The organism is Microbacterium paludicola (genome assembly GCF_015235415.1).
Taxonomy (GTDB): Bacteria; Actinomycetota; Actinomycetes; order Actinomycetales; family Microbacteriaceae; genus Microbacterium; species Microbacterium paludicola.
Map to the genome: position 1 here is coordinate 54864 of NZ_JADGLL010000007.1, position 52198 is coordinate 107061.

Genomic DNA, 52198 nt, shown 5'->3' on the forward strand with positions numbered 1-52198 from the left:
CGACCAGCGCCGCGACCCGGTCGATCGCGGCGAGGAGCTCGTCCGGCGTCGCCGCGGCGAGTTCCTTCTCGTCCACGTCGTTCGTGGCGATGTGCTCCGCCGTCATCAGCAGCAGCGCGCCCCGGGGTTCGCGTCCTGCTCGCGGTACACGCAGCGCCAGTACTCCTTGGCCGTCATGGGATCGCGATCCGGATGCGCGGCGCGTTCGTGGGCGACATACGCGTCGTACTTCGCCTCCCCCGTCACGCCCCGGGCGAACCACACGAGGCCGCGCCAGGCCCGGCCCAGGGCCGCGAGGGCCCCGGACCGGGTCTGGTCCACCGCGTCAGTGGCCACGGGCCGGCTGCTGCTCCGCGGGGAGGGCGTCCCACTCCTTCACGAGCGCGCGCTCCTCGGCCGTGGCGATCAGGCCCGCCGGGGCGAACCGCCGGGAGGGCACGGCCGGATCCTCGTTGTCGATGACCTCCGTCGCGCGGAACGCCTTGACCACCTGGATGATCGCGACGGCAATGACGATCGCCGCGAGCAGCAGGAACACGATCGACAGCGTTCCCTGCACCGCGGTGTTGCGCACCGTCGCCTCCGCGGCTGCAAGCTTGGCCGCCTCGTCCGCGCCGGGCGCGAAGTCGACGTAGCTGCCGTCGGCGATGCCGTCGCGGAACTTCACGTGGTTCGCCCAGTAGCCGACCGCCGGGGTAGACGAGAAGATCTTCAGCCACGAGCCGGTGAACGTGACCACGGTCACGAACGCGAGCGGCACGGCGACGACCCACAGGCCCTTGAACGTGCGCCGGCGGGCGATGATCACCATCACGATCGCCAGGGCGATCGCGGCGAGCAGCTGGTTCGAGATGCCGAACAGCGGGAACAGCGTGTTGATGCCGCCCAGCGGGTCGGTCACGCCCATCAGCAGCACCGCGCCCCAGCCGGCGACCATGATCGCCGTGCAGACCCATGCGCCGACGCGCCACGACGTGTCCTTGAAGCGCGGGATGATGTTGCCGATCGAGTCCTGCAGCATGAAGCGCGCGACGCGCGTGCCCGCGTCGACGGCGGTGAGGATGAACAGCGCCTCGAACATGATCGCGAAGTGGTACCAGAACGCCATCCACGATGCGCCACCGAGCCACTGGTGAAGGATGTTCGCCAGGCCGAATGCGAGCGTGGGCGCACCACCCGTGCGGGAGATGACCGACTCCTCGCCGACGCTCGACGCCGCTCCCGTGAGCTGCTCCGGGGTGACGTTCACCCCGGTCAGGCCCAGGCTGTTGACGAACGCGACGGCTCCCTCGACAGTGCCGCCGGTGGCCGCGGCGGAAGAGTTCATCGCGTAGTAGAGCCCCTGGTCGATCGAGATCGCGGCGACGAGCGCCATGATCGCAACGAACGACTCCATGAGCATTCCGCCGTAGCCGAGGAAGCGCGTCTGCTTCTCCTTCTCGACCATCTTCGGCGTGGTTCCCGAGGAGATCAGCGCGTGGAAGCCCGACAGGGCGCCGCACGCGATCGTGACGAACAGGAACGGGAAGAGGCTTCCCGGCCACACCGGTCCCGTCTCACCGCCGGCGAAGATGCTGAACGCGGGAACGTCGATCTCGGGGCGGACGAAGAGGATCGCGACGGCGAGCAGCACGATCACGCCGATCTTCATGAAGGTCGACAGGTAGTCGCGCGGGGCGAGCAGCATCCACACGGGGAGCACGGCGGCGATGAAGCCGTAGATGATGATCCCCCAGGCGATGGCGGTCCGGTCGAGGCCGAAGATCGCCTGACCCCACTCGCTCGCGCCGACGTACTGCCCGGCGACGATCGCGATCATCAGCAGGACGAAGCCGATCAGCGAGACCTCGGCGATCCGGCCGGGACGGATCCAGCGCAGGTACGCGCCCATGAACAGCGCGATCGGGATCGTCATGGAGACCGAGAAGACACCCCACGGGCTGTCGCCGAGGGCGTTGACCACCACGAGGGCGAGGATCGCCGTGATGATGATCATGATGAGCAGCGTCGCGAGGATCGCGGCCGCGCCGCCGAAGCGTCCGAGCTCGTCCTTCGCCATCTGGCCCAGCGAGCGTCCGCCGCGGCGCATGGAGAAGAACATCACGAGGTAGTCCTGCACCGCGCCCGCGAGCACGACGCCCACGATGATCCAGATCGTTCCCGGCAGGTAGCCCATCTGCGCGGCGAGCACGGGGCCCGTCAGCGGGCCCGCGCCCGCGATGGCCGCGAAGTGGTGGCCGAACAGCACGCGACGGTCGGTCGGGACGTAGTCCTTTCCGTCGGCCTTGTACTCGGCGGGCGTTGCTCGCCTGTCGTCCGGGCGGACGATGAGCCGCTCGATGTACTTCGAGTAGAAGCGGTAGAAGATCAGATACGTCGCGACGGCCGCGAAGACGAACCAGATTGCGTTCACCGTCTCGCCGCGCACGATCGCGAGCATCGTCCAGCCGAGGCCGCCGAGGATGGCGATGACCGCCCAGATCGCGATCTTCAGCGGCGTCCACTTCGGCTTGTCGTCGACCGCGACGGGCGGGAGCGCCCGCTCTCGGGTCCGGGCTCTGGTGTCAGACATGTGGGGACTCCTTCATCGGCACACGCAAGAAAGGCGGCCGTCATTGGCCGCTTGCTGAGATTTTACTGAACGCACGCTCGATGGCGTGCCGCACACGCACGAGCGGCCCGGATGGATCGCCATCCGGGCCGCTCGTGGTGTCGGATCAGGCCAGCTCGCCGAACTCCAGCAGGTCGGTGACGAGCGCCGCGATCGCCGAGCGCTCCGACCGCGTCAGGGTGACGTGACCGAACAGCCCGTGGCCCTTGAGGCTCTCGATCACGCTCGCGATGCCGTCGTGGCGGCCGACCCGCAGGTTGTCGCGCTGGGCGACGTCGTGCGTGAGGACGACCCGCGAGTTCTGCCCCATGCGGCTCAGCACCGTGAGCAGGACGTTGCGCTCGAGCGACTGCGCCTCGTCGACGATCACGAACGCGTCGTGCAGCGAGCGCCCGCGGATGTGCGTGAGCGGCAGCACCTCGAGGATGCCGCGCTGCACGACCTCGTCGAGCACGTTGGTAGAGACGACCGAGCCGAGCGTGTCGTATACGGCCTGGCCCCACGGGTTCATCTTCTCGGCCTGGTCGCCGGGCAGGTAGCCGAGCTCCTGGCCGCCGACGGCGAACAGCGGGCGGAAGACGATGATCTTCTTCTGCTGCTGCCGCTCGAGCACCGCCTCGAGGCCCGCGCACAGGGCCAGAGCCGACTTGCCGGTTCCCGCGCGTCCGCCGAGCGAGACGATGCCGACCTCCGGGTCGAGGAGCAGATCGATGGCGATGCGCTGCTCGGCCGAGCGGCCGTGAAGTCCGAACACGTCGCGGTCGCCGCGCACGAGCCGCACCTCGGAGTCCCCCGACACCCGGCCGAGGGCGGAACCGCGCTCCGACTGGATGACGAGCCCGGTGTTGATGGGAAGCCCGCGGACGTCCTCGTGGGAGGCGACCTCGCTCTCGTAGAGGTCGGCCATGTCGTCGCCCGAGAGATGCAGCGTCGCGATGCCCGTCCATCCGGAGTCGACGGCCTGCTCGGCGAGGTACTCCTCCGCGGCGATGCCGAGGGATGCGGCCTTCACGCGCATCGGCATGTCCTTGGAGATCACGGTGACCTCCTGGCCGTCCTGCGCCAGGTGCATCGCGACCGCCAGGATGCGGCTGTCGTTGTCGCCGAGCCGGATGCCGCTCGGCAGCACGGTCGCGTCGGTGTTGTTGAGCTCGACGCGCAGCGTGCCGCCGTCACCGACCGGAACCGGGAAGTCGAGACGGCCGTGCTCCACTCGGAGCTCGTCGAGGTGGCGGAGCGCCTGCCGGGCGAAGTAGCCGAGCTCGGGATCGTGACGCTTACCCTCGAGCTCCGAGATCACCACGACCGGGATGACGACGGAGTGCTCGGCGAAGCGGAAGAACGCCCGCGGATCGCTCAGCAGCACCGACGTGTCGAGCACGTAGGTGCGCAGGCTCTGCGCGGATTCGTGTGAAGCGGCCTTGCGCCGTGCGGTGGTGCTGCGGCTGCTGGCCTGCTGAGACATCGTGTTGGTCACGCCCCACTCCCGACCCGGGTACCTTGCCCGGCTTCAACGAGTCGACCTGGGGGCCACGAGTCGCGATCCTTGATGGCCGACTCGAACGGGCGCCTTACCCGTTGCCCACACGGTACGTCCGCAACCGACCGAATTACAAGGGTGTCATTCGTTACGAACAGATGAACCGGATCCGCGACCGCCGTCGGCGCGTCAGGACCGCTGCTGTGCGAACGCCGCGCAGGCCTCTTCGAACAGGCCGAGCGTCTCGTCGTCGGTCCCCACGTGGGGCGCGACGCGCACGGTCCCCGCCCGTGCGGTCACCGCCACGCCACGGTTGGCGAGCTCGGCTCCGAGCGCCGCGGCGTTCTCCGGCTCGAGCGCGACGACGCCCGCGCGGCGGGCCGGGTCGAGCGGCGTCACCACGGGGATGTCGTGCCGCTGGGCGATCTCGATCACGCGCTCCGTGCGCTCGCTGAGCGCCGCTTCGACGGCGTCGACGCCGACGGCCTCGATCTCGGAGAGCGCGACGGCCAGGGCCCCCGCGCCGACCAGCGCATCGGCACCGCTCACCGTGTAGGCCTGGGCGGAGGACGCCGGCATCGGCACCGCGTCCACGGTCATGCCGCCCTCGGCACCGCGGAAGCCGGACAGCACGGGGGCGATGCGCGCCCGGGCGCGCGCGCCGAACCAGGCGAAGCCGGTGCCCCGCCCCGCGCGCAGCCACTTATAGCCGTGGCCGCACACGACGTCAGCGGCCTGCCAGTCGGCGTCGACCACCCCGAAGCTCTGCACCGCGTCGACGATGAGCAGCCGGTCGGGCCCGATCGCCTCGCGCAGCGCGCGCAGATCGGCGCGGTAGCCGGTGCGGAAGTCGACGTGACTGACCGCCAGCGCGACCGTCTCGTCGTCGACCGCCTCGGCGACGGCATCCGGGGTCACGAACCCGTGGGGCGCGCTCAGCCACTGCGGATGAACCAGCCCGAAGGCGTCGGCGGCGCGCGTGATGGCGGTGGGGATGCTCGGGAACTCGGCGGGCGAGGCGAGGATGCCACCCGCGAGGCCGTACACCGCATGCATCAGGCCGTAGGTCGACGACGGCTGCAGGGTGACCTCGTCGTCCGCCGCGCCGAGCAGGCGCGAAAGCAGCGCCCTCGCCTCGCCCTCGCGTTCGGCGACGTGCGCGATGCTGCTCGTGCGCCCCGTGCCGAGCAGCTCGAGGTCGGCGAGCGCCTCGTCGCGCACGGCGGGGCTGAGCGGGCCGAACGCCGCCCAGTTCAGATAGCCGGGTTCGACAGCGAACGTTGCCCGGAAGTCGTCGATGGTGCCGATCACACCGACATTCTGGCAGGCGCACCTGTCAGGCCGCCGCCGAGTCCCCGATCAGCCGCCGAAACGGCGGTCGCGCGTCGCGTAGTCGCGGATCGCGCGCAGAAAGTCGACCTCACGCAGGTCGGGGCCGAGCGCCTCCACGAAGTAGAACTCGCTGTGCGCGCTCTGCCAGACCAGGAAATCGCTCAGGCGCTGCTCGCCGCTCGTGCGGATGACCAGATCCGGATCGGGTTGGCCACCCGTGTACAGGTGCTCGCCGATCGACTCGGGGGTCAGGTTCTCGGCGAGTTCTTCGAGTGTGCCGCCGCGCTCGCCGTGCCGCGCGATGATCCTCCGCACCGCGTCGACGATCTCATGCCGCCCGCCGTACCCCACCGCGAGGTTCACGTGAAGACCGGTGTGAGCGCGCGTGCGGTCCTCGGCATCGCGCAGCGCGGTCGCCAGGTTGTCGGGCAGCAGCTCAGCGCGCCCGGCATGCTGCACGCGCCAGTCGCCGCTGTCCGCCAGGTCTCCGGCGAGGCCCGCGATGATGTCGATCAGGTCGGCCAGCTCGGCCGAATCGCGCTTTCGCAGGTTGTCGTTCGAGAGCAGGTAGAGCGTCACGACCTTGATACCCAGCTCGTCGCACCAGCCGAGGAACTCGATGATCTTCGCCGCGCCGGCGCGATAGCCGTGCGCGACCGAGTCATATCCGAGCTGCCGCGCCCAGCGTCGGTTGCCGTCGATGACCATCGCGACGTGATGCGGCACGTTCTCGGGAGAGATCTGGTGCCGCAGCCGCGAGCTGTACAGCCGGTACAGCGGCCCGCGGCCTTCGGCCTGCCTCATGGTTCGCACGTCAATACGCTACTCCGCGCCCAGCGCTCTCCCCTGCGGGCGGGGCCGGGCCGGGCAAGCCCGTGCCGCTTAGGGCATGCATCTCGCCGTACGCTCGGAGCATGACGCACGCGCGCGACGACGACCCGACCTCCGCAGACGGCGTACCCCAGCTGCCCCTGTTCGACGCGGCCGAGCATGACGCCCCGGTCGAGATCAAGCCGACATGGCGCGGCTGGATCCACGCGGCCACCTTCCCGGTCGCGATCATCGCGGGAATCGTGCTGATCGTCCTCGCCGAGGGCGGCCCCGCGAAGTGGGCGTCCGCGGTGTTCATGGCGTCGTCGCTGCTGCTGTTCGGCAACTCTGCCGTCTATCACCGGTTCGACTGGAGCCCGCGCACGAAGCTCGTCCTCAAGCGGATCGACCACGCGAACATCCTGCTGCTGATCGCGGGGACCTACACGCCCATCGCCGTGCTCGCACTGCCGCCGGACAAGGGGATGCTGCTGCTCGTGCTCGTGTGGTCGGGCGCGCTGCTGGGGATCCTGTTCCGCGTGTTCTGGATCGGTGCGCCGCGCTGGCTGTACGTGGCGCTGTACCTGCTGCTCGGCTGGGCGGCCGTGATGTACCTCGTCGACCTGTTCGAGGCGAATCCGGCGATGATGGTGCTCGTCATCGTCGGCGGCCTGCTGTACTCGGGCGGCGCTGTCGTCTACGCCCTGAAGCGCCCGAACCCGTGGCCCGGGCACTTCGGCTTCCACGAGATCTTCCACGTGTGCACCGTGCTGGCGTTCCTGTGCCATTGGACGGGCGCCCTGCTGATCGCCCTGGAACCGGCCTTCAACGGTCCCGCCTGATCCCGCCGCTGCGGGATCTCCGGCAGATCAGAACGGCTGCAGCGGCACCTGTCGCGTGGTTCCCCTGGCCCGCGGGCGCCGGCGTTTGGCCGCGTAGAGCGCCCGGTCGGCGCGCAGCAGCAGGTCCTCGACCTGCTCCTCCTGGCGCAGCGTCGCGGCGCCCCACGACCAGGAGTCGTCCGCCTCGGCGCGCAGTCGCTGCATGATCGCCGCGGCCCGCGCGGTGTCGGCCCCGGGAAGCGCGATCAGGAACTCATCGCCGCCGATCCGGCCGATCACATCCGTCTCGCGGAGCCCATCGCGCCACAGCGCGACCGCGGCCCGCAGCGCGCCGTCTCCGCGCGCATGCCCGTGATCGTCGTTGAGCCGCTTGAAGTCGTCGAAGTCGACGGCCACGACCGCCAGGGGCGTGCCCCGGCGGCGCGACCGCCGGGCGAGGGCCTGCAGCCGCTCCTCGAAGCCGAGGCGGTTCAGGGCACCGGTGAGCTCGTCGGTCTGCGCGAGCATGCGCAGTCGCAGCCGCACGCGCAGCACGACCTCCAGCAGGAACAGGGACGTCGGGATGCCGATGATCACCGGGCCGGGCCCGATGATCCCGAGCACGTCCGGGTCCGCGAACAGCAGACCCGCCCCGACGGCCGATACGACGACGAGCTGGAACGCGCGCGCCGTGCCCGGCCGGTAGAAGCAGCCGAGCATCGCGGCGACGAGCTGCAGCCCGAGGATCCCCTCGACGAGCGGCACCGGCCCCGCCATCGCGGAGATGTGGCCGAACGTCGTGGCCGCCACGAGGACGACCCAGGCGAGCACCGCCCAGCGGGGAAGGCGGTGGCCGAAGGCCAGCGCGGCCGCGACCGTGAGGAGGCCGATGACCACGTCGGCGACCGACAGGCCGACGCTCAGCGCGGCCTGCACCCCGAGCAGGTCGACCAGGCCGCTCAGCACGAAGAGCCCTGCGGCGGCGATGCACACGATCGTGTACGCGGTCTGCCGCGGCGGGCGCGCCTCGGCCGGATCGGGCGCCGGCAGCGCGATCCGGCGCGGGTAGGTGCGGGGCACCCGGCCGGGGGCGCGCCGCTTGTCGCGGTACAGGTCGCCATCGGCGACCTTGACCGCGTGGTCGAGTCCGCGGTTCGGCAGGATCTTGGCCACGCCGGCGCTGAAGCGGTGCGGGGACGCGGCGCGCAGCCGGCCCAGAACGGCGCGGGCGGCCTGTTCGTCCGGCGCCTGCACGACGACGACGAACTCATCGCCGCCCCAGCGCCCGACGACGCCGGATTCGCCGATCACCTCCTGCCAGGAGCGGGCACTGTCGCGCAGCAGCAGATCTCCCGCGGCATGGCCATGCCGGTCGTTGTAGGGCTTCAGGCCGTCCATGTCGATCCCGATCACCCAGAGCCCCTCGCGCCGGTGCGCGCGGACGTACGCACGCAGCGCCCGCCGGTTGAGGGTGCCCGTCAGCGGATCGGTGCGCAGCGCGCGCCGCAGCCCGCGGACCAGCGCGATCGACACCTCCAGCGTGAACACGCTGACGAGCGCGGCGTACACGCTCGCCCAGGCGACGACGGGGTCCGGATCGCGCAGCGACGGGTTGACGAGCGCCGCGACGGTGGTCACGGCCACGATCGCGCTCAGCATGATGCGCGCGGCGCGCGGCCGGAACCCCCATCCGAGATAGGCGGCGAGCAGAGGCACCAGGAACAGGGTGCTGAGCAGACCGCCCAGGTCGGAGGCCGCGAACTGTGCGACCGCGATGCCGGCCGCGACGCCGCCGATCAGCACCAGGCCTGCCCACCGCGGCAGCCGGCGCCCGGCGGCGAGCGCCCACGCGAGGCCCAGCAGACACAGCACAAGCTGCGCGATCTCGGCGGTCGTCTCGAGCGACCCGTGGGGATGCATCACGAGGTGCGCGGCGATGAGCACGGCGAAGTATCCGGCGCCCAGCGCCGTCGTCGCCGAGAAGTTCGACTGGCGGCGGAGGGCGCGCCGGATTCTGCCTACGGCAGGGCCGAGGGCATGGTCGACGGAACGAGACATGCGGTCTTCTCCAGGGCACCGGCTCGGGCAGCCGGCCATCGACGCGCTGGCTCGGGTGCCCACGCTCGACGCGCACAGACTAGCGGATGCCGTCCCCATTCGTCTGCATACTTCGTGCGCTCACTTCCCGCGCACTGCCAGGTAGAGTCGGTACCCGGGGAGCTGAGACGAGAGCAGGAGAATGACCTCGATGACGGCGCACGAGGGCACTGGCGGCCCCGAGCACCACATCCACTTCCAGTGCCTGGTCGACGCGCACTCGGAGAACGTGATCGGCTATGAGGCGCTCGCGCGGTTCGCCGACGGCGTCGCGCCGGATGAGCACCTCGCCCGCGCGCGCGCCGCGGGCCGCCTGCGCGAGCTCGAGCTGACGCTCATGCGCAGCGCCGTCGAGGCATCCCACGTCATCCCGAGCGATCTGCTGGTGACGATCAACGCCTCGGCGACCACGATCGCCTCCGCCGAGCTCGACGGGATGCTCCCCGGCGGCCGACGCTGGGGCCTGGAGCTCGCGGAGACCTCCGAGATCGACCCCGACGGCGCGCTGCGGCGCCGCGTCGCCGACTTCGGCGCACTGCTGCTGATCGACGACGCCGGCTCGCAGCACGCCTGCATCGAGTGGATCTCGATCCTGCGTCCCGAGATCGTCAAGATCGACAAGAGCGTCGTCTGGGCGGCATGCGACCGCCGTGCGGCCCGTCGCCAGCTCGACCAGTTCGTCGCGGCCTCGCGCCAGGTGGGAGCGAAGACGCTCGCCGAGGGTGTCGAGAGCGATCTGCACGCGCGAGTCATCACCGAGGCCGGGATCGACTACGCCCAGGGATTCCGATACGGCCTTCCCGCCGCCTTCGCCGCCTGACGACCACGCACGCCTCCGGCGCTCAGGTCGGTCCGTCGGGGTAGATGCCGCGGGTCTCGCGACGCCGCGAGCGCCCCCGCCACGAAAGGCGCGGCCTCGGCAGGATCTTCACCGCCGCGAGCGTCAGATACAGCAGTGTGTTGATGGCGACGAATGCCGCCAGCACCGCGACCTCGTCGCTGTGAAGGATCGACTCGGGAAGCAGGAACCCCGTCTGCACGACGAGCGCGCCCGCCGCGATCACGATGCCGCCCCCGCCGATGCCGCTGCGGGCACGTGGGCCCACGTCGCCTCTCGCCGGAACGTCATGTCGAGGATTCCCCGGACGAACACCACGTCGAGCACGAGGTCGAACACGAGCTCCGGCACCACGAGCAGCGCCAGCAGCCGCCCGCGCCACCCCGCCCGCCACGCGGTGACCAGCCGCTCGGCGACGAACACGACGCCCAGCCCGATCCAGAACGGGAACCAGATCCACTGGTCGATGGAGACGATCATGAGCGCCAGCAGCGCGAAGTACGCGGTCAGCGCGATCACCGAGTAGCCGATCGCGATCTGCTGCGCCCAGTAGCGCACAGTGGTCGAGGTGACCCCGTACGCGGCGAGGTTCTCGATCGCGCCGCGCTGCCATCGCAGCCGCTGCCGCGCCAGCGCCCGCCACGTGGGCATGAGCTCGGTGATCACCGTGCACTCGTTCGGCGAGACGATGAGCCCCCCGAGCGTCTTGATCGCGATCGTCAGCTCGTTGTCCTCGGTCAGCGCGAGGGTGTCGTACACGTCGCCGTGGACGCCCGGCAGCAGCGTTCCCCGCGAGGCGGCGACCACGCGCAGTGCCGCGGGCCGGAACACCGTCGCGGTGCCGGTCAGGACGAAGACCTTGCCCCGGCGCCGCTCGATCTCGCGGGTGTACCGCGCGTACTCGTTGCGCTGGAGCTGACCGAGCAGCCCGTGCCCCTCCTCCCCGAGGAACAGACCGCCCACCGCCATGAGCGCCCGGTCGTCGGTCATCCGGCGCCGCGCGACCTCCAGGAACACGCCCGACGCGAGGCGCGTGTCCGCATCCATCACCATCACGGCGTCGTTGGCGCCGAGCTCGGGCAGGATGCGCGCGAGCGCCTGGTTGAGCGCACCCGCCTTCTTGTGCTGGTTGCCGACGGTCTCGAAGACCTCCACCCCGGCGCGCCGGGCGATCTCGACCGTGCCGTCCGAGCAGTTGTCGGCGACGACGACGATCCGCTCGGGCGGCGTGGTCTGAGCGCGCAGCGAGGCGATCGTCGCCGGCAGATGGTGCTCCTCGTTGTGCGCGGGGATCACCACCGTGACGGTGACCTCACCCGCGAACACGCCCCGCGTCTCCGCCATGATGCGCCGAGGGGCCAGCGGCCGGCCCTCAGCGCGGGGCGAGCTGCGGCGCGCCCTCGTGAGCACGACGTCCTCGTACACCGTGATGCCCACGCCGGCGATGGCCGCCACCAGCACGCCGACGCCGACGAGCGCGAGGGCGGGCCCCTGCGGGTCGTACCGGATGGTCCACTCCCCCAGCTGCAGCGTCTGCAGCCGGCCGAAGGGCGCGGGACGTGCCGCGACGAGCGCGAACCACAGCGCACCCGCCGCGACCAGCGTGAGGCCCATGATGCCCAGGCCGGCGAACCTCTGCATACGCGAATTCATCGTGGTGACCCTCGTCCTCCGGACGTGCCGGAACGTGAGGGGAGGGTGTCCGTCCGGGCCGAGGGGAGGTTAGCGGGGGTCGTCTTCGGAATCGCTGGGAGTCTCCCCGCGTGCGGCGGCCTCCTCGGCGTCGAGAGCCTCGTTCGCCTCCGCGCGGTAGCGCGTGCGGCGCACCCGGCGCAGCATGTCGGCGACAAGCAGGGCGACCAGCACGACGAGGATCGCGATCACCGTGAAGCCCTCGGGTCCGGGCGTCACCAGCTGCGGATCGACCGTCGGCGTGGGCGTCGGAAGGGGGGTCGCCGCGAGAGCGTGCATGGGTGGCTCCTGTTCTAGCCTGGAACCACTAAGCCTACTTTCGCGCCGGCGTGCTGCCTGACAGTGCCCGGGCCCTCACCGATGGAGATCCATGACCACCCAGGCGGAGCTCGACGACCGCTACGGCCGCACGGCGCGGCCGGTGCGCCGCCGCCTGCTGTGGGGCGCCCTCATCGCCGTCGCGGCACTCGGGATCGGCTGGCTCGGCTGGACCGCCGTGTCGAACTCGGTCGAGGCGGTCTCGGTCGACGGCCTCGGCTACGAGGTGCGCGACGAGCACACCGTCGAGGTGTCGTTCCAGCTCACCGCCCCGGAGGGTCGCTCGGTCGCCTGCGCCGTGCAGGCGCTCGACAAGGAGTTCGGTGTCGTCGGCTGGAAGATCGTCCAGTACGAGGGCGACGGAGACCACCGGATGCGCCACACCGAGACGGTGCCGACCGTCGCGGAGGCGACCACGGGTTTGGTCGAATCCTGCTGGGTCACGTAGTCTGAGCCACAGATCTCACTGACGCCCCGGCAATACGCCGGGGCGTCTTGCACTATCTCCGTCCATCGAAGGGAGCACATCGTGTCCAACGATGCCCAGGTCACTTTCCTCACGCAGGAGGCCTACGACCGTCTCGCCGCCGAGCTCGAGGAGCTCTCGACCACCGGCCGCGAGGAGATCGCCAAGCGCATCGAGATCGCCCGCGAGGAGGGCGACCTCAAGGAGAACGGCGGCTACCACGCCGCGAAGGACGAGCAGGGCAAGATCGAGATGCGCATCCGCAATCTCCAGGCCCTGCTGAAGGAAGCGGTCGTCGGCGAGGCGCCGGAGTCGAACGGCACGGTCCAGCCCGGCACGGTCGTCACGGCGCTCGTCCTCGGCGACGAGGAGCGGTTCCTGCTCGGCAGCCGCGAGATCGCCGGCGGCACCGACCTCGACGTCTACAGCGAGCAGTCGCCGCTGGGCGCCGCCATCCTCGGCCTCAAGGAGGGCGACAAGACCTCCTACCAGGCGCCCAACGGCAAGGAGATCGCCGTGGAGATCGTCAAGGTGGAGACCTTCACGGGCTGATTTCTCCCTGCGCTGAAGCCCCGTTCCCGAGGAACGGGGCTTTCGCGTTCCTCGGCCGTTGCCCCTTGCGAACGAAGTGAGCGTGGAGCGAAGCGACTGCCGACCACCTCGTCAACGCGACCCCCGTCAAGGGATGGAGCGCAAGCGACAGCCCGCGAACGAGAGCGCCCGCGCGGAGCGTGGGCGCGAGCGTTCGCGCACGCTCATTGCACTACCCGCGAAGCGGATAAAAGAACACGGCACAGCCCCTCGAGCACTTGCCCTGACGTGACCTGCTAGTCCGGCAGCACCTCGGGGCGGAAGCCCGCGTCGCGGAGGATCTGGAGCGTGAGCTCGCGGTGCTCCTTGCCGCGGGTCTCGACCGAGATCTGCAGCACCACCTCGCTGATCTGCAGGCCCTGACCGTGACGCGTGTGAAGCACCTCGATGACGTTCGCGCCGGCCTCGGCGAGCAGCTCCGACACGCGCGCGAGCTGTCCCGGGCGGTCGGGAAGCGGGATCCGGATGGACATGTAGCGTCCCGACGCCGACAGGCCGTGCGCCACGACGCGCTGCAGCAGCAGGGGGTCGATGTTGCCGCCCGACAGCACGGCGACGGTCGGACCGTCCGCGCGCACCTTGCCCGCGAGGATCGCCGCGACGCCCACCGCGCCGGCCGGCTCCACGACGACCTTCGCGCGCTCGAGCAGCACAAGCAGCGCCCGGGCGATGTCGTCATCCGTGACCGTCACGACCTCGTCCACCAGCTCGCGGATGACCGCGAACGGCACGTCGCCGGGACGGTCCACCAGGATGCCGTCCGCGATCGTCGGCTGGGTGGTGATCCGGACGGGCTCGCCGGCCTCGAGCGACGCCGGGTAGGGCGCGGCGTTCTCGGCCTGCACCCCGATGATGCGGACCTGGCGGCCCTCGGCCGCGGCGCGGGCCTTGGCCGCCGCCGCGATGCCGGCGATCAGCCCGCCGCCGCCGATCCCGACCAGGATGGTCGTCACATCCGGAGCGTCGTCCATGATCTCCAGGCCCAGCGTTCCCTGGCCGATCACGACATCGCGGTGGTCGAAGGGGTGGATCAGCACGGCGCCCGTGCGCTCGGCGTGCTCCGCGGCGCGCTGCAGCGAGACCGCCACCGTCGCGCCCTCGAGCACGACCTCGGCGCCGTAGCCGCGCGTGGCGAGCAGCTTCGGCACGGGAACGCCCAGCGGCATGTAGATCGTCGCGGGGATGCCCAGCTGCTGCGCGCCGAGCGCGACGCCCTGCGCGTGGTTTCCGGCCGAGGCTGCGACGACGCCGCGCGAGCGCTCCTCCTCGGTCAGCTGCGCGAGGCGGTACGTGGCACCGCGCACCTTGAACGATCCCGTGCGCTGCAGGTTCTCGAGCTTGAGGTGCACCGGCGCACCGAGCACCTCGCTCAGGTGCAGCGAGTACTCCATCGGCGTGTGGTTGATGACGCCCTCGAGGCTGCGCGCGGCGGCCTCGATCTCGGCGAGGGTCGGCACGACGGGCAGCGCCTCGGTGGGCTTCGGGGTGGGATCGAGAGTGGTCACGATGCGGTTCCGTTCTTCTCGTCCGGCCTGCCGGCGGCCCCGCCGCCGTGCCTGACCGGTCCGATGGTCTTGGGGACGGTGTCCCAGATCAGGTTCTCTCCGTGGACGGGCGCGCCGGTGCGCCAGGACCCGCTGGACAGGGTCACCGCCACCACGTTGACGAACGCGGCGAGCGGCACGGCGAACAGCGCACCGGGGATGCCGGCGATCATGGATCCGCCCGCGACCACCATGACGACGGCGAGCGGATGCACCTTGACGGCCGACCCCATGAGGATGGGCTGGAGGACGTGGCTCTCGATCTGCTGGACGGCGAGGACGACGATCAGCATCGCCAGGGCGATGAGGGGGCCGTTGTAGACGAGCGCGATGAACACCGCGACGGCGCCGGTCAGGATGGCGCCGACGAGCGGCACGAACGAGCCGAGGAACACCATCACGGCGATCGGGATCGCGAGCGGAAGCTGGAGGAAGAAGGCGCCGAGCCCGATGCCGACCGCGTCGATCGTCGCGACGAGCAGCTGCGTGCGCGCGTAGTTGATGACCGTCTGCCAGCCGTTGCGGGCCGCCTGGTCGACCGCCATGCGGGCCTGGGCCGGGAAGAGGCGGACGGTCCAGCGCCAGATGCCCCCGGCGTCGGCGAGGATGCAGATCAGCGCGAAGAAGGTCAGCAGCGCGCCCGCGGCGAAGTGCCCCACCGTGGAGCCGATGGCGAGCGCCCCGCTCCACAGCGTCGACGCCTGCTCCTCGAGGAGGGCGAAGCCCTGGTCGAGATAGCCGTCGATCTCGGCCTCCGAGACACCGACCCCCACCAGGAAGTCGCGCAGCCCCGTGACCGCCTCGACGACGCGGTCGCGCACGTCGCCGAACTCGCGCGAGATCTGCCAGGCGACGAGCCACACGAGGGCCGCGACGATCGCGATCGTGCCGATGAGCGTGATCACGATGGCGGCCCAGCGCGGCACCCGGTGCCGCAGCAGCCACGACATCGCCGGCCAGACGAGCGCCGTGATCAGGATGGCGACGAGTAGCGGGATGACGAGGAGCTTGAACTGGATGACGAGCCAGACGAGCACGCCGATGGCCGCGGCGACCACCAGGAACCGCCACGCGTAGGCGGTCGCGATCCGGAGGCCCGCCGGCACGGCGTCGGCCGGCCGCGCCGCCGTGGGAACGGCGGGTCGCGGGCGGAACACGTCCCAGATCCCGGCGCGGGTCTTGTCGTCGCTCATCTGGGTCAGTCTAGATCCGCCCTCCATGCCGGTCCGGCATATGTCCGACCCCCTCAGTAGCGTGAGCCGGGTGAAGCAGCACCTGTCCCTCGCCGAGGCCCGCCGCGTCGCTCTCGCGGCCCAGGGGTTCGCCCGCCCGCGACCCGAGGCCGTCGGCACCCGCCAGCTCAATGGCGCGATCGCGCGGATGGGCGTGCTGCAGATCGACTCCGTGAACGTCTTCGCCCGCTCGCACTACGTTCCGCTGTTCTCACGCCTCGGTGCGTACGACACGGCCGACCTCGACCGCCTCGTACTTCGCCACGGCGCCGGCGGACGTCCGCGCAGCACCGGCTCTTACGTCGAGTACCTGGCGCACGAGGCGACGTTCCTGCCAGTCGAGGACTGGCCGCTCTGGCGGTTCCGGATGGACGACATGCGCGCGAGGTACGGCGGGCCCGGCAGCTGGTATGCCGAGAATGCCGCGACCGTCGAGTGGGTGCGCGCCGAGCTTGCCGCGCGCGGACCGCTGCGTCCCGCCCAGATCGAGTCGGACGCGCACCGCGGCAGGCGCGGCCCCTGGTGGGACTGGGATGTCGTCAAGCGCGCGCTCGAGCTGATGTGGCGCTTCGGCGAGGTCGCGATCGCGGGGCGGCGGGGCTTCGAGCGCCGCTACGGGCTCGCCGAGCAGGTCGTGCCAGGTCACCTCCTCGACGCCGAGGTGACGCGCGAGGAGGCGATCCGGGAGCTCGTCCACCGCGCCGCCCGCGCCTCCGGGGTGGCGGCGGCCTCCGATCTCGCCGACTACCACCGCATTCGCGACCGCAAGGCGGTGCTCGGCGCGGTGCAGGACCTCGTCGACCAGGGCGAGCTCGCCCCCATCTCGGTCGAGGGCTGGAAGCGGGGTGACGCGGCGCTGCCGGCGTGGGCGCACCGCGAGGCGGCGCTCCCCCGCCGCATCGATGTGGCCACGGTCCTCACGCCGTTCGATCCGGTGGTGTGGTTCCGCGAGCGGGCGGAGCGACTGTTCGATTTCGACTATCGCATCGAGATCTACACGCCCGCGCACAAGCGGCGGTTCGGCTACTACTCCCTGCCTGTGCTCGTCGATGACCGCATCGTCGGCCGCGTCGATCTGAAGGCAGATCGCGCCGCCTCGACCCTCCGCGTGCAGTCGGCGTGGTGGGAGGCGGGTGTGCCCTCGACGGCGGCGGAACGCGTCGCCACCGCGCTCCGCGACGCGGCGGCGTGGCAGGGCCTCGACCGCATCACGATCTCCACCTGGGGCGACGCGACCGACGACCTGGCATTCGTGATGCCCGACGCGGGCCGGCACGACCGCCCGGCCCTCGATCCGGAGCCCGCGCCGGCGGCCGACGAGGCGCTCGACGTCGCCTGAGCCGCTCCGGTCTCACCGATCCGCCACGGGCGGAAAGGGGCTGACGGCCGCGGATCCGCGAGGCAGACTGCAGGCATGCGACTCCTCGTCCTCGGCGGAACCGTCTTCCTGTCCCGTTCCGTGGCCGACGCGGCACTCTCCCGGGGACACGAGGTCACGGTCGTCAGCCGCGGCACGAGCGGATCCGCTCCCGCCGGCGCGCGGCATGTCATCGCGGACCGCGATGCGCCCCTTCCGGTTGAGCTGGCGGGGATGGACATCGACGTCGCGGTGGACGTCACGTCCCGCCCCTCACGTGTACGGTCCGCTCTCGCGCAGCTGCGGGCGGCGCACTGGATCTACGTGTCATCGATCAGCGTGTACGCCGACGAGCAGACGCGCGGCGGCGGCCCGGGTTCCCTGCCGCTGCAGGAAGCGCTCGACGACGACAGCGACGACCCTGCCGACTACGGACGCATGAAGGCAGGCTGCGAGCGACTGATCTCCGAGCGCGCGGAGTCCCACGCGATCGTCCGCCCCGGGCTGATCGTCGGGCCGGGCGACCGCTCGGGACGCTTCACCTACTGGGTCGACCGGATGCGATGCGTCCGGGATGGCGAGGTCGTCTTGGCACCGGGCGACGCTGCGGATCCGGTTCAGGTCATCGACGTGCGCGACCTCGCGGAGTGGATCGTCCTGCTCGCCGAACGACGGACGACCGGGGTCTTCGACGCGATCGGAGACCCCGCCCGATCACCGACCTGCTCGACGACGTCGCCGCGGGCTGCGGGGCGAGGCCCCGCTGGCGCTGGGCGACGGACGAACAGCTCGAGGGCGTCGGAGTCATCCCCTGGATGGGGCCGCGTTCCCTGCCCCTCTGGGTGCCGCGTCCCGACTACGACGGGATGATGACCCACCTCGCCGCCCCGGCTCGGGAAGCCGGCCTGCTCACCCGCCCCATCGCCGACAGCGCCCGCGACATGCTCGCCTGGCTCGAGGAGACCCCGGATGCGGCGCGCACCGGACTCACCCCCGACGAGGAGCACGAGGTCCTCGACCGCCTCGGCTGAGAGGCCTCGCCCCGAACCCGGCGACAACACGAGACGGCCGCCCGCAGAATGCGGACGGCCGTCTAGGTGAAGCTGCGTCAGAACTGCACGCGCGGCGGCTCGGCGATGGCGGCGCCATCGACGACCTCGAAGAACTCACGCTCCGTGAAGCCCAGGTTGCGGGCGAAGAGGTTGTTGGGGAACACCTTGATCTTGGTGTTCAGCTCGCGGACGCCGCCGTTGTAGAAACGGCGCGACGCCTGGATCTTGTCCTCGGTGTCCACCAGCGCGTGCTGCAGCTGCAGGTAATTCTGGCTCGCCTGGAGCTGGGGATAGGACTCGGCCACCGCGAAGAGGTTCTTCAGCGCCTGCTGGATGTGCCCCTCCGCCACGCCCGCCTCGGCGGGGCCGCGCGCCGTGAGCGTCTCGGCACGCGCGCGGGTGACGTTCTCGAAGACGGCCTTCTCGTGCGCCGCGTAGCCCTTGACGGCCTCGATGAGGTTCGGAATGAGGTCGGCCCGGCGCTTCAGCTGCACCGTGATGTCGCTCCACGCCTCGTCCACACGGACGTTCAGCTGCACGAGCGAGTTGTACGTGGCCCACAGGTAGATGCCCGCGATGACGATGATCGCCACCACGATGCCGATAGGAATCAGCCATTCCATTGAGGAACCCCCCTAGATGATGCCCCCATCCTAAACGCGACACCCGACACGCCGCGTCGCCCATGTGGTGGACGCGGAGGCCCCGCCGGTGCCGCTGTTTACTCAGTTACCGGACGTAATAATGAAGTACGGTAACGGAATGGCGCCGACGATTCTCGACCACCTGCTGCTCGTGAGCGAGCTGTTCCAGCGCGACATGGCGCGCGCATTCGCGGGTACGACCCTCACCACCGCGCGCGTCCGGGTGCTGTGGCTGCTGCACCACCGCGGCCCCTCGACCCAGCGCGAGCTCGCACAGGACCTCGACGTGAGTGCGAGAAACGTGTCGGGCCTCGTCGACGCACTGGAGGCGAGCGGGCACGTGATCCGCACTCCGCACCCGATGGACCGGCGCGCGACCGTGGTCACCCTCACCGACGCCGCCGCCGAGCAGATGGCGGCGATGCAGCGCGACCACGCGCACCTCTCGACCACCCTGCTCGACGCGGTCGCGCCGCAGGATCGCGCACCGCTCGAGCGTGGCATCGTCGCGATCGCCGCGCGGCTTGCCGAACTCGTCGACGCCGCCGAGCGCACGGACACCGAGGGCGCGCGATGACCACGACGACCACCGCCACGCGCCCCTCCTTCTGGGCGCGCGCCGGATCCTGGGCCCTTCGCGCGCTGCGGCTCGAGCTCGGGATCTACGCCGGCATCGGGCGGGCGATCGCGCGCCGCCCGGCGATCCCGGCCGGGGCCGCCGGGTTCTCGTACCACCGGCCGATCCTGACCATCCTTGTCATCTTCATCGTGCTGTCGGCCGTGGAGATCCCGATCTTCGACCTGATCGTCCATCGTTGGCCGGTCGTGCGGATCGTGGTGCTCATCCTCGGCATCTGGGGCCTGACCTGGATGGTGGGCTACCTGTGCGCGATGCTGATGCGCCCGCACGTCGTCGGCTCCGACGGCATCCGGGCGCGCAGCGGCATCGAGATCGACATCCCGCTGCCCTGGGACGACATCGCCTCGGTGGAGATCGCCCGCCGGGTGGATGAGGAGAAGGCGCCACGGATCATCGACCAGGACGGCAGGGCGACGCTCGCGCTGCGCATCGGCAACGAGACGAACATCCTGATCCTCCTCGAACGCCCCTCGACCGTGCGACTGCCGGGCCTCGCACCGAAGGGCGGCGAGCACTCCGTCCAAGGGGTGCGCCTGTGGGCCGACGACCCGAAGGCCTTCCTGCGGGCCGTCGGCACGCACATCTGACGACGCGAGCAGTCGGACTCATCCGTCCCCCCGCTGGGATTCGAACCCAGACTGCGGCGAGTTTAAGTCGCCTGCCTCTGCCGGTTGGGCTACGGGGGGCCTGTCCACGCTACCGGCGCAGACGGCGAGAGCCGCCACTCCGAAGGGAGTGGCGGCTCTCGTGCACGCGGGGCTTACTTGGCAGCGGCCTCGACGGGGGCCTTCTCGGCCGGAGCCACAGGGGCCTCGGCGGCCGGCGGCTTCGGGCGCGAGGCGTAGGCCTCGAAGAATGCGCGCGGCTGCGTGACGGCCTTGAGCTGCACGGTGTCGCGGCCGAGCCAGAGGTTATGCCACCAGCCCCACAGCACGCGCCACTTGCGCTCCCAGGTCGGCATGGCGAGGCCGTGGTAGCCGCGGTGCGCGACCCAGGCGAAGAAGCCCTTGATCGCGAACTTGCCCGACTGGAACACGCCGTCGTACAGGCCGAGGCCGGCGACCGCGCCGAGGTTCTTGTGGAAGTAGTCCACCGGCTGCTCGCCGCGCAGCACGGCGACCAGGTTCTTCGCGAGGCGCTTCGCCTGGCGGACGGCGTGCTGCGCGTTCGGCACGCACGTGCCGTCGGGAAGGCCACCGGTCTTGTCCGGGACGGCGGCGATGTCACCGGCGGCCCAGGCGCCCTCGATCACGTTCTTGTCCGCGTCGACCACGCGCAGGTCGGCCTGCGTCGTGATGCGGCCACGGGGCTCGGTCGGCAGGTCGCCGCCGCGCGCCACGGTGGGGTTCGCCATGACACCGGCGGTCCAGACGATCAGGCCCGACGGGTACGACTCGCCGGTGGAGGTCTCGACGATGCCGTCCACCGCGCTCGTGACCTGCGTCTCGAGGTGCACGTTCGCGCCGCGCTGGGCGAGGTCCTTCAGCACCCACTCGCTGGTCGGCAGCGACACCTCGGGCATGATGCGACCCATCGCCTCGATGAGGTGGAACTGCGTCTCCTCGAAGGAGATCTCGGGGTACTTGCCGACGAGCGACGAGGCGAGCGAGCGCAGCTCGGCGAACGTCTCGATGCCGGCGAAGCCGCCGCCGACGACGACCGTCGTGAGCAGACGCTGGCGCAGCGGGTCACCGGCGGGCAGGGCCGACGCCTTCTCGAAGTTGGAGATGAGGGTGTCGCGGACGTAGACGGCCTCTTCGACCGACTTCAGGCCGACCGCGTTCTCGGCGATGCCCGGGATCGGGAACGTGCGCGAGACGGATCCGGCGGTCACGACGATGTGGTCGTACGTCATCTCGTACGGCTCGCCACCCTCGGGGCTGATCGTCGCGGTCTTGTTCGCGTGGTCGATCCCGGTCACCTTCGCCGTGATGAGCGTGGTGCGCTTCAGGTGACGGCGGTGCGAGACCACCGTGTGGCGGGCCTCGATCGAGCCCGCTGCGACCTCGGGAAGGAACGGCAGGTACGTCATGTACGGGAGCGGGTCGACCATGACGACCTCGGCCTCCCCACGACGCAGGTGCTTCTCGAGCTTCCACGCGGTGTAGAAGCCCGCGTATCCGCCGCCGACGATGAGAATCTTGGGCACGAGTGAAGAACTCCTTGAATCAGGGTTTGCCCGGCGACCGCCGCACACGGGCCGAGCGGACGCGTCGCACAGCCGCGATGACGCCCAGCACCACGAGGATACCAGCGCCGCTGAGCGCGGCGAGCGGCAGCGTCCCCGTGCGCAATTCCTCCTGCGAGGGCAGGAACGACGAGCCCGCCTCGGGGCGCCCCTCGGCCGGCGGAAGCGGCGGCACCTCGACCGGGGTCACCGTCGGCGTCGGCTGCTGTTCCGCCGGCTTGCGGCGGTTGACCTCGATCCACCGCTCGAGATCGCCCATCGGGTTGCGGGTCGCCGCGGGCACGTCCGCAGTGACGGCGGCCTCCGCGTCGACCAGGCCGTACCCGTAGAGCGGATGCGGCACCTCTGTCACGCCCTTGGGTTTGCGCGCAGTCTGCACGATCCGGTTGATCACGTCGATCGCGCTGGCGTCGGGATGGGCGCTGCGCACGAGGGCCGCGACGCCCGTGACGATCGGCGCCGCGCCGCTCGTCCCCTTCCACTCCTTCAGCACGCCGTCCGCGGAGATGCCCAGCAGCTTCTCACTCGGCGCCGAGACGCCGATCGTGATGCCCTGCGTGGAGGCCTCCACGCTCGGCTTGCCCTCGGGATCGACCCCGGCCACCGTCAGCACGCCGGGGATCGTGGCGGGGGCGCCGACCACGTTCGTGCCGCTGCCGCGGTTTCCCGCCGCGGCGACGATCACGACGTCGTGCTGCATCGCGTACAGGAACGCGTCGTCCCACGACTCGTCCCAGCTCTGGGCGTTGGTCGTCAGGGACAGATTGATGATGTCGGCACCGTGGTCCACCGACCAGGTGATCGCCTCGGCGATCTGCTCCACGAACGGCACGGTCGCCGAGTCGCCGAAGCCGACCGACACGGACAGCAGCTTGGCCTTCGGCGCGACGCCGATCATCTTGTCGGCGTCTCCCCCGTTGCGCGCCGCCACCAGCGAGGCGACCCAGCTGCCGTGGTTCCGATTGACCACGTCGACGGGGGTTCGGCCATCCTGCGCGCCGACGCCCGACACGTCGGTGCCACCGGCGACGGCCCCCTTGAAGGCCTCGGGCCCGTCGACGATGCCGGTGTCGATCACGGCAACCGTGACACCCTCGCCCTGGCTCGTCTTCCAGGCCTCCTTGATGCCGTAGTCGTCGATCCAGTACTGCCGATCGCGCTCCGACGGCTCCTTCGTCGGTGACGGCGACGGCGATGGTGTCGCCGCGGACCGCGGCGTCGGCTCGGTGTCGGTCGGGGGGACACCGGCGGCCGCTCCGGTCAGCATCGCGGCCGCCAGGGCGAAGGCCGCCAGTCGCGCGACGCGGCTCATCCGGCCTTCCCCGGCTCGGCGCACTCGCAGCGCGCGGGCGACCAGGCCGACCGCTCCAGTGCGGCGTCGCCGACGGGGTTGACTCCGGGGCCCGCCGCGAGGGCGTGGCCGGCGAGGGCGTGCAGGCACTTGACGCGGGTGGGCATCCCGCCCGCCGAGATGCCGGCGATCTCGGGCACATCGCCGTACGCCGCGCGATCGGCGAGGTATGCCTCGTGCGCACGGACGTACTGCGCGGCGAACTCGGGCTCGTCGGCGAGACGCGCGGCGAGCTCGGGCATCAGCTGCCCCGCCTCGAGCCGCGACATCTCCGCCGTCGCGGCGGGGTGGGTCAGGTAGTAGAAGGTCGGGAACGGCGTGCCGTCCGGCAGCCGCGGCGAGGTCGCGACGACCGTCGGATTGCCGCACACGCACCGGGCGGCGATGCCCACGACACCGCGTGCCTCGCGGCCGAGCTGCGCGGAGACGACCTCGATGTCGACCGGGCGGGCGGGTTCGAAGGCGTCAGTCGTCACCCGTCAAGGCTACCGGCGACCGCCGTGTGCTCCCTGAGCCGGATCAGCCCGCCGGCGTCTCCGCGGGCGTCGGATCCGGCACGCCCACGGTGATCTCCACCGCGTTCCGTGCCGTCGCAGCTCCCATCACCGACCGCAGCAGGCCGCCGATCCAGTCCGACTTCCGCTCCTCGACCTCGGCGCTGACGGGTTCGGGATCCTGCGGGGTGTCGGTCTCTTCGAGATCGTCGATCACGAGGAAGCGGACCTCCCCCGGCTTGACGTAGTACAGCCGCTCGCGCGCCTGGGTCGTGATGTACGCGGGGTCCTTCCAGCGATCGCGCTCGCGTTCCAGCGTCGCGATCTCGTCCTTCGTGACCTGGACCGACTCCTGCAGCGCGGCGATCTTCTGCCGCTGCTCGACGTACGTCGCGACGGTCGGCGCGAGCACAAGGACCGCCAGCACGACAAGGCCCAGCATGATCGCCGCGAAGCCGGAGAAGCGGATGCTGCCGAGCCACTCGCGCGCGTCGGTCCGGCGGCCGGCGGGCGAGGCCCCGCGCCGGGGCGAAGCCCCCCGAGACGCGGAAGGGGGAGCCGTCTTCCTGCTCACGGCTCCCCCTCTCGTCGAACGTCAGTGCATCACGCGGTCGCGCCCGTTCGTTCAGCTGACAGCTGTCAGCTGAACCGCGGGTAGGCGCTGCGGCCGGCGAAGACCGCGGCGGAGCCGAGCTCCTCCTCGATGCGCAGAAGCTGATTGTATTTCGCGACCCGGTCGCTGCGAGCAGGCGCGCCCGACTTGATCTGGCCCGCGTTCACGGCGACCGCGAGGTCGGCGATCGTGGTGTCCTCGGTCTCGCCCGAGCGGTGCGACATCATCACGGTGTAGCCCGAGTTCTGGGCGAGCGCGACGGCGTCGAGCGTCTCGGTGAGCGATCCGATCTGGTTCACCTTGCACAGCAGCGAGTTCGCGACACCGCGCTGGATGCCGTCGGCCAGACGCTGCGGGTTGGTGACGAACAGGTCGTCGCCGACGAGCTGCACCTTGGAGCCGACGCGGTCGGTGAGGGCCTTCCAGCCGTCCCAGTCGTCCTCGGCGAGGGCGTCCTCGATCGTGACGAGCGGGAAGTTGGCGAGCAGCTCCTCGTAGTACGAGGTGAGCTGGTCGCTCGACCACTCCTTGCCCTCGAAGCGGTAGACGCCGTTCTCGAAGAACTCGGTCGCCGCGACATCCAGGCCCACCGCGATGTCGGTGCCGGGCGTGTAGCCGGCCTTCTCGATCGCCTTGAGCAGGAAGTCGAGCGCCTCGCGGTTGCTCGGGAGGTCGGGGGCGAAGCCGCCCTCGTCGCCGAGGCCCGTGGCGTAGCCGCCGGCCTTCAGCTCGCTCTTGAGCACGTGGTAGGTCTCCGTGCCCCAGCGCAGCGCCTCGCTGAACGACTCGGCGCCGAGCGGCACGAGGAAGAACTCCTGCATGTCCACACCGGTGTCGGCGTGGGCGCCGCCGTTGATGACGTTCAGGGCCGGAACGGGCAGGATGTGCGCGTTCGGGCCGCCGATGTAGCGGAACAGCGGCAGGTCGGCGCTGTCGGCGGCGGCCTTGGCGACCGCGAGGCTGACGCCGAGGATCGCGTTCGCGCCGGTGCGCTGCTTGTTGGGGGTGCCGTCGGCCTCGATCAGCGCCGCGTCGATCACGCGCTGGTCGCTGGCGTCCAGGCCCTCGATCGCCGGGCCGAGCTCGTCGATGACCGCGTCGACGGCCTTCTGGACGCCCTTGCCGGCGTAACGGCCCTTGTCGCCGTCGCGCAGCTCGTACGCCTCGAACGCGCCCGTGGACGCTCCCGACGGGACGGCGGCGCGCTGCACGATGCCGTCATCGAGGAGCACCTCCACCTCGACGGTCGGGTTGCCGCGCGAATCCAGGATCTCGCGCGCGCCTACAGCTTCGATCAGTGCCACGGAATGACTCCCTCTGAGTGGACGCTCTGTGTGCGGGGCCCGCACAGCCCCGCGGCCAGTCTATGACTCCGTCGCCACGCCCTCAGGACCGGGGCACCGCTCCGGCGGCCTCAGCCGGTCACGCCCCGCGCCTCACGCGGCGGCTCCAGCACGTCGCGGCGGAACTGCCCCGTCAGGGCGAGCACGCCCACGAGCACGGCGAGCACCAGCCACGACACCGCACCGAGCGGTCCGACGAGCGCCGGATCGGGTCTTTCGCCCACCGCGACGAGCAGGGCGAGCAGCCCCGCCGCCGCGTTGAGCGCCCCGTGAGCCACGACCGCGGGCCAGACGCTGCCGGTACGCAGCCGGCTCCAGCCCAGCAGCACGCCCCACGCCATGCAGCCGGCGACCATGAGCAGCACGCCGATCACATCGCCGCGCCCGAAGTTGTAGCCGAGCAGGATGATCGGCGCGTGCCACAGACCCCAGACCGCGCCGGTGACCAGCAGCGAAGGCCACACCCCCAGCGGTCGCAGCGCGGACAGCAGCCAGCCGCGCCAGCCGATCTCCTCGCCGAACGCGGGGATCGCGTTGATCAGGGCGCCCAGAGGGAGGGCGATCAGCTGCCCCACCACCACCGCCTGGATCGGCACGACCGACAGGTCGACGCCCGCCTGCTCGAGTGCGCCGGCGAAGCCCGAGAACCCGACCAGGTCGAGTCGCACGAGGCCCAAGGCGCCCGACAGGGACACGGTCAGCGCGACGATCAGCGGCGGTACGACCACGGCGGCGACAAGGAAGCCGATCGTGCGCCCCGCGGGCCGCAGAGGCCACATGCCGAGGAAGCGCATCCGTCGACCCCGCCCTGGCACGCGGGCGATCAGGCACACGACCAGCGTCGCGATGCCCGGGGCGAACATCATCACCGGCAGCAGCGCGCCGACAAGGGGCGAGGCGAGCCCGTCGCCCAGCCACAGCGGCAGCGCGACCAGCCAGGCAAGCGCCACCGCCGTGCCCACGAACAGCGCCACGGCCGGCCACGGCACGACCCTCGCGCCATCTGCCTGCGCTGCGCGATCTGCGTGATCCACTACTCGTCCTTCCTCTCGCCGAATCCGCGGAGCAGACCCGCGGCGGTGGACGCGTCATCCACCGTGATGGTGAAGGTCCGTCCGTCGTTGCGGGTCACGCGCAGGCCCTCGCCGCGGCGGGTCACGACTCCGGTCCCGGAGCCCAGCGCGACACGCCAGCCCCAGCCGCCGTACTCGGCGAACGGCTCGACGTGCACGACCTCCGCGCGCGCGATCTCGCCGTGCGGGATGCTGACTCGCGGCCAGCCCATGGCGGAGCGCACGTGGAGGCCCTCGTCATCCACCCGCACGCGGAACACGATCGTCGTGGCGACCGCGAGCATCACGAGCAGCGTGACGCCGACGGAGATGACGGACCCTGCGCCCGGCGCGCCGATCCGGCCGATCTCGGCGACGGCGGCGGCGGCCGCGCTGCCGAGGGCGACGATCAGAGCGAGTCCCAGCACCACGAGCCCGGTGCGCGACACCGTCGCGGTCTGCAGCCACACGGCCCGTTCTGCAGGCCTCACCGGCACGGCGGCGGGCGGCTCGGGCGTCTTGCCGACCGCCGGGGCGTCTCGCACGATCAGCCAGGCGATGAGCGAGGCGACCGCGGCGAGGAGCGCGCTGATGCCGAGCAGCGGAAGGATGTCGGGGGAATGGCCCGCCGCCGCGAGGCCGACCTGCGCCGCGAGGGCGCCGGTCGACAGCACGGCGAGGAACACGACGAGGAACCACACAACGGCGGCAGAGACGCGCAGGGGCACTCGGCTCGCCTCAGGCCTCGCCCCGAGGGCGACGGGGGCGGCGATCAGCAGCGTCAGGCCGATACCCAACGCGATGCTCAGCGCGGGGAAGGTCCAGGCCGGGCCGAACCCGTCGGGGCGACCGTCCGCGCCCCAGTGGATCGCGACGACGTCCGGCACGCCGGGGAGCATCGCCAGCTGCGCGATCGCGAAGATCGCCGACCCGACGATGGGTGCCGCCAGCGCCACGATGCGGAACCGGCGGATGGCGCGGTCTCGCTCTTCGAGCACGGATGTCGCTGTCATTGTGTCCTCCTCTGCGAGGGCGGGCGGGGAGTCAGGTGGAGATGTCGCGCACCATCGCGACGAGGGCCTCGCGCGGCACGCCGTCGCGCTCCGCGCGCAGTACGAGCGCTTCGACCTGCGCCCTCAGCGCGGCAAGAGGCGACGCCGCGTCGGTGATGACCGCGCCCCGTCCGCGACGCATGTCGATCAGACCCTCGTCGCGCAGCTGCTGGTACGCGTGCAGCACGGTGTGCAGGTTCACGCCGAGGGCGGCGGCGACCTCGCGGGCCGCCGGCAGGCGATCACCCGGTCGCATCCGCCCCGCGGCCGCATCCGCGCGGATGGAGGACGCGAGCTGCACGAACACCGGTTCGTCACGAGTCGGATCGATCCGGAGGAGCATGTACTTATTCTACTACAACTAGAACAATACAACCAGAACACGGCACGACACCGGGGCGCCGTGTCCGGGCCACCCGCGACGCATATACTCCGGCGCATGAGCGCGCCGCCGACCCTCGCCCGCCGTCTCGGACTCGGCGACGCCGTCGCCATCGGTCTTGGCGCGATGATCGGTGCGGGCGTGTTCTCGGCGTTCGCGCCGGCAGCACAGGCCGCGGGCGGGTGGCTGCTCGCGGGACTCGCGATCGCGGCCGTCGTGGCGTACTGCAACGCGACCGCCTCCGCGCAGCTCGCGGCGGTTCACACGATCGCGGGCGGCACCTACGCGTACGGCCGCGCGGAGCTCGGCGCCTGGTGGGGCTTCGCCGCCGGCTGGTGCTTCGTGATCGGCAAGCTCGCCAGCTGCGCCGCGATGGCCATGACCTTCGCCGCGTATGCCGCACCCGCCGGGTGGGAGCGCCCGGTGGCGATCGCCGCCGTGGCGGCGCTCGTGGGAGTGAACCTCCTCGGGGTGACCCGGACCGCCCTCGCCGCCAAGATCATCGTCGCCGTGTCGCTGCTGACCCTCGCCGTCGCCGTGGCCGCGGGATTCACCGCGCCCGCGGCGGCCGGAGGGGCCTTCGCGGGCGAGCTGCCGAGCGGCGTGTGGGGGCTGCTGCAGTCGGCGGGCCTGCTGTTCTTCGCGTTCGCCGGTTACGCGCGCATCGCCACCATGGGCGAGGAGGTGAGGGATCCGTCCCGCACGATCCCCCGCGCGATCACGATCGCCTTCCTGGTCGCCCTCGTCGTGTACGCCGCCGTCGGCACGGCGCTGCTGTGGACCCTCGGCGCCGCGGGGACGGCGGGGTCCAACGCTCCCCTCTCGGATGCCGTCGTCGCCGCCGGCTGGGGGTGGGCATCCCCCGTCGTGCGCGTGGGAGCGGCCGCCGCATCGCTCGGCGCCCTGCTGGCGCTGATCGCGGGAATCGGCCGGACGAGCCTCGCGATGGCGCGGGAGCACGACCTTCCGACGTTCCTGTCGGCGATCCATCCCCGGTTCAAGGTGCCGCACCGCGCCGAGCTGGCGGTCGGCGTGGTCGTCATCGCCGTCGTGGCCTTCGCCGATCTGCGCGGCGCGATCGGGTTCTCGTCCTTCGGCGTGCTGCTGTACTACCTCGTCGCGAACCTCGCCGCCTACCGTCAGGGCGCGGCCGTCCGCCGCTACCCGCGCTGGCTGCAGGTCCTCGGCGCCGCCGGTTGCGTGCTGCTCGCCTTCACCCTGCCGTGGCAGAGCGTCGTCGCGGGTGCCGCGGTGCTCGGGATCGGCCTGATCGCGCGCGCGATCCGCCTCCATCGCGAGCGCGCGCGGGCCGCCGACTGAGCTTCACCCGCAGCGGCGGCGACTCAGACCGAGAGGCTCTTGAGCTCCAGGTCGTCGCGGTCGGCGCCTGCGCGCACCGTCGCGAACGCCGTGTAGCCGTCGGCCGTGGCGCGCTCGAGCAGCGCCTTCAGGTTCTTCGTGCGCTGCTCGAGGCGCACGCGCGAGCCCTCGGCGACCAGCTGCGCCTTGAGCGCCAGCAGCTCGGCGACCGGCACGTCCCGGTCGTGAACGAGCACGACGGCGGGCGCGGCATCCGGATCCTGCAGTGAGACGAGGTCGACGATCCGCTCGAAGCCGATCGAGAAGCCGACGGCAGGGACGTCCTGCCCGAGGAAGCGTCCGATCATTCCGTCGTAGCGGCCTCCGCCGCCGAGCGAGTACGACACCGACGGGTGCGCGAGCTCGAAGATCGTGCCCGTGTAGTAGCCCATGCCGCGGACGAGGAACGGGTCGAACTGCAGCGGCACGTGGCCCCCGGGACGAGCCGAGGCGACCGACTCGCCGATGCCGACGAGGTGCGCGACGACCTCGTCGGCCACTCCCTCGGGCAGCGCCTTGCGGATCTGCGCCTCGCCGTACGGAAGGAACTCGCGGGTCTGGGGCCGGTTCAGGAAGGCGTCGAACGCGTCGACCGCGGTCGCGGTTGCGTCGCGCTCGCGCAGCTCGGCGGTCACGCCCGATGGCCCGATCTTGTCGAGCTTGTCGATCGTGATGAGGACGCCCGGGCGCTCGTCGGGCGCGAAGCCGAACACATCGAGCATCGCATCGAGCGCGCGACGGTCGTTGATCCTGACCGTCGCACCCTCCAGCGAGAGCGCGTCGAGGGTGTCGAGGGAGGCGGCGATCAGCTCGGCCTCCGCGCGTGCCGAGGCGTCGCCGATGATGTCGATGTCGCACTGCATGAACTGGCGGTAGCGGCCCTTCTGCGGCCGCTCCGCCCGCCACACCGGGGCGATCTGGATCGACCGGAAGACCGTCGGCAGCGCGGCGCGGTTCGTCGCGTAGAACCGCGCGAGCGGCACTGTGAGGTCGTACCGCAGGCCGAGGTCGGTCAGGGCCGCCGGATCGTCCGCCGCCGCATGGATCGTCTCGGCGTCGAGGCCACGGCGCAGGATGTTGAAGGCGAGCTTCTCGTTGTCGCCGCCGATGCCCGCGTGCAGGCGCGCGTACTCCTCCACGACGGGCGTCTCGATCTCGTCGAACCCGTGAGCGCGGTAGCGATCGCGGATGACGGCGAGCACGCGCTCGCGGCGAGCCTTGTCGGCGGGGAGGAAGTCGCGCATGCCGCGCGGCGCATTAACGGAAGCCATAGCGGATCGATTCTCCCAGATCCGTGGCGGGCCCTGGGTCGGCGGGCTCGCGCTGGCGCGCTCGCACGGAGCGGCCCTGGCGCCGGATCCGCCGCTCCTCAGCTCTCTACGGCGCGGATCTCGTCCTCGAGCAGGCGCAGCCGCTCGCGGAGGGCGCGCTCGGCGTCCCAGCCGTTCGCGCGGGCCGCGGCGGTGAGGGTGAGCAGGAGGTCTCCGAGCTCCTCCTCCGACTCGGGCACCGCCCCCACCTCGGCGGCGTCGTGAACGGCGAGCGCGATGTCGGCGCCGACGCCGACCTGTCCCGCCTTGCCGAGCAGCTTCTGGGCGAGCGCGAGGGAGGGCATCGAGCGGGCGACGCCATCCAGCACGCTCGCGCGCTGTCGCTTCTCGGCGGCCTTCGCCGCGTTCCACAGCTCGAGCACCCGCTCGGGCGTCTCGGCGGTCTCCCCCGCGAAGACGTGCGGATGCCGTCGCACCATCTTCTCCACGAGGGTCGCGGCGACGTCATCCATGTCGAACGGGGCGTCCGTCGCACGCGAGGCGATCTCCGCGTGGAAGAGCACCTGCCACAGCACATCGCCGAGCTCCTCGCGCATGTCGGCGGCATCCCCCGACTCGATCGCGTCGATGAGCTCGTGGCTCTCCTCCACCAGGTACGGGACGAGCGCGCGGTGGTCGATCTGCTGCGTCCACACGCAGCGGTCGCGCACCGCGCGCATCGTCTCGACGGCCTCTCGCAGCGGATCGCGTTCCATTGGCCCATTCTCCGCCGGTTCGTGGGCCATGCGGCTCACGAGGCGGCCGCGGCGAGCCGGTAGTGGCGCGCCCGCAGCGACACGATCACGGCCGAGAGCACGAGCGCGATGAGCGAGCCGCCGAGCACGCCGAGGATCGCCTGGTCGCGGATCGCATCGTTCTCGGTGAACGCGAGGTTCGCCAGCAGCAGCGACACCGTGAACCCGACGCCGCCGAGGGCTCCCGCCGCGACGATGTCGGGGAACCGCACCCCCGGCTCCGTTCCGCGAGGCCGGATCCGCATGGCGAGCCACCCGAACAGCGTGATGCCGATGATCTTGCCGATCGGCAGCGCGACGACGACTCCCCACAGCGCGGGCGACAGCTCGCTCGGCGAGACCTGCGGGATGACGACGAGGGCGGCAGCGAACGCGAACAGCGGCAGGATCGCGCCGTTGATCCACGGCTCGAGAGCGTGCCGTGCGCGCATTCCGGGGCCCTGCTGCACGGCGAGGCCGAGGAGCACACCGGCGATCGTCGCGTGCACCCCCGACAGCAGGACGAACGCCCAGGCGGCGATGGCGGTGACGATCATCAGGATGACCACCGCGGTCTGCGCGCGGCGCGTGTCGGGATCGATCCGGCTCAGGACGGCGAAGGCGACCACGAGCAGGGCGCCGATGCCGAGCATCCCGAGGTCGATGCCGTGCGCGAAGACGACGGCGATGAAGATGATGCCGACGATGTCGTCGATGATCGCCAGCGCGAGCAGGAACACGCGAACGGGCGACGGCAGCCCCCGCCCGAAGACGGCGAGCACGCCGAGCGCGAAGGCGATGTCGGTCGCCGTCGGGATCGGCCAGCCGTCACTCGTGGCCGGGTCGTGACCGGCGATCGCGAGGAAGACAAGGATGGGCACGATGACGCCGCCCGCCGCGGCGATCGCGGGCTGGATCGCCTTGCGCACGCTCGAGAGCTCGCCGCTCGTGAGCTCGTACTGGAGCTCGACGGCGACGCCGAAGAAGAAGATCGCCAGCAGGCCGTCCGAGATCCAGTGCGCGAGAGAAAGGTCGATCGGCGTGCCGGGGATCGCGAGATGCACGTGGCTCGCCTCGATCACGGCGCCGCCGAACGGGAGGTTGGCGATGAGCAGGCCGATGGCCGCCGCGGTCAGCAGGAGGACGGCGGGGAAACGCTCGGAACGAAGGAGGTGCATGCGCGCCTTTCGGGATGGGGAAGCAGGTGAGACGGGTTCGCTCACCCGCCGCCGACCAGACTTCCCGGCACTCCTGCCTCCACCCTACCGGCCGGGTCGGAGTCGTCCGCCTCGCTCGGTCCGCGACCGCGGCGCGTCAGGCGACCAGGCTCATCCGCTCCGGATGCCGCTCGAGCCAGCCCTGCACGAAGGTGCACACCGGCACGATCTTCACGCCGCGGTCGTCGGCGTCGTCGAAGGCACGGGTCGCTAGGCGTCCGCCGATGCCGTGCCCGGCGTGCTCCTCCCACACGACGGTGTGAAGCAGCGTCCTCGTGCCCTCGCCGTCGTCGTAGGCGAGCACGCCGGCGAGGTCTCGCGCGCCGGTTTCCCGGTCGATCACGTACGCCTCGTAGCGGGCGCGCTCGGCATTCTCCGCGACGGTGATCTCCGGTTCCATAGGCCCATCCAACCGCGCCGCGGGGACGCGCTCAAGACGCGGCGTCCTCCGCGGGCTTGGGCGCCGGCCAGAGCGCATCGAGCAGCTGCCTGACCCAGGCGAGGAGGTCGGCATCGCCGAGCGGCTCGCCGCCCGCCGTCGGCAGCGGCACGACCAGCGCCTCGCCACCCGACAGCAGCTTGGCTCCCGGGTAGAGGCGCTGCAGCCGCACGCGCATCGACTCGGGGAGATTCGCCGGTGCGATGCGCAGGTTGCGGCCCATCGCGACGACGTCGGTGAGGCCCGCCTGCGCGGCGCGGCGGCGCAGGCGTGCGGCCGCGATCAGGCCGTCGACCTCGGGCGGCGGGGTGCCGTAGCGGTCGGTGAGCTCCTCGACCACCAGGTCGATCGCGTCGTCCTTCGCCGTCGCGGTCGCCGCGGCGGACAGCTTCTGGTACGCCTCGAGGCGCAGGCGCTCGGCGTCGATGAACGACTCGGGAAGGCGCGCCTCGATGGGAAGCTCGAGCCGCAGCTCGACGGGGCCCTCGGTCTCGTCGCCGCGGAAGGTCGCGACGGCCTCGCCGATCATCCGCAGGTAGAGGTCGAAGCCGACGCCCGCGATGTGACCCGCCTGCTCGGCGCCGAGCAGGTTGCCCGCCCCACGCAGCTCGAGGTCCTTCATCGCGACCTGGATGCCGGAGCCGAGGTCGTTGTGCACGGCGATCGTCTGCAGGCGGTCGGCGGCGGTCTCGCTCAGCGGCTTGTTCTCGTCGTAGACGAAGTACGCGTACGCGCGCTCGCGTCCGCGGCCGACGCGCCCGCGCAGCTGGTGGAGCTGCGCGAGGCCGTACTTGTCGGCGCGATCGATGATGATCGTGTTCGCGTTCGTGATGTCGATGCCGGTCTCGATGATCGTCGTGCAGACCAGCACGTCGAACTTGCGCTCCCAGAAGTCGTCGACGACCTGCTCGAGCTGGTGCTCGCCCATCTTGCCGTGCGCGATCGCGATGCGCGCATCCGGCACGAGCTCGGCGAGGTGCGCAGCGACCGCGTTGATGGAGGTGACGCGGTTGTGCACGTAGAACACCTGCCCCTCACGCAGCAGCTCGCGCCGGATCGCGGCGGAGATCTGCTTGTCGTTGCGCGGGCCGACGTACGACAGGATCGGATGCCGGTCCTCCGGCGGGGTCGCCAGGGTCGACATCTCGCGGATGCCGGTGACCGCCATCTCGAGCGTGCGCGGGATGGGCGTCGCGCTCATCGCGAGGATGTCGACGTTCGTCTTGAGCTTCTTCAGCTGATCCTTGTGCTCGACGCCGAAGCGCTGCTCCTCGTCGATGATCATGAGCCCCAGGTCCTTGAAGATCACCTGGTCGGTCAGGATGCGGTGCGTGCCGATCACCATGTCCACCGTGCCGTCGAGAAGCCCGTCGAGGGTCTTCCGCGCTTCGGTGGCCGTCTGGAAGCGCGAGAGCGGCTTGACCACCACCGGGAAGCCGGCGAAGCGCTCCTGGAAGGTCTCGAGGTGCTGCTTCACGAGGAGCGTCGTCGGCACCAGCATCGCGACCTGCTTGCCGTCCTGGATCGCCTTGAACGCCGCGCGCACCGCGACCTCGGTCTTGCCGAAGCCCACGTCGCCGGAAAGCAGCCGGTCCATCGGGATCGGGCGCTCCATGTCGCGCTTGACCTCCTCGATGGTCTGCAGCTGGTCGGGCGTCTCCGCGAACGGGAACGCCTCCTCCAGCTCTCGCTGCCACGGGGTGTCCGGGCCGAACGCGTGACCCTTCGCCGCCATGCGCGCCGAGTACAGCTTGACCAGCTCGACGGCGATGTCGCGCACCGCGCGGCGGGCCTTCCCCTTCGCCTGGGCCCAGTCGCTGCCGCCCATCTTCGACAGCGTCGGCGCCTCACCGCCGACGTACTTCGAGAGCAGGTCGAGCTGGTCGGTGGGCACGTACAGCTTGTCGCCCGGGTACCCGCGCTTCGACGGTGCGTACTCGAGCACGAGGTAGTCGCGCTCGCTCTTGACCGCGTTGCGCCCGCCGCTGGAGACCTGGCGCTTCGTCATCTCGACGAAGCGCCCGATGCCGTGCGTCGCGTGGACGACGTGGTCGCCGGGCTTGAGCTGCAGCGGGTCGACCACGTTGCGCCGCCGCGAGGCGAGCTTCTTCACGACGCGGGCGTCGCCGCCGATGGTACGGCCGTAGAACTCGGTCTCGGTCAGCAGGGCGAGCTTCGCCTCGGCGACCTCGAAGCCGCGCTCCACGCTCGCCTGGGTCAGGATGGCGACGCCCGGTTCGGGGGCGTCGTCGAGCGACTCGACGATGCGGGCCGCGAGGCCGCGCTCCGCGAGCACGTCGCGCGCGCGCTCGACGAGGCCCGCGCCGCTTGCGGCCACGACGACGTGCCAGCCGTCCGCGAGTCGCGCGGCGATGTGCTCGACCGCACCGTCGACGTTGCCCGCGAACGACGGGACGGCGGAGCCGCGGATGCGGAACGCCGATCGGCCGTCCTCCGAGTAGATCTCGGGGGCGGTCTTGACCCCGTCGTCGGCGAGGGCGTCGAGCTCGGCCGCGATGTCGGCGGCGCCCGAGTCGAACGGGCTCAGCGTCCACCACACGCCGCGGCGGTCGCGGACGTCGTCGTGAAGGCGCGAGATCGGCAGGAAGTCACCGGCGTCGAGGTTGATCGGCGCCCGTGCTCCACTGGTGGCGGCGCTCCACGCCGCCTCGAGGAACTCGCGGTTCGTCTCCCCCAGGGTGATCGCGCGCGAGACGGCGCGCTCGGGGTCGACGAGCGCGACGGCGGCGCCCGCCGGCAGGTACTCGACGATGGACACCAGCGGACCGGCGACCACGGGAGTGAGCGACTCCATGCCGTCCACGGGGATCCCCTGGCCCATCTTCTCGAGCATCTGCGCGATGCCGGGGAACTCGTGCTGCAGCTCGCGCGCGCGGCCGCGCACGTCGTCCGTGAGCAGCAGCTCGCGGCTCGGCACGAGCTCGACATCCCGGATCTCCCCCGGGAGCGACCGCTGGTCGGCGACCGAGAACGCGCGGATCTGGTCCACCTCGTCCCCGAAGAACTCGACGCGGTAGGGGTGGTCGGCGATCGGCGGGAAGACGTCAAGGATGCCGCCGCGCACGGCGAACTCGCCGCGGCGGGAGACCATGTCGACGCGGGCGTAGGCGAGCTCGACGAGCCGGCGGACCACCTCATCCAGCTCGGCGCCGCGCTCGCCCACCGCGAGCCGGATCGGGGCCGCATCGCCCAGCCCCCGCGCGATCGGCTGGATCGCCGAGCGCACCGACGTCGTGATCACGAGCGGGACGGATCCATCCCACGTCGCAAGCCGGCGCAGCGTCGCCAGGCGACGCCCGACGGTCTCGGGGCTCGGGCTGAGGCGCTCGTGCGGCAGCGTCTCCCACGACGGGAAGTCGCGCACCTCCGCCTCGGGCATGACGGCGCTCAGCGCCGCCGCGAGGCTCTCGGCCCGCCGGCCGGTCGCCGCGATCGCCAGCAGCACGGGCGGATGGCCGGCGCGAACCCGGCGCGCGAGAAGCGCGGCGAGGGCCGGCGCATCGAGCCCGTCGACGAGCGAGAGATCGGCATCGACCGCGGATGCCGCAAGAGCGTCCCGGAACGATTCGGCGGTCTCGAGGGCGCGCAGAATCCCCTGAACAGTCACTTGTCTATTCTAGGAGAGCAGCCGGGATCGGGCTCGAACGCTCGACCGACGCTGCGCGCCGGCGCTCTCGTTCGATGGCTGTCGCTGCGCTCCATCCGGGAACGGACGTCGCGGTATAGAGATGGTCGGCAGTCGCTGCGCTCCACGCTCGCTTCGCTCGCATGTGGGGCGCACTTCTCGGGAGCCGGGTGGCGCACATCCCGGTGGGGCGCACGTCCCCCGGGCAATGTGCTCGCAGATCCCTAGGATTGGCCCGTGAGCTCACCCCAGCAGCCGCCGATCCCGCCCGTCCCGCAGCCGCCCGCCCCGGGTGGCTGGCAGCAGCCCGCCGGGTACGGAGCCCCCGGGTACGGAGCGCCCGCCGCGCCGTATCAGCCGCCGCAGGACCCGCGCTACGCGCAGTACCTGCAGGCTCCGCCCGCGCCGAAGCCGTCGAGCGGTCTCGGCATGGTCGCGCTGATCCTCTCGCTCGTCGCGACGATCGGCGCGAGCATCCTGCTCGCCGTCGCGCTCTCGGCGATCGGCAACGGGCTCGGGGCACGGCTCGAGACGATCACCCCCGGCAGCGGGATGGAGATCCTCACTCCGGTGCGCGACTGGGTGCTCGTCGCGGAGATCGCGGCATGGGGCGGCACCGCACTCGGCATCTGGGCGCTCGTGCAGGGGATCGTCGCGGTCGCCAAGCGGCGCGGCCGCGGCGCCGGGATCGCCGCGATCGTGATCGCCGCCCTCGGTCCGTTCATCGCGGTGGCGGCAGCATTCCTCGGCGCGGTCGCGGGTGTCGCCGGATCCGGCGCGGTCTGATCCGGGCGGAAACCTACGCCTTCGGCGCGTGGTGCTTCTGCTGCGCGGCGAGGAGGCCTTCCTCGACGATCTGCTCGACCGCGTCGGCGGCATCAGAGATCAGGATGGGCAGCGTCTGGCGGTCCTGGGCGCTGAACGGGTCGAGCACCCAGTCGGCCGGGTCCTGGCGACCGGGCGGCCGGCCGATGCCGACCCGCACGCGCGCGAACTCGGTGGTGCCGAGAGCCTTGGCGACGTCGCGGACGCCGTTGTGACCGCCGTGCCCGCCGCCGATCTTGAGGCGCACCGTGTCGAACGGGATGTCGAGCTCGTCGTGCACGACGATCACGCGCTCGGGCGCGGTGCCGTAGAACCGGGCGAGGTTCGCCACCGGCCCGCCGGAGACGTTCATGAACGAGTTCGGCTTGGCGATCACGAGCTTCGCGCCGCCCGGGCGCAGCCATGTCTCGGCGACGCGCGCGTTCGCCTTGTGCTGCTTGAACGGCTCGCGCCGCCGGCCGGCGAGCTCGTCCATCACCATCTGACCGACGTTGTGCCGGGTCGCCTCGTACCGGGGGCCGGGGTTCCCCAGCCCGACGATCAGCCACGTGTCTGCCATGGCGTCATCCTCTCAGTGCGCGCGGACATGCGAAGAGGGGACGCGATCGCTCGCGCCCCCTCTTCGACAGGATCCGATTACTCGGCCGACTCGGCCTCGCCGGCCTCGGCCTCGGGGGCCTCAGCGGCGTCGCCCTCGGTCTCGCCCTCGGCGTCCGACGTGGTGTCGAGCTGCGGCGTCGAGACGGCGACGACGAGCGTCTCCGGGTCGGCGACGAGCGTGGCGCCGGCGGGGAGCTCGACCTGACCGGCCGTGATGTGCGCGCCGTCCTCGAGGCCGTCGACGTTCACGACGAGGTGCTCGGGGATGCTGATCGCCTCGACCTCGATCGACAGCGTCGTGGCGTCGAGGGTCGCGATGGTGCCGGCGAAGGACTCGCCCTCGACCTGGACCGGGACGTCGACGGTGACCTTCTCGCCCTTGCGCAGGACGACGAGGTCGACGTGCTCGATGACCTGGCGCACCGGGTCGCGCTGCACGTCCTTGACGAGCGCCAGCTGCGTGGTGCCCTCGAAGGTGAGCTCGACGATCGGGTTGGCGTGACGGACGAGCAGCAGCGTCTCGTGACCCGGCAGGGCCAGGTGCACGGGCTCGGTGCCGTGGCCGTACAGCACGGCGGGGATCTGGTGGGCGGCGCGCAGGCGGCGGGCGAAGCCCTTGCCGAACTGGGTGCGCACCTCGGCTGCGAGCGTGTTCTGCTCCGACATGGTGGTGTCTCCTCGTGGACGCACGGAACAGGATGATCCGCGCGATGGTCTGTGGGATGTCTCGACCCAGGCGTCCGGCAGTCACTGCGCAACGCATGGGGAGAGCCACGAGGCCCACCCGCGTCGATAACGGCTGAGCACGCGCGTACGCGGCTCGCCCTCGCCGAGGTCGTTTTCCATCGTACCCGACGAACGGTTACCGTTGTGACGTGATCGATCCCTCGCACCTCCTCGCCGGCATCATCGCGGCAATGTCCATCGTCGCCGCCGTCCTCATCGCCGGCGCGTTCTTCTCACTCGGGCGCTCGGGCTACCGCAAGGACTGATCCCCTCACCGTCACACACGGTCTCAAGTGAGGCCGGGGCGCACTAGCCTGGACGCGACGGGACCGCACGCGCGTCCCGCCCCAAACCCCAGTGATCGCCCCAGTGATCCGTGTGCAAGGAGATCGCGTGACCGACGCTTCCACCACATCCGCCGTCGCCAACATCGGGGTCGTGGGCCTCGCGGTGATGGGCTCGAACCTCGCCCGCAACCTGGCGAGCCGCGAGGGGAACACGGTCGCCGTGTTCAACCGCAGCCGTTCGAAGACCGACGAGCTCCTCGCGGAGCACCCCGAGGCCGAGTTCGTCCCGGCCTACTCGTACGAGGAGTTCGCGGCGTCGCTCGCGAAGCCGCGCACCGCGATCATCATGGTCAAGGCCGGCGCGGGCACCGACGCCGTCATCCAGGCCCTCACCGAGGTCTTCGAGCCGGGCGACATCATCGTCGACGGCGGCAACGCGCTGTTCACCGACACCATCCGTCGCGAGAAGGCGGTGCGCGAGACCGGCATCAACTTCGTCGGCGCCGGTATCTCCGGCGGCGAGGAGGGCGCCCTCAACGGCCCCTCGATCATGCCCGGCGGCCCCGAGGAGTCGTGGGTCACGCTCGGCCCGATCCTGAAGTCGATCGCTGCCGTGGCCGAGGGCGAGCCCTGCGTCACGCACATCGGCACCGACGGCGCCGGCCACTTCGTGAAGATGGTGCACAACGGCATCGAGTACGCCGACATGCAGCTCATCGCCGAGGCGTACGACCTGATCCGCCGCGGCACGGGAAAGACGCCCGCCGAGATCGCCGATGTCTTCGCCGAGTGGAACAAGGGCGAGCTCGAGTCGTACCTCATCGAGATCACGGCCGAGGTGCTGCGTCAGGACGACGCAGAGACCGGCAAGCCGCTCGTCGACGTCATCCTCGACCAGGCGGGCGCCAAGGGAACCGGCGCGTGGACCGTCCAGACGGCCCTCTCGCTCGGCGTGCCGGTGTCGGGCATCGCCGAGGCGACATTCGCCCGCTCGCTGTCCTCGCACCCCGAGCAGCGCGAGGCCGCCTCCGCGCTTCCCGGTCCGGATGAGGTCTTCGAGGTCGCCGACGCCGACGCGTTCATCGAGGACGTGCGTCAGGCGCTGTTCGCCTCAAAGATCGTCGCCTACTCGCAGGGCTTCGACGAGATCCGCGCCGGTGCCGCCGAGTACGGCTGGAACATCGACCTCGGCGCCGTGTCGAAGATCTGGCGTGCCGGCTGCATCATCCGCGCGCAGTTCCTCAACCGCATCGCCGACGCCTACGCGGAGACCCCCGAGCTTCCGCTGCTGATGGCCGCCCCGTACTTCGCCGACGCGCTCACGCGCGGCCAGGCGGCGTGGCGCCGCGTGGTGATCGCCGCCACCCAGGCCGGCATCCCCTCGCCGGCCTTCTCATCGTCGCTGGCCTACTACGACGGCATCCGCGCCGAGCGCCTCCCGGCCGCCCTCGTGCAGGGCCAGCGCGACTTCTTCGGCGCCCACACCTACAAGCGCATCGACAAGCCCGGCACCTTCCACACGCTGTGGTCGGGCGACCGCACCGAGATCGAGGCCGAGGACACCCACTGACGATCCTCGTCTGAGACGGACATCGAGGCCGCACCCGTCTTCGGGTGCGGCCTCGGATGCTCTCGAGGCTAGGAATGCGGTTCATGACCGGGCCGGGCGCGACGTATGGATCCGCTGTGAGGCGCCGGCCTCCGGGCGCGCTCTCGCCGCCTCTGTCTGGCGCTCAGGCCGGCAGCACGTTGTGGTTGCGGCGGAAGACGTTCTTCGGGTCCCACTCACGCTTGACGGCCGCGAGGCGCGCCATCGTCGCCGGCGGGTACATCCGCTCCGCCCAGCCCGGCTCGGTGGAGGTCGTGAAGTTGCCGTAGACGCCGCCACCGAGCGACTCGATCTCGTTCCAGTCGCCGAGCGCTCGCGTCCGGGCGGCGTCATCGAGCATGCCCGGCACGTCGAACGCTCCGGCCATCGCGAACCAGGTCGCATCCCGCGCGGGGAACGCCGATTCCTCCTGCGGGACGTCGCCGTATGCCCCGCCCAGCGAGCGCAGGAAGAGCACCGATGCGGGGTTCGACTCGCGGAAGGCCACAAGCCGCTCGATCGCGGCGTCGTCGAGCACCCGGAGCAGGGTGTTGCCGCCGACGAAACCGGGCATCGGCGTCTCGGGGTCGAACTCCGGCTGCTCGAGCAGCACCTCGGGATACGGGCGCACCCCCAGATCGCGCTGCACGACGCCCGGTACGGCGAGCAGGGGCGCAAGCGCCTCGCGCGCGCGGGTCTCGTCATCCCCCGCCCAGACCGCGCCGATCGAGGATCCGGGAGGAGCACTCGGATCCATCGGCGGGACGTCCATGTACGTCACCGTGAGCTCGCGCGGGGCGTCGGTCATGACGTCGCGCAGCGCCCGCAGCACCTGCCGCGCATCTCCCTCGAAGCCGAGCTCCGCCGCGAAGACGGCGCGCAGCGGGTGCGCCTCGAAGTCGAACCTCGTCACGACGCCGAAGTTGCCGCCCCCGCCCCGCAGCGCCCACATGAGCTCGGGATGCGTGGCGTCGGTCGCCTCGACGACGTCACCCTCGGCCGTCACGAGCTGGACGCCGACGAGCTGATCGCACGCAAGCCCCCACGCGCGCACCATCAGCCCGATGCCGCCGCCGAGCGTGAGGCCGCCCACGCCGACCGACGTCGTGTCGCCCGAGCTGATGCCGAGACCGTGCGATGCGAGCACCGCGGCGACCGCTCCCCAGTGCGCGCCGCCACCGATGCTCACCCGCGTGCCCTCCACCGCGACGTCGGCGAGGGCGGCGAGATCGAGGGTGAGGCCGCCGGGCACGGAGCCCCAGGCGCTGTGCCCGCCGCTGCGGACGAGGACCTCGAGCCCTTCGGCGGCGGCGTACCTGACGACGGAGCGGACGTCGTCGACGGAGGCGGCCCGGATCACGAGGGCGGGTTCGCCGATCCCGGAGTGGAATCGGCGTGCGGCGTCCCAATCGGGATCGCCGGGACGGATCACGACGCCGCCGAGGGCGGCGCTGATGTCATCGTTGGCCATGGCACGAACGATAGGCCGGGCCACCGACATGGCAGCACCCCGTCTGTGCGCGAGGCTCACATCCCACGCATAGTCGGCTCCATAGAAACCTCATAGGTTCTTGCCGACAATTGAGTCCATGAGCACGCCCCACTCCCCTGCCCTGCTGCGTTCCGACGGCTCGCCCGTCCGGGTGCTCGTCGTCGACGACGAGCAGATGCTGACCGATCTGCTGTCGATGGCCCTGAAGATGGAGGGCTGGGAGGTGCGCACGGCCGAGAGCGGGTTCGAGGCGCTGCAGGCGGCGAAGGAGTTCCGCCCCGACGCCCTGGTGCTGGACATCATGATGCCGGATCTCGACGGGATGAGCGTGCTGCAGCGCCTGCGCCAGAGCGGCGACGACGTGCCCGTGCTCTTCCTCACCGCGAAGGATGCCGTGGCCGACCGCGTCGCGGGCCTCACGGCCGGCGGCGACGACTACGTCACGAAGCCGTTCAGCCTGGAGGAGGTCGTCGCGCGCCTGCGCGCGCTGATGCGCCGTTCGGGCACCGCGCACGCGGCCGACGAGGAGCCCATCCTGCGCGTGGGCGATCTGAGCCTCAACGAGGACAGCCACGAGGTCGAGCGCGACGGCACCGAGATCGAGCTGACGGCGACCGAGTTCGAGCTGCTGCGCTTCCTGATGCGCAACGAGCGCAAGGTCGTGTCGAAGGCGCAGATCCTCGACCGTGTCTGGAGCTACGACTTCGGCGGGCGCTCGAGCGTCGTCGAGCTGTACATCTCGTACCTGCGCAAGAAGATCGACGCCGGTCGCGAGCCCCTCATCCACACCGTGCGCGGCGTCGGCTACATGATCAAGGCTCCGCAGTGAGCTCAGACGGCACGGGCGAGCAGGAAGCACCGGAGGGTCGAGCTCCCCGGTACGCGGTGTCGCTCCAGGCGCGGCTGATGCTGACCGTGTTCGGGCTCGTGTCGCTGATCTTCGTCGTCGTCGCCGCCATCACGAGCGTGATGCTGAACAGCTCGCTCGAAGAGCGGCTCACCGAGCAGGTGCGCAACATGGTGACCGAATCGCAGGAGTGGCTCGCCCGCTCGCCGGCGATCGATCCGGCCGGCTCGCTCGCCGACGCCCAGATGCCGCCGGGAACGATCCTCGTGTTCGAGACGCGAGGCGGGGTCCGCAGCGGGGCGGTCGTCGACGCCCACCACACGATCCAGGCGCTCTCCGAATCGCAGCTGCGCGGCCTCTCGCTCGGGGAACGTGCGATGCCCGAGCAGGATGCCCCGCCGACCGTCGCTGCCGTGTCGACGCTCTCGGTGCCGCGCCTCGGCGAGTTCCGGGTGCTCCACGGCACGATCCCGGGCGGCTACGCGATCATGGGGCAGTCGACGACGGATGTGCGCGCCACGATCGGGCAGATGCTGACCATCATCACGTTCACCACGGCGGCGGGCCTCTTCGTCCTCGGCGCCGCGACGACGCTGGTGATCCGCCAGGGGCTGAAGCCGCTTCGCGCGGTCGCCGAGACCGCGCAGCGCGTGGCGCGGCAGCCGCTCGATCAGGGCGTCGTCTCGATCGAGGAGCGCGTTCCCGTCGAGCAGGCGGATCCGCGCACCGAGACCGGGCGGGTGGGCGCCGCGCTCAACACCCTGCTCGACCACGTGGACGCGTCCCTGCACGCGCGTCAGCGCAACGAGGAGCGGATGCGCCGGTTCGTCGCGGACGCGAGCCACGAGCTGCGCACTCCCCTCGCCTCGATCCGCGGGTACTCCGAGCTGTCGCTGCGGGATCCATCGCTGACCGAGACGACCGGGCAGTCGCTCGAGCGCATCCAGGCGCAGTCGATCCGGATGACGGGACTCGTGGAGGACCTGCTGCTGCTCGCCCGGCTCGACGAGGGGCAGGAGCTCGTCTACGGGGCGGTGGATCTCACCCAGCTCGTGCTCGAATCGGTCGCGGATCAGCGGGTGACGGGCCCTGACCACATCTGGCGCATGGACGTGGACGAGGACCCGGTGATCGTCGCGGGCGACGCCGCCCGGCTGAACCAGGTGATCCTGAACCTGCTCGCCAACGCCCGCACCCACACTCCCGCGGGAACCACCGTGACGGTGTCCGTCGGCCACGAGGGAACCGGCAGCGCGACGCGCGGCGTGGTGAAGGTGCACGACGACGGCCCCGGGATCGACCCGGCGCTGCAGGCCGAGCTGTTCACGCGCTTCGCCCGCGGCGACCGCTCGCGCGCCCGTGCGACGGGCGGAACCGGCCTCGGCATGGCGATCGTGAAGGCGATCGTCGAGGCGCACCACGGCACGATCACCGTCAGGAGCACCCCGGGCGACACGACCTTCGAGGTCAGCCTCCCGGCGAAGCCCCGCGACCCCGCCTGATCAAGCGGCCCCGTCGAACATGCTCGTGACGGATCCGTCGTCGAAGACCTCCTTGATCGCGCGGCCGAGCAGCGGCGCGGCGGAGAGGACCGTGAGCTTGTCGAAGCGGCGGGCCTCCTCGAGGGGGACGGTGTCGGTGACGACGACCTCGTCGATCGCGTCGTCCTGCAGGCGCTCGGCGGCGGGGTGGCTGAAGATCGCGTGGGTGGCGGCGACGATGACCTTGCGGGCGCCGTTCGCCTTCAGGGCCTGGGCGGCCTTCACGATCGTGCCGCCGGTGTCGATCATGTCGTCGACGAGCAGGCAGGTGCGGCCCGCGACCTCGCCGACGATGTCGTGGACGGTGACCTGGTTGGCGACCTTCGGGTCGCGGCGCTTGTGGATGATCGCCAGCGGCGCGCCGAACTCGTCCGCCCAGGTGTCGGCGACGCGGACGCGGCCCATGTCGGGCGACACCACGGTCAGCGTCTCGCGGTCCTCACCCTGCAGCGACTCCTCGAAGTAGCGCGCGAGGATCGGCTTGGCGAACAGATGGTCGACGGGGCCGTTGAAGAAGCCCTGGATCTGCGCGGCGTGGAGGTCGACGCTCATGATGCGGTCGGCGCCGGCGGTCGCGATCAGGTCGGTGACGAGGCGGGCGGAGATCGGCTCGCGGCCGCGGCCCTTCTTGTCCTGGCGCGAGTACGGGTAGTACGGCGCGACGACGGTGATGCGCTTGGCCGACGCGCGCTTGAGCGCGTCGAGCATGATGAGCATCTCCATCAGCCACTCGTTGACCGGGCTGCCGAAGGTCTGCACGAGGAACACGTCGGCGCCGCGCATCGACGTCTCGAACCGCGCGTAGATCTCGCCGGATGCGAACGTGCGACGCTCGGTCGGGGCGACCTCGATGCCGAGCTGAGCGGCGATCGCGTGCGCGAGCTCCGGGTGCGAACCTCCCGAGACCACGACGAGGCGCTTCTTGGTCTTGGCGACGATCCCGGGCGCGATGCCCTTCTGTCGCTCGTCGTCAGTGGTCGTCCTGCTCTTGCGCGCCATCGGCCGCCTTCTCTGCGCTTCGGGCGCGTTCCGCGGCCTCGGCCGCTGCGGTGCCCGCTCGGTTCTTGTCCACCCACCCCTCGACGTTCCGCTGAGGGGCGACACTGAGGGCGAGAGCTCCGGCGGGGACGTCCTTGCGGATGACGGCCCCGGCACCGGTCTTCGCACCGGCTCCAATCCTAACGGGCGCGACGAAGACGTTATGGGACCCGGTGTGCACCTCATCGCCGATCTCGGTGCGGTGCTTGGTGATGTCGTCGTAGTTGGCGGTGATCGCGCCGGCTCCGAGGTTGACGCCGCGGCCGATCGTGGTGTCGCCCACGTACGACAGGTGCGGCACCTTCGACCCCTCGCCGATCTGCGAGTTCTTCACCTCGACGTACGTGCCGACCTTCGCTCCCGCGGCGAGCTCGGCGCCCGCACGCAGATACGCGAACGGTCCGACGGTGGCGCCCGCGCCGATCACCGCCAGGGTCGCGTCAGTCCGGCGGACGCTGGCGCCCTCCCCCACCTCGCAGTCGAGCAGGGAGGTGTCGGGGCCGACCGTGGCCCCCTCGGCGATGGTGGTCGCACCGAGGATGTGCGTGTTCGGGAGGATCGTCACATCCTGCGCGAGCGTCGCGGTGTCGTCGATCCAGGTCGTCGCCGGATCCTGGACGGTGACGCCCTCCCGCTGCCAGCGGCGGACGATGCGCGCGTTCAGGATGGCCGCGGCCTCCGCGAGCTGGACGCGGTCGTTCACGCCGAGCGCGATGCGCGCGTCGGCGGCGGCGCGCGCGGCGACCTGGCGGCCGCTCTCGCGCAGCAGGCGCACGACGTCGGTGAGGTAGACCTCGCCCTGCGCGTTGGCGGTGCCGACGCGGGCGAGGCTCTCGCGCAGCGACGCGGCGCGGAAGACGTAGACGCCGGCGTTGATCTCGGCGACCGCTGCCTCGTCGTCGCTGGCGTCCTTGTCCTCCACGATGCGGGCGACCGAGCCGTCGGCATCCCGGATCACGCGGCCGTAGCCGGCCGGGTCGTCGAGGGTGGCGCTCAGCAGCGTCGCCTCGACGGCTGCCGCGCGGTGCTCCTCGAGCAGGGACGCGAGGGTGTCGGTCTCGAGCAGCGGCACGTCGCCGCTGAGGACGAGGACATCGCCGTCGAAGTCGCCGGGCAGGCCGTCGACGGCGAGCTGCACGGCCCGGCCGGTGCCCGGGACCTCGTCCTGGTCGACCACCTCGACGCCGGGGATGTCCTCGAGCGCCTGCACGATCCGGTCGCGCTCGTGCCGCACGACGACGCGCACGACCGACGCAGGAAGCTGCTGCGCGGTGTGAAGCACATGGCCGAGCAGGGTGCGTCCGCCGATCGGATGCAGCACCTTCGGCAGCGCGGAGCGCATCCTGGTGCCCTGCCCGGCGGCGAGGATGATGATCGCGAGGTCCGTGTTGTCGCTCATGCTCCGCCACCAGGATTCGAACCTGGTCCTCACAGCTCCAAAGGCTGTCGTGCTGCCGTTACACCATGGCGGACCGCGGCCGACGTCGGATGACGGGGCCGCGGATCAAGTCTGCCACCCGCGGCTCGCGGGCTCGGGCGTGTCCGTGGGGGCCGACGGGACCTGCTCGGCGAGCGCTTCTGCGATCGGCGGACGTCGGCGGGGTGTGAGCAGCCAGACGACGCCCGCGGCGAGCGCCGCCGCGACGACGGCGAGCCACAGCGGAGTGCCGCCGCGATCCGCCTGTGCGACGGGCTCCACGCGCCAGGCGGCGACGAGGTCGCGGGCCACGTCGATGCTGCCCATCGCCGCTCCCGTGAAGTCGGGACGATAGGTCGAGAACACCTCCTGCGCGCCGCTGTCGACGTCGACCCAGGCGAAGCGCGTGACGTTGTCGCCGCTCCCATCGCCTCCCGCCACCAGCACCGTGTCGGCGTCGCGCCATCCGATCGCCGAGGAGTACTGCGGGTCGACGGGATGGCTGACGATCGTGGGCTCGACTCCCGCGACGTCGACGACGTGCACCTCGCCGACGTCGGTCGCCGCGAACCGCGCGCCATCCGGGGCCCACGCGTCCCCGTCGATGTACCACTGCCCGTCGCCGATCCCGTCCGCGAGGATGATCCCATCGGCATCGAGGAGCATCAGCCCGCTGCCGGTCCGCGCGACGATGCGCGAGCCGTCCGGCGAGAGCGCGGCGCTGTCGACGTCCCGCACCTGCTCGAGCGCGGTGATCTCCCCCGATGCGAGGTCGAGGATCGAGAGGCCGACGTGCAGGCGGAACTCGGCGTCGGTGTAGCGGCTGATCTCCTTGTCGTCGGTGAGCAGCAGCACCGTGTCCCCCGCGATGCTCGTCGGCATCGCGTGGCGGCCCTCGCCGATGTCGAATGACCGCTCGGATCCATCGGCGAGCGTCACGGCCAGCAGGTCGCCGCGGCCGCCCGGGCCCGCGACCAGGGCGAACGTCCCGTCGCCGGAGAGCAGTGACCGCGCCGGATCTCCCTGATCTGCACGCGCGGACCGCCGCTCGGCCACCGACAGCCGGCGGTAGGTGCTGCCGTCGGCGCCGAGGGCGATCGCCTGCGGCAGGTCGAGGAACTCGACGCCGATGCCGTTCTGGTAGATCGCGCTCGCGGCCGGCACGTCGCCCGGCGCGAGGGCGGCGGTCCACCAGGAGTATGCCGACACCTCCGTGGGGAACACCGGCTCCGCCGCCGGTTGCGGCCTCGTGCCCTCGGCGATCAGGGCGGGCACGACGATCGCGGCGCACACCACGACGGCCGCCAGCAGCGCCGGCAGCGGGCTGCGTCGTGTGCTCATGGGTCCTCCGTGCGCTCAGCGTAGGGGCCGCCCGGCCGCGGCGGGAGGCGCGCAGGGTGAACGTCCCGTGTCCAGACCCCGCGTGTCAATACACTGAGCGGATGGCATCCGAGACGGACGAGGTCGACCGCATCGTCGGCGCGTGGGCGCAGCAGCGTCCCGATCTCGACTTCTCGCCCATGGAGGTGCTCTCGCGCGTCGACCGGCTCTCGCGTCACCTCGACCGCGCCCGGCGGGATGCGTTCCGTCGCACCGACATCGAGCCGTGGGAGTGGGACGTGCTCTCTGCCCTGCGGCGCGCGGGTCATCCGTATCAGCTGAGTCCCAAGCAGCTGCTGCAGCAGACGCTGGTCTCGAGCGGCACGATGACGAACCGGATCGACCGCCTCGTCGGGCGCCGCTTCGTGCGTCGTGAGGCGGATCCGGACGACGGTCGCAGCGTGCTGGTAACCCTCACGGAGGACGGCCGCGTGCGCGTCGACGCCGCGATCACGCGCCTCATGGATGCGGAGGCCGAGCTGCTCGATCGCCTGTCGGGGTCCGAGCGCGAGCGCCTCGCGACGCTGCTGCGCCGTCTGAGCCTGGGGTTCGACACGGCTCCCGAGGCGTGAGCCGGCGAACCAGCCTAGACCGGCGTCAGCCGATCTCCTCGGTGAGCTCGAACCAGCGCTCCTCGGCCGCGGCGATCTCGTCCTCCAGGGCGGCGATCGCCTCCATCTCGCGCGCGAGGCCGGCGTAGTCCGACTGATCGTGGTCGGCGAGGGCGGCGCGGGCCGCTCCCGCCTGCTCGGTCAGCTTGGCGATCCTGCGCTCGAGTGCCGTGACCTCCTTCTGCGCGGCGCGGAGTTCCGCCCCGGCCAGTCCGCGGGGCGTGGCGGCCGCGGCCTCCGCGGGCTTCCCGGACGACGACTGCTCGAGCTGGCGCAGACGCAGGTACTCGTCGACGCCGCCCGGCAGGTGGCGCAGGCGCCCGCCGAGGATCGCGTACTGCTGATCCGTGACGCGCTCGAGGAAGTACCGGTCGTGGCTGACGACGATCAGGGTTCCCGGCCACGAGTCGAGCAGGTCCTCCATCGCCGCGAGCATGTCGGTGTCGAGGTCGTTGGTCGGCTCATCCAGGATCAGCACGTTCGGCTGGTCGAGCAGGATGAGCAGCAGCTGCAGGCGCCGCTTCTGCCCGCCCGAGAGGTCCTTGACGGGCGTCGACAGCTGCGCGCTCGAGAAGCCCATGCGCTCCAGGAGCTGCCCGGGGCTGAGTTCGGCGGCCTTCGATCCGGTGCCGAAGGTGTACGTGGTGCGGAGGCGGCTGATGACGACGCGCACCGGTTCGGCGAGGTGCTCCTCGAGCTCGTCGAGGCGCTGGGTGAGGGTCGCGACCTTGACGGTCTTGCCGCGCTTGACGCGCCCCTCCGTCGGGTCGACGGTGCCGGCGATCAGGCTCAGCAGTGTCGATTTGCCGGCACCGTTCACGCCGAGGATGCCTGTGCGCTCGCCCGGGGCGAGGCGCCACTCGACGCGCTGCAGCACCTGCTTGTCGCCGTACGCGACCGAGACATCCAGCAGGTCGACGACGTCCTTGCCGAGGCGTGAGACCGCGAGCGACTGCAGCTCGGTCTTGTCGCGGATCTCGGGCACGTCCTCGATCAGCTGGTTGGCGGCGTCGATCCGGAACTTCGGCTTCGACGTGCGCGCGGGCGCGCCGCGGCGCAGCCACGCGAGCTCCTTGCGGGCGAGGTTCTGGCGGCGCTGCTCGATCGCAGCCGCCTGCCGGTCACGCTCGACGCGCTGCAGGATGTACGCCGCGTAACCGCCCTCGAAGGGCTCGACGATGCGGTCGTGGACCTCCCAGGTCGCGGTGCAGACCTCGTCGAGGAACCAGCGGTCGTGGGTCACTGTGAGCAGACCGCCCGCGTTCGGGGCCCACCGCTTCTTCAGGTGGTCGGCGAGCCACGCGATCGCCTCGACGTCGAGGTGGTTGGTCGGCTCGTCGAGGGCGAGGATGTCCCAGTCGCCGGCCAGCAGGGCCGCCAGGGCGACGCGGCGGCGCTGGCCGCCGGAGAGCGTGCCGAGCAGCGCGTCCCACGGGAGGTCGCCGAGCAGGCCGGCGATCACATCGCGCACCTTGGGGTCGCCCGCCCAGACGTGCTCGGGGATGTCTCCCACGACCGCCTGGCCGATGGTGACGTCGTCGGGCAGCGTGTCGGCCTGGTCGAGGACGCCGATCGTCACACCGCCGCGCACCGTCACGCGCCCCGCGTCGGGCTCGCGTCGCCCGGCGAGCATCGCCAGCAGGCTCGACTTGCCGTCGCCGTTGCGGCCGACGATGCCGATCCGGTCGCCCTCGTTCACGCCCAGCGAGATGGAGTCGAAGACGACCTTGGTCGGGTACTCGAGGTGAAGGGCCTCGGCCCCCAGAAGATGCGCCATATCCCTTCCAGCGTATGGGGTCTCGGCTGGGCGGACGCCCCGCCCCGTGAGGCCTACGGCCTGCCGACAGCGAAACGGAAGGCGTTGGCGAAGCGGTAGCCGCCCGCGGAGGTGCGGAACGGGGCGGATGCCTCGCGCACGACGGGTGCGAGCTCCTCGATCGTCGCGTCGTCTTCGCCGAACAGGATGCCTCGGACGAGCGCGCCGTCATCCTGCGCCTCCCACGTGACGTCGACGGTTCCGGCCGCGACGACGTGGAGCCCCGCATCGGTGAGCCAGGCCTCGAGGCCGCCGGGGAGCCGGTAGTCCGGATCTTCGCCGGGTTCCTCGTCGTGGGCGGCGGCGAGGGCGTCCTCGACCGTCTCGATGTCGTTGCGGGAGGTCTCCGCCCAGCTCGCGACGCCGATCGCGCCGCCCGGTGCGAGGACACGTGCCGCCTCGCGGAGGGCAGCCACGTGGTCCTCTGCGAACTGGAGCGAGTTGACCGCGAGCACGGCGTCGAAGGCGCCGTCGGGAAACGGCAGCGCCTCGAACCCGCCGAGGCGCACGTCGGCGCCGGGGGCGTGCTCGCGAGCGAGTTCGACCATCCGCGGCGCCGGATCAGTGCCCGCCACCGCGAAGCCCTGGGATTCGAGGTGCGCGAGCAGCTGGCCGCTGCCGCATCCGACGTCGAGCACGCGCGCCCCCGGCGCCACGGCGGCGCCGTCGAGGAGCGCCGGCCACACTGGCTGCGCGGACGCCGCCCAGTAGGTGCTCCAGTCGTCCGCCGCCGCGGACCAGATCTCCGCGATGTCGTCGCTCACCCAGGTCACCGTACCCGCGTGCGCGACAGCGCGCGCCGGAGGCAGAAGACCGCGAACACCCCGTAGAGCCCCCACGCGACCCACACGCCGGCGACACCGAGCAGAGGGCCGCTCTCGCACCGGCTCAGCGCCGGGTCCGGGGAGTCGTAGCAGGCACCGTAGGAGGTGCCGGTGAGCACGAGCACGACGAGGCCCACGACAAGGGCGAACAGGATCCACCGCCACCGAGGTGCCGTCGCCGCCGACCGAGCGCTCATGCGCTGAGGATAGCCAGTACCAGGCCCAGGGTCTCCGCAGTGCACGGTCAGAAGGGTGGTGGGTTGTCGCCGAGGTGCAGGTCGGGCATGAGGATCTCGGCTTCGGCTTCGAACCGTATGACCGGGGTTGGTTTGTAGGCGTAGACGCGTCCGAGCGGGCTGATGTATTCGGTGAGCCCGTCGGGCCCTTGCCGCATTCCCCATCGGGAGTGGTGTTTGAGGCGGTGGTGGGCTTCGCAGAGGTGGGCAGTATTGGTCACCGCGGTCGGGCCGCCGCGTGAGTACGGCGTGGTGTGGTCGATGT

Annotated in this window: 51 protein-coding genes and 2 tRNA genes (1 of these 53 running past the window's edge); 15 read left to right on the forward strand and 38 right to left on the reverse strand. The window is 71.3% G+C overall.

Features of this window, described 5'->3' with window-relative positions:
- The 6 genes from IR155_RS16145 to IR155_RS05005 form a co-directional block, all read right to left on the reverse strand.
- Positions 1-106, reverse strand: partial view of a hypothetical protein gene (locus IR155_RS16145; RefSeq protein WP_265589612.1) — the 5' portion only. Its footprint begins 29 nt before the window's first position; 106 of the gene's 135 nt are visible here — the first part of the coding sequence; the start codon lies at positions 104-106; its stop codon lies beyond the left edge, outside the window.
- Positions 106-336 (reverse strand): YbdD/YjiX family protein, encoded by a 231-nt coding sequence (locus tag IR155_RS04985; RefSeq protein WP_135113724.1) that lies wholly within the window; start codon positions 334-336, stop codon positions 106-108. The genes IR155_RS16145 and IR155_RS04985 overlap by 1 nt, the downstream gene beginning before the upstream one ends.
- Positions 326-2572, reverse strand: a complete 2247-nt coding sequence (locus tag IR155_RS04990; protein WP_135113725.1) for a carbon starvation CstA family protein — start codon at positions 2570-2572, stop codon at positions 326-328. Before IR155_RS04990 ends, IR155_RS04985 begins: the two co-directional genes overlap by 11 nt.
- Before the next feature lie 145 nt (positions 2573-2717).
- Positions 2718-4076: a PhoH family protein gene (locus IR155_RS04995; protein WP_228066677.1), complete on the reverse strand. Its 1359-nt coding sequence runs from the start codon at positions 4074-4076 to the stop codon at positions 2718-2720.
- A gap of 204 nt (positions 4077-4280) precedes the next feature.
- Positions 4281-5402 carry an aminotransferase class V-fold PLP-dependent enzyme gene (locus IR155_RS05000; protein ID WP_233441104.1) on the reverse strand — a complete coding sequence of 374 codons (1122 nt, stop codon included), beginning with the start codon at positions 5400-5402 and terminating at the stop codon, positions 4281-4283.
- Between the two features lie 48 nt (positions 5403-5450).
- Positions 5451-6227, reverse strand: a complete 777-nt coding sequence (locus tag IR155_RS05005) for an isoprenyl transferase (protein WP_135113768.1) — start codon at positions 6225-6227, stop codon at positions 5451-5453.
- A 110-nt stretch (positions 6228-6337) separates the two neighbouring features.
- Here IR155_RS05005 and trhA point away from each other — a divergent pair, with 110 nt between their 5' ends.
- Positions 6338-7075 (forward strand): PAQR family membrane homeostasis protein TrhA, encoded by a 738-nt coding sequence (gene trhA, locus IR155_RS05010; protein ID WP_135113727.1) that lies wholly within the window; start codon positions 6338-6340, stop codon positions 7073-7075.
- Between the two features lie 27 nt (positions 7076-7102).
- Here trhA and IR155_RS05015 read toward each other — a convergent pair whose 3' ends face one another.
- The gene (locus tag IR155_RS05015; RefSeq protein WP_167760706.1) at positions 7103-9112 is read right to left on the reverse strand and encodes a GGDEF domain-containing protein; all 2010 of its coding nucleotides are present in this window, start codon (positions 9110-9112) and stop codon (positions 7103-7105) included.
- 190 nt (positions 9113-9302) lie between these two features.
- Between IR155_RS05015 and IR155_RS05020 the strand changes: the two genes are divergently transcribed.
- Positions 9303-9971, forward strand: coding sequence for an EAL domain-containing protein (locus IR155_RS05020; RefSeq protein ID WP_167760707.1), 669 nt, complete (start codon positions 9303-9305; stop codon positions 9969-9971).
- Positions 9972-9993: 22 nt separating this feature from the next.
- Here IR155_RS05020 and IR155_RS05025 read toward each other — a convergent pair whose 3' ends face one another.
- From IR155_RS05025 to IR155_RS05035, 3 genes are all read right to left on the reverse strand, one after another.
- Positions 9994-10257, reverse strand: a complete 264-nt coding sequence (locus IR155_RS05025) for a hypothetical protein (protein ID WP_228066664.1) — start codon at positions 10255-10257, stop codon at positions 9994-9996.
- Positions 10212-11630, reverse strand: a complete 1419-nt coding sequence (locus tag IR155_RS05030) for a glycosyltransferase family 2 protein (RefSeq protein WP_228066665.1) — start codon at positions 11628-11630, stop codon at positions 10212-10214. Before IR155_RS05030 ends, IR155_RS05025 begins: the two co-directional genes overlap by 46 nt.
- 81 nt (positions 11631-11711) lie before the next feature.
- Positions 11712-11960, reverse strand: a complete 249-nt coding sequence (locus IR155_RS05035) for a hypothetical protein (protein ID WP_135113731.1) — start codon at positions 11958-11960, stop codon at positions 11712-11714.
- A 91-nt stretch (positions 11961-12051) separates the two neighbouring features.
- Between IR155_RS05035 and IR155_RS05040 the strand changes: the two genes are divergently transcribed.
- Together IR155_RS05040 and greA are read left to right on the forward strand one after the other, a co-directional pair.
- Entirely contained in the window at positions 12052-12447 is a 396-nt protein-coding gene (locus tag IR155_RS05040; protein ID WP_135113732.1) for a DUF4307 domain-containing protein, read from the forward strand.
- An 81-nt stretch (positions 12448-12528) separates the two neighbouring features.
- Complete coding sequence (gene greA, locus IR155_RS05045) at positions 12529-13017, forward strand: transcription elongation factor GreA (protein WP_135113733.1); 489 nt, start codon at positions 12529-12531, stop codon at positions 13015-13017.
- A gap of 275 nt (positions 13018-13292) precedes the next feature.
- Here greA and ilvA read toward each other — a convergent pair whose 3' ends face one another.
- Both ilvA and IR155_RS05055 read right to left on the reverse strand, forming a co-directional pair.
- Positions 13293-14522: a threonine ammonia-lyase gene (gene ilvA / locus IR155_RS05050; RefSeq protein ID WP_135113770.1), complete on the reverse strand. Its 1230-nt coding sequence runs from the start codon at positions 14520-14522 to the stop codon at positions 13293-13295.
- Between the two features lie 35 nt (positions 14523-14557).
- The gene (locus IR155_RS05055; RefSeq protein ID WP_135113734.1) at positions 14558-15793 is read right to left on the reverse strand and encodes an AI-2E family transporter; all 1236 of its coding nucleotides are present in this window, start codon (positions 15791-15793) and stop codon (positions 14558-14560) included.
- 70 nt (positions 15794-15863) lie between these two features.
- On the opposite strand from IR155_RS05055, the gene IR155_RS05060 reads away from it, so the two are divergent.
- From IR155_RS05060 to IR155_RS15910, 3 genes are all read left to right on the forward strand, one after another.
- Positions 15864-17171, forward strand: coding sequence for a winged helix-turn-helix domain-containing protein (locus IR155_RS05060; RefSeq protein ID WP_233441105.1), 1308 nt, complete (start codon positions 15864-15866; stop codon positions 17169-17171).
- 75 nt (positions 17172-17246) lie between these two features.
- Positions 17247-18059: an NAD-dependent epimerase/dehydratase family protein gene (locus IR155_RS05065; RefSeq protein WP_228066666.1), complete on the forward strand. Its 813-nt coding sequence runs from the start codon at positions 17247-17249 to the stop codon at positions 18057-18059.
- Positions 18059-18220 (forward strand): hypothetical protein, encoded by a 162-nt coding sequence (locus IR155_RS15910; protein ID WP_228066667.1) that lies wholly within the window; start codon positions 18059-18061, stop codon positions 18218-18220. Before IR155_RS05065 ends, IR155_RS15910 begins: the two co-directional genes overlap by 1 nt.
- 77 nt (positions 18221-18297) lie before the next feature.
- Here IR155_RS15910 and IR155_RS05070 read toward each other — a convergent pair whose 3' ends face one another.
- The gene (locus IR155_RS05070; protein ID WP_135113736.1) at positions 18298-18864 is read right to left on the reverse strand and encodes a LemA family protein; all 567 of its coding nucleotides are present in this window, start codon (positions 18862-18864) and stop codon (positions 18298-18300) included.
- 139 nt (positions 18865-19003) lie between these two features.
- Here IR155_RS05070 and IR155_RS05075 point away from each other — a divergent pair, with 139 nt between their 5' ends.
- Both IR155_RS05075 and IR155_RS05080 read left to right on the forward strand, forming a co-directional pair.
- On the forward strand, positions 19004-19462 hold the full coding sequence (locus IR155_RS05075; RefSeq protein WP_135113737.1) for a MarR family winged helix-turn-helix transcriptional regulator: 459 nt from the start codon (positions 19004-19006) through the stop codon (positions 19460-19462).
- A complete protein-coding gene (locus tag IR155_RS05080) occupies positions 19459-20112 on the forward strand; it encodes a hypothetical protein (RefSeq protein WP_135113738.1) in 654 nt (217 codons plus the stop codon). The genes IR155_RS05075 and IR155_RS05080 overlap by 4 nt, the downstream gene beginning before the upstream one ends.
- Positions 20113-20137: 25 nt before the next feature.
- Here the strand turns inward: IR155_RS05080 and IR155_RS05085 are convergent.
- The 9 genes from IR155_RS05085 to IR155_RS05125 all read right to left on the reverse strand — a co-directional run bounded on the left by IR155_RS05085 (position 20138) and on the right by IR155_RS05125 (position 27961).
- Positions 20138-20211: transfer RNA gene (locus tag IR155_RS05085), tRNA-Leu, on the reverse strand.
- Between the two features lie 74 nt (positions 20212-20285).
- Entirely contained in the window at positions 20286-21674 is a 1389-nt protein-coding gene (locus tag IR155_RS05090; protein WP_135113739.1) for an NAD(P)/FAD-dependent oxidoreductase, read from the reverse strand.
- 19 nt (positions 21675-21693) lie between these two features.
- The gene (locus IR155_RS05095; protein ID WP_228066668.1) at positions 21694-23025 is read right to left on the reverse strand and encodes a S8 family serine peptidase; all 1332 of its coding nucleotides are present in this window, start codon (positions 23023-23025) and stop codon (positions 21694-21696) included.
- On the reverse strand, positions 23022-23540 hold the full coding sequence (locus tag IR155_RS05100; RefSeq protein ID WP_135113740.1) for a DUF501 domain-containing protein: 519 nt from the start codon (positions 23538-23540) through the stop codon (positions 23022-23024). Before IR155_RS05100 ends, IR155_RS05095 begins: the two co-directional genes overlap by 4 nt.
- A gap of 43 nt (positions 23541-23583) precedes the next feature.
- Positions 23584-24132: an FtsB family cell division protein gene (locus IR155_RS05105; protein ID WP_233441106.1), complete on the reverse strand. Its 549-nt coding sequence runs from the start codon at positions 24130-24132 to the stop codon at positions 23584-23586.
- Positions 24133-24197: 65 nt separating this feature from the next.
- A complete protein-coding gene (eno, locus tag IR155_RS05110; RefSeq protein WP_135113741.1) occupies positions 24198-25475 on the reverse strand; it encodes a phosphopyruvate hydratase in 1278 nt (425 codons plus the stop codon).
- A 110-nt stretch (positions 25476-25585) separates the two neighbouring features.
- Positions 25586-26548, reverse strand: coding sequence for a CPBP family intramembrane glutamic endopeptidase (locus IR155_RS05115; RefSeq protein WP_135113742.1), 963 nt, complete (start codon positions 26546-26548; stop codon positions 25586-25588).
- The gene (locus IR155_RS05120; RefSeq protein WP_135113743.1) at positions 26548-27579 is read right to left on the reverse strand and encodes a DUF1648 domain-containing protein; all 1032 of its coding nucleotides are present in this window, start codon (positions 27577-27579) and stop codon (positions 26548-26550) included. The genes IR155_RS05115 and IR155_RS05120 overlap by 1 nt, the downstream gene beginning before the upstream one ends.
- A gap of 31 nt (positions 27580-27610) precedes the next feature.
- Entirely contained in the window at positions 27611-27961 is a 351-nt protein-coding gene (locus tag IR155_RS05125; RefSeq protein WP_135113744.1) for a GntR family transcriptional regulator, read from the reverse strand.
- 96 nt (positions 27962-28057) lie between these two features.
- On the opposite strand from IR155_RS05125, the gene IR155_RS05130 reads away from it, so the two are divergent.
- Positions 28058-29320 (forward strand): APC family permease, encoded by a 1263-nt coding sequence (locus IR155_RS05130; protein WP_135113745.1) that lies wholly within the window; start codon positions 28058-28060, stop codon positions 29318-29320.
- A gap of 23 nt (positions 29321-29343) precedes the next feature.
- Here the strand turns inward: IR155_RS05130 and hisS are convergent, their stop codons facing one another.
- From hisS to mfd, 5 genes are all read right to left on the reverse strand, one after another.
- On the reverse strand, positions 29344-30630 hold the full coding sequence (hisS, locus tag IR155_RS05135; protein WP_135113746.1) for a histidine--tRNA ligase: 1287 nt from the start codon (positions 30628-30630) through the stop codon (positions 29344-29346).
- Positions 30631-30728: 98 nt separating this feature from the next.
- The gene (locus IR155_RS05140; protein WP_135113747.1) at positions 30729-31385 is read right to left on the reverse strand and encodes a MazG family protein; all 657 of its coding nucleotides are present in this window, start codon (positions 31383-31385) and stop codon (positions 30729-30731) included.
- A 35-nt stretch (positions 31386-31420) separates the two neighbouring features.
- Positions 31421-32581, reverse strand: coding sequence for a Na+/H+ antiporter NhaA (gene nhaA, locus IR155_RS05145; protein ID WP_135113748.1), 1161 nt, complete (start codon positions 32579-32581; stop codon positions 31421-31423).
- 136 nt (positions 32582-32717) lie between these two features.
- Positions 32718-33020 carry a GNAT family N-acetyltransferase gene (locus IR155_RS05150; protein WP_167760708.1) on the reverse strand — a complete coding sequence of 101 codons (303 nt, stop codon included), beginning with the start codon at positions 33018-33020 and terminating at the stop codon, positions 32718-32720.
- Positions 33021-33051: 31 nt separating this feature from the next.
- On the reverse strand, positions 33052-36687 hold the full coding sequence (gene mfd / locus IR155_RS05155; RefSeq protein WP_167760709.1) for a transcription-repair coupling factor: 3636 nt from the start codon (positions 36685-36687) through the stop codon (positions 33052-33054).
- Positions 36688-36942: 255 nt separating this feature from the next.
- On the opposite strand from mfd, the gene IR155_RS05160 reads away from it, so the two are divergent.
- Positions 36943-37491 (forward strand): hypothetical protein, encoded by a 549-nt coding sequence (locus IR155_RS05160; RefSeq protein WP_135113750.1) that lies wholly within the window; start codon positions 36943-36945, stop codon positions 37489-37491.
- A gap of 13 nt (positions 37492-37504) precedes the next feature.
- Here the strand turns inward: IR155_RS05160 and pth are convergent, their stop codons facing one another.
- Entirely contained in the window at positions 37505-38089 is a 585-nt protein-coding gene (pth, locus tag IR155_RS05165) for an aminoacyl-tRNA hydrolase (protein ID WP_135113751.1), read from the reverse strand.
- A 77-nt stretch (positions 38090-38166) separates the two neighbouring features.
- Positions 38167-38796: a 50S ribosomal protein L25/general stress protein Ctc gene (locus tag IR155_RS05170; RefSeq protein WP_135113752.1), complete on the reverse strand. Its 630-nt coding sequence runs from the start codon at positions 38794-38796 to the stop codon at positions 38167-38169.
- 513 nt (positions 38797-39309) lie between these two features.
- Between IR155_RS05170 and gndA the strand changes: the two genes are divergently transcribed.
- Positions 39310-40713, forward strand: a complete 1404-nt coding sequence (gndA, locus tag IR155_RS05175) for an NADP-dependent phosphogluconate dehydrogenase (protein ID WP_228066681.1) — start codon at positions 39310-39312, stop codon at positions 40711-40713.
- A gap of 163 nt (positions 40714-40876) precedes the next feature.
- On the opposite strand, the gene IR155_RS05180 is transcribed toward gndA, so the two are convergent.
- The gene (locus tag IR155_RS05180; RefSeq protein ID WP_135113754.1) at positions 40877-42202 is read right to left on the reverse strand and encodes an FAD-binding oxidoreductase; all 1326 of its coding nucleotides are present in this window, start codon (positions 42200-42202) and stop codon (positions 40877-40879) included.
- Positions 42203-42320: 118 nt separating this feature from the next.
- Between IR155_RS05180 and IR155_RS05185 the strand changes: the two genes are divergently transcribed.
- On the forward strand, positions 42321-43052 hold the full coding sequence (locus IR155_RS05185) for a response regulator transcription factor (protein WP_135113755.1): 732 nt from the start codon (positions 42321-42323) through the stop codon (positions 43050-43052).
- A 77-nt stretch (positions 43053-43129) separates the two neighbouring features.
- Positions 43130-44572, forward strand: a complete 1443-nt coding sequence (locus tag IR155_RS05190; RefSeq protein WP_135113774.1) for a sensor histidine kinase — start codon at positions 43130-43132, stop codon at positions 44570-44572.
- Here IR155_RS05190 and IR155_RS05195 read toward each other — a convergent pair whose 3' ends face one another.
- The 4 genes from IR155_RS05195 to IR155_RS05210 all read right to left on the reverse strand — a co-directional run bounded on the left by IR155_RS05195 (position 44573) and on the right by IR155_RS05210 (position 48407).
- Positions 44573-45610 (reverse strand): ribose-phosphate diphosphokinase, encoded by a 1038-nt coding sequence (locus IR155_RS05195; RefSeq protein WP_135113756.1) that lies wholly within the window; start codon positions 45608-45610, stop codon positions 44573-44575. It abuts the gene before it with no gap.
- Positions 45582-47048, reverse strand: coding sequence for a bifunctional UDP-N-acetylglucosamine diphosphorylase/glucosamine-1-phosphate N-acetyltransferase GlmU (gene glmU, locus IR155_RS05200; RefSeq protein ID WP_135113757.1), 1467 nt, complete (start codon positions 47046-47048; stop codon positions 45582-45584). The genes IR155_RS05195 and glmU overlap by 29 nt, the downstream gene beginning before the upstream one ends.
- A gap of 1 nt (position 47049) precedes the next feature.
- Positions 47050-47121: transfer RNA gene (locus IR155_RS05205), tRNA-Gln, on the reverse strand.
- Between the two features lie 32 nt (positions 47122-47153).
- Positions 47154-48407, reverse strand: a complete 1254-nt coding sequence (locus IR155_RS05210; protein WP_135113758.1) for a TolB-like translocation protein — start codon at positions 48405-48407, stop codon at positions 47154-47156.
- 101 nt (positions 48408-48508) lie between these two features.
- Here IR155_RS05210 and IR155_RS05215 point away from each other — a divergent pair, with 101 nt between their 5' ends.
- A complete protein-coding gene (locus IR155_RS05215) occupies positions 48509-49018 on the forward strand; it encodes a MarR family winged helix-turn-helix transcriptional regulator (protein ID WP_135113759.1) in 510 nt (169 codons plus the stop codon).
- Between the two features lie 25 nt (positions 49019-49043).
- Here the strand turns inward: IR155_RS05215 and IR155_RS05220 are convergent, their stop codons facing one another.
- The 4 genes from IR155_RS05220 to IR155_RS05235 all read right to left on the reverse strand — a co-directional run.
- Entirely contained in the window at positions 49044-50834 is a 1791-nt protein-coding gene (locus IR155_RS05220) for an ABC-F family ATP-binding cassette domain-containing protein (RefSeq protein WP_135113760.1), read from the reverse strand.
- A gap of 53 nt (positions 50835-50887) precedes the next feature.
- Complete coding sequence (locus IR155_RS05225; RefSeq protein ID WP_135113761.1) at positions 50888-51637, reverse strand: class I SAM-dependent methyltransferase; 750 nt, start codon at positions 51635-51637, stop codon at positions 50888-50890.
- Between the two features lie 5 nt (positions 51638-51642).
- Positions 51643-51894: a hypothetical protein gene (locus tag IR155_RS05230; protein ID WP_135113762.1), complete on the reverse strand. Its 252-nt coding sequence runs from the start codon at positions 51892-51894 to the stop codon at positions 51643-51645.
- 47 nt (positions 51895-51941) lie between these two features.
- Positions 51942-52198 (reverse strand): HNH endonuclease (locus IR155_RS05235; RefSeq protein ID WP_167760710.1); only part of this gene is annotated, 257 nt, incomplete at its 5' end.

Bases quoted from the DNA above. Each gene is read 5' to 3' on its own strand.
- IR155_RS04990 (WP_135113725.1), bottom strand. From the start codon at position 2,572: ATGTCTGACACCAGAGCCCGGACCCGAGAGCGGGCGCTCCCGCCCGTC.
- IR155_RS04995 (WP_228066677.1), bottom strand. From the start codon at position 4,076: ATGTCTCAGCAGGCCAGCAGCCGCAGCACCACCGCACGGCGCAAGGCC.
- IR155_RS05005 (WP_135113768.1), bottom strand. From the start codon at position 6,227: ATGAGGCAGGCCGAAGGCCGCGGGCCGCTGTACCGGCTGTACAGCTCG.
- trhA (WP_135113727.1), top strand. From the start codon at position 6,338: ATGACGCACGCGCGCGACGACGACCCGACCTCCGCAGACGGCGTACCC.
- IR155_RS05015 (WP_167760706.1), bottom strand. From the start codon at position 9,112: ATGTCTCGTTCCGTCGACCATGCCCTCGGCCCTGCCGTAGGCAGAATC.
- IR155_RS05020 (WP_167760707.1), top strand. From the start codon at position 9,303: ATGACGGCGCACGAGGGCACTGGCGGCCCCGAGCACCACATCCACTTC.
- IR155_RS05030 (WP_228066665.1), bottom strand. From the start codon at position 11,630: ATGCAGAGGTTCGCCGGCCTGGGCATCATGGGCCTCACGCTGGTCGCG.
- IR155_RS05035 (WP_135113731.1), bottom strand. From the start codon at position 11,960: ATGCACGCTCTCGCGGCGACCCCCCTTCCGACGCCCACGCCGACGGTC.
- IR155_RS05040 (WP_135113732.1), top strand. From the start codon at position 12,052: ATGACCACCCAGGCGGAGCTCGACGACCGCTACGGCCGCACGGCGCGG.
- IR155_RS05055 (WP_135113734.1), bottom strand. From the start codon at position 15,793: ATGAGCGACGACAAGACCCGCGCCGGGATCTGGGACGTGTTCCGCCCG.
- IR155_RS05065 (WP_228066666.1), top strand. From the start codon at position 17,247: ATGCGACTCCTCGTCCTCGGCGGAACCGTCTTCCTGTCCCGTTCCGTG.
- IR155_RS15910 (WP_228066667.1), top strand. From the start codon at position 18,059: ATGACCCACCTCGCCGCCCCGGCTCGGGAAGCCGGCCTGCTCACCCGC.
- IR155_RS05070 (WP_135113736.1), bottom strand. From the start codon at position 18,864: ATGGAATGGCTGATTCCTATCGGCATCGTGGTGGCGATCATCGTCATC.
- IR155_RS05075 (WP_135113737.1), top strand. From the start codon at position 19,004: ATGGCGCCGACGATTCTCGACCACCTGCTGCTCGTGAGCGAGCTGTTC.
- IR155_RS05080 (WP_135113738.1), top strand. From the start codon at position 19,459: ATGACCACGACGACCACCGCCACGCGCCCCTCCTTCTGGGCGCGCGCC.
- IR155_RS05095 (WP_228066668.1), bottom strand. From the start codon at position 23,025: ATGAGCCGCGTCGCGCGACTGGCGGCCTTCGCCCTGGCGGCCGCGATG.
- IR155_RS05120 (WP_135113743.1), bottom strand. From the start codon at position 27,579: ATGACAGCGACATCCGTGCTCGAAGAGCGAGACCGCGCCATCCGCCGG.
- IR155_RS05125 (WP_135113744.1), bottom strand. From the start codon at position 27,961: ATGCTCCTCCGGATCGATCCGACTCGTGACGAACCGGTGTTCGTGCAG.
- IR155_RS05130 (WP_135113745.1), top strand. From the start codon at position 28,058: ATGAGCGCGCCGCCGACCCTCGCCCGCCGTCTCGGACTCGGCGACGCC.
- hisS (WP_135113746.1), bottom strand. From the start codon at position 30,630: ATGGCTTCCGTTAATGCGCCGCGCGGCATGCGCGACTTCCTCCCCGCC.
- IR155_RS05140 (WP_135113747.1), bottom strand. From the start codon at position 31,385: ATGGAACGCGATCCGCTGCGAGAGGCCGTCGAGACGATGCGCGCGGTG.
- nhaA (WP_135113748.1), bottom strand. From the start codon at position 32,581: ATGCACCTCCTTCGTTCCGAGCGTTTCCCCGCCGTCCTCCTGCTGACC.
- IR155_RS05150 (WP_167760708.1), bottom strand. From the start codon at position 33,020: ATGGAACCGGAGATCACCGTCGCGGAGAATGCCGAGCGCGCCCGCTAC.
- pth (WP_135113751.1), bottom strand. From the start codon at position 38,089: ATGGCAGACACGTGGCTGATCGTCGGGCTGGGGAACCCCGGCCCCCGG.
- IR155_RS05170 (WP_135113752.1), bottom strand. From the start codon at position 38,796: ATGTCGGAGCAGAACACGCTCGCAGCCGAGGTGCGCACCCAGTTCGGC.
- gndA (WP_228066681.1), top strand. From the start codon at position 39,310: ATGGGCTCGAACCTCGCCCGCAACCTGGCGAGCCGCGAGGGGAACACG.
- IR155_RS05180 (WP_135113754.1), bottom strand. From the start codon at position 42,202: ATGGCCAACGATGACATCAGCGCCGCCCTCGGCGGCGTCGTGATCCGT.
- IR155_RS05185 (WP_135113755.1), top strand. From the start codon at position 42,321: ATGAGCACGCCCCACTCCCCTGCCCTGCTGCGTTCCGACGGCTCGCCC.
- IR155_RS05190 (WP_135113774.1), top strand. From the start codon at position 43,130: ATGCTGACCGTGTTCGGGCTCGTGTCGCTGATCTTCGTCGTCGTCGCC.
- IR155_RS05195 (WP_135113756.1), bottom strand. From the start codon at position 45,610: ATGGCGCGCAAGAGCAGGACGACCACTGACGACGAGCGACAGAAGGGC.
- glmU (WP_135113757.1), bottom strand. From the start codon at position 47,048: ATGAGCGACAACACGGACCTCGCGATCATCATCCTCGCCGCCGGGCAG.
- IR155_RS05210 (WP_135113758.1), bottom strand. From the start codon at position 48,407: ATGAGCACACGACGCAGCCCGCTGCCGGCGCTGCTGGCGGCCGTCGTG.
- IR155_RS05215 (WP_135113759.1), top strand. From the start codon at position 48,509: ATGGCATCCGAGACGGACGAGGTCGACCGCATCGTCGGCGCGTGGGCG.
- IR155_RS05220 (WP_135113760.1), bottom strand. From the start codon at position 50,834: ATGGCGCATCTTCTGGGGGCCGAGGCCCTTCACCTCGAGTACCCGACC.
- IR155_RS05230 (WP_135113762.1), bottom strand. From the start codon at position 51,894: ATGAGCGCTCGGTCGGCGGCGACGGCACCTCGGTGGCGGTGGATCCTG.